This is a genomic window from Amycolatopsis sp. MEPSY49, assembly GCF_051337345.1.
Taxonomy (GTDB): domain Bacteria; phylum Actinomycetota; class Actinomycetes; order Mycobacteriales; family Pseudonocardiaceae; genus Amycolatopsis.
In genome coordinates this window covers 1,131,358-1,188,502 of sequence record NZ_JBDLYJ010000002.1, presented here as the reverse complement: position 1 = coordinate 1,188,502, position 57,145 = coordinate 1,131,358, and the positions used below count along the sequence as shown (strand labels likewise).

The window sequence follows — 57,145 nt, the reverse complement described above, 5'->3', positions numbered from 1 at the left end:
CGGCTTCCCCCGTCCGCCCAGGATTCGCCGATGCGCCGCAAGTGCTCGCTCGCGGCCGAGTCGGCCTCGGCGTAGAGCTTGGACGCGCCCTGCAGACCGCCTTGCAGCCGCCGGGCCGTCTCGACGAAGTTGTCGTTGTGCGAGATGAGCGTGTCGAAGATTTCTTTGAACTTCCGGTCGAACCTCTCACAGGCGTGGAAGAACACTCCGGCGTCGCCGTAGTCGCCCAGCAGGGCGGTATTCCCCTCGATCGTGGCCTGCGCTTTCTTGACGGCCGAACCGTGCGCTTCGAAATGCGTCACCGCCTCGGTCGCGCGCTCGGCGGCGTGCTGGACCAGTTTGGGATCGACCTCGAATCCTTGCACCATCTTCCCCCTTTACACGGACGCAATCCGGCAAATCGGTCTGGATGCTACGCCTGCCGAACGCGTCCGGAGGGGACTTCAGGAGAAACTCACGCGTCCAGGTCTCGCGCGATCAGTTCGGCCAGCGCGTCGACCGACGCCTGGGCGTCGTCGCCGTCGGCGGTCAGCTCGACCTCGTCGCCGAACGCGGCGCCCAGGGTCATCAGGCCGAGAACGCTGGCCGCGTCGACCGGGTCGCCGGCCACCCCGCCGGTGATCTTCGCTATCCGAACCTTCGCCGGCTGACCGGCGGCCGTCTTCGCGACCAGGCCCGCGGGCCGGGCGTGCAGCCCGACGCTGCTGGCGACGAGCGTGCGGCGTTGGTACACAGTGGACTCCTTCACGCGTTGACGGTCTGGCCGGTAACGGCAGCGGAACGTTCGGCGGCGCGGAAACGCACCTGCTTGAGCGCGATCACCGAACCGGCCGCGACCGCCGTCCCGGCGACCAGTGCCACCAGGAACAGCAGCGGGCTGCCGATCAGCGGGAGCACGAAGATCCCGCCGTGCGGGGCGCGCAGCGTCGCGCCGAACGCCATCGACAGCGAACCCGTGACCGCCGAGCCGAGCATGATCGACGGGATCACCCGGAACGGGTCCGCCGCGGCGAACGGGATCGCGCCTTCGGTGATGAACGACGCGCCGAGCAGCCAGGCCGCGCGGCCGTTTTCGCGCTCGGCCTCGGTGAACAGCTTCTTCCGGACGCTGGACGCGAGCGCCAGGGCCAGCGGCGGCACCATCCCGGCCGCCATCACCGCGGCCATGATCTGCAGCGACCCGGTGGCGCCGGTGGTCAGGCCGCCGACGGCGAAGGTGTACGCCGCCTTGTTGACCGGACCGCCCATGTCGAACGCCATCATCAGGCCGAGCAGCGCGCCCAGCAGCAGGGCGCTGGCGCCGCTGAGGCTGTTGAGCCAGTTCGTCAGCCCCGTCGTCGCGGCCGCCATCGGCTTGCCGACCACGACGTACATCAGCACACCGACCACAATGGACCCGAGCAGCGGGTAGACGACCACCGGCATGATCCCGCGCATCGCCTTCGGCACCTGGATCTTCTTCAGCGCCAGGACGACGCCACCGGCCAGCAGGCCGGCGACGAGGCCGCCGAGGAAGCCGGCACCGACGGTGACGGCGATCGCGCCGCCCACGAAACCGGGAGCGATGGCCGGGCGGTCGGCCATCGCGAAGGCGATGAACCCGGCCAGCACCGGCACCAGGAAGTCGAAGGCGGCGCTACCGATCTGGAACATCAGCGCGGCCCAGCCGGCGACGGACCCCGCGTCGAAGTGCTCGGTGACCTTCGGCGCGTCGACGATCTGGTAGCCGCCCAAGGCGAAGCTCAACGCGATCAGCAGCCCGCCCGCGGCGACGAACGGGATCAGGTAGCTGACCCCGGTCATCAGCCACTGGCGGACCTTGGTGGCCGCCTTGTCGTTCGCGCCGACCTTCGTGGCCAGCTCCGGAGCGGCGGCGGGTGCGACGGGCTCGCGGGCCGCGGCCTTCGCGCGTTCGAACAGCCCGGCCGCGTCATTGATCGCGGCCTTGACCGGAGCCTCGACGATCGGCTTGCCGGCGAACCGCTCGCGCCCCTGCACGGCGAGGTCCGCGGCGAAGATGACGGCGTCCGCGCTCGCGATGTCCTCGGCGGACAGCGGCTCCGAACCCGCCGAACCCTGCGTCTCGACGACGATCGTGTCGCCGTTGGCCTTCGCCGTCTGCTCCAGCGATTCGGCGGCCATGTACGTGTGCGCGATGCCGGTGGGACACGCGGTGATGGCGACGAACTTCATGGTCAGGACACCTCCTGGCGGATGTAGTCGGCGACGGCGGCGGGGTCGGCGGCGTCCAGGAGGTGCTGCTTGAACTCCGTCCGGACGAGCCGCCGGGCGAGGGCGGCCAGGACCTTGAGGTGGTCGCTGCCGCCGCCTTCCGGCGCGGCGATGAGGAAGATCAGCGTCGCCGGGCCGTCCGGCGCGCCGAAGTCGACGCCGGCGGCGCTGCGGCCGAACGCCAGCGTCGGCGCGGTCACCGCGGCCGAGCGGCAGTGCGGAATGCCGATGCCGCCTTCGAGGCCGGTGGCCATCTGCTCCTCGCGGGCGGCGACGTCCTCGAGGAACAGGTCGAGGTCGGTCACCCGCCCGGCGTCGACGAGCCGCTGCGCGAGCGCCCGGGTGGCGCCGCGGGAGTCGGCGGCGTCGAGGCCGAGGTCGACCAGGTCGGCGGTGATCAGGTCTGCGGTGGTCATGCGGCGGCTCCGCTGAGGGTGAGGGTGGGGTCGGCGTCGAGCACGCGCACCTGGTCCGGGTGCACGTCGTGGGGGGTGGGCATGCGGCTGCCCTCCTGCGTGACCGCGGCGGTGCCGTAGGCGACCGCGGTGCGCAGGGCTCGGGGCCCGGTTCCGCCCGCGTGGAGGAACCCGGCGAGTGCGGCGTCTCCGGCGCCGACGGTGCTGCGCACGGCGACCAGCGGGCCGAGCGCGTGGTGTGGTTCGGTTTCCCCGACGAGGACCGCGCCGCGCGCGCCCAGGCTGACGAGCACGGTGCCGACGCCGCCGGAGACCAGCTCGCGGCAGAAGGCGACGACGTCGCCGAGCAGCGGCAGCGGGCGACCGGCGAGCTCGATCAGCTCGTCGAGGTTCGGCTTGAGCAGGTCCGGGCCGCCCGCGCACGCGGCGGCGAGCGGCGCGCCGGAGGAGTCGACGGCGACCTTCGCCCCGGCGTCGTGCGCGAGTTTCGTGAGCCGCGCGTAGAAGTCGTCGGGCACGCCGGCGGGGAGGCTTCCGCAGCACACCAGCCATTCCCCGCGCGCGGCCAGCTCGACGGCGCGGCGTTCGAGGGTGGCCAGTTCGCTGGGGGAGATCTCCGGACCGGGCTCGTTGATCTTCGTCGTGGTCCCGTCGGCTTCGACGAGCGTGATGTTGCTGCGGGTCGTCCCCGCGATCGGCACGGCGACGACCGGGACGCCTTCGGGGGCGAGCAGGTCGGCCAGGCGGTCGCCGACCAGCCCGCCGGCGGGCAGGAGCGCGACCGTCGGGGTGCCGGCGGCGGCCAGCGCGCGGGCGACGTTGACGCCCTTGCCGCCGGGGTCGAGCCGCACGGCTTCGGCCCGGTTGACTTCGCCGCGGCGCAGGCCGGACAGCCGCGCGGTCCGGTCGAGGCTCGGGTTCGGGGTCACGGTGACGATCACGCCAGCACCACCTCCGGGCCCGCCTCTTCGAGCTCTGCCACCGCGCCGGCGTCGAGGCCGCTGTCGGTGACCAGGACGTCGATCTCGGCCAGCCGCGCGAACCGGCTGAGCTGGTCGGTGCCGTACTTGCTGTGGTCGGCCAGCAGCACCCGCTTGCGCGCGGCGGCGACCACCGCGGCCTTCACCGCGGACTCGGCCATGTCCGGCGTCGTGCAGCCGTGCTCGGCGGAAAAGCCGTTGGCGCCGAGGAAAGCGACGTCGACGAGCAGGCCGTCGAGCGCGTGCAGCGTCCAGGCTTCGACGGCGGCGAGCGTCGTCCCGCGCACGCGGCCGCCGAGGATGTGCAGGGTGATGCCGGGGCGGGTGGCGAGGATCGAGGCGACCGGGATCGAGTTGGTGATCACGGTCAGCTCGCGGTCGGCGGGCAGGAGCGTGGCGAGCCTGCTGGTGGTCGTGCCGGCGTCGAGCAGGATCGAGCCGCGGTCGGGAACCAGGTCCAGCGCCGCGCGAGCGATGGCGTCCTTCTCGGCGGCGTTCGTCCGGTCCCGTTGGGCCACTTCGGGTTCGAAGTCGAGCCGTTCGACGGCGACCGCGCCGCCGTAGACCCGGCGGACGACGCCCTGGCGTTCGAGGACGCCGAGGTCGCGGCGGATGGTCTCGGGGGCGACACCGAGTTCGCCGGCGACGTCGTTGACGTCGACCCGGCCGTCGCGACGTGCGCGTTGCGCCAGGAGCTGGTGCCGTTCGGCGGCGTACATGCCCGTTCCTCTCCGATGTCTGCCCGTTGCAGTTTGATTGTGCCCGTTGTTACCGTACTGTCAATCCCCAGTTACGAGATCCTTTGCTCCCGGAGGTCCCGCCATGCAGTTGTCCGGAGTCGGAGTCAGCCCCGGCCGGGTCGCCGGTCCGCGTGTAGTCGTGGCCGCTGACCTGCGGGAACCCGCTTCTTCGCCGGTTCCGGACGATCTCGCGGCCGAAGCGGGCAAGATCGGGCCGGCGGCGGAATCGGTCGCGGCGGCGCTGTCCGATCGTGCCCGTTCCGTGTCCGGAGACGCCCGGTCGGTCCTGGAGACGACGGCGGTGATGGCGTCGGACCCGGCGTTGGTCGCGTCCGCTTCGGAGCTGGTCCGCACGCGGGCGTTGCCGGCGCCGCGCGCGGTGTGGGAAGCGGCGGGGGAGTTCATGACGGCGCTGCGCGCGGCCGGTGGCTACCTGGCCGAACGCGCCGCGGATGTCGCCGATGTCCGCGACCGGATCGTCGCTTCGCTGCTGGGGCTGGCTCCGCCGGGCGTCCCGGACCTGACGTCGCCGAGCGTCCTGGTGGCGCGCGACCTGGCGCCGGCCGACACCGCCGGCCTCGACCCGGACCTCGTGCTCGCGCTGGTGACCGAGGAAGGTGGCCCGACGAGCCACACGGCGATCTTGGCGCGGGCGCTGGGCATCCCGGCGGTCGTCGCGTGCGCGGGCGTCCTCGACCTGGCCGGCCCCGGGCTGGTGGTCGACGGTTCCGCGGGCACGGTCTCGCCGTCCGACGGCGTGGTTGCGGCACCGGCTCGGGCCGCGGCCGCGTCGTGGGACGGCGTCGGGCGGCTCGCCGACGGCCACCGGGTCAAGCTGCTGGCGAACGTGGGATCACCCGCGGACGCCCGCGCGGCTTCCGCGGCCGGTGCCGAGGGAATCGGCTTGTTCCGCACGGAGTTCTGCTACCTGTCGGCTCAGGCCGAGCCGAGTGAGGCCGCGCAACGGGCGGCGTACGCCGAGGTGCTGGCGCCGTTCGCCGGGAAGCCGGTGGTGGTCCGGACCCTGGACGCGGGTTCCGACAAGCCCTTGGCGTTCCTGCCGATGGGCGCGGAACCGAACCCGGCCCTGGGTGTCCGCGGCCTGCGCGTGGCGTTCGACCGGCCGGAGCTGCTGGACCGCCAGCTGTCGGCGATCGTGTCGGCGGCCGCCGACACGGAAGTCGAGCTGTCGGTGATGGCCCCGATGGTGGCGACGGCTTCCGAAGCGGCGTGGTTCGCCTCGCGCGCCCGGGCGGCGGGGGTTCCCCGGGTGGGCGTGATGATCGAGATCCCGGCGGCGGCGCTGTGCGCGGCTTCGATCCTCGCGGAAGTCGATTTCGTTTCGCTGGGCACGAACGACCTCGCCCAGTACGTCTTCGCGGCGGACCGCCAGCTCGGCGCGGTGGCGTCGTTGAACGACCCGCACCAGCCGGCGTTGCTGCGGTTGGTGGAGATGGTGGCTTCGGCGGGAGTGGCGGCGTCAAAGCCGGTGGGGGTCTGCGGCGAGGCGGCGGCGGACCCGGCGTTGGCGCGCGTTCTGGTCGGGCTGGGCGTGACGTCGTTGTCGATGAACGCGGTGGCCTTGGCCGGCGTCGGGGCGGCCTTGCGCGAGGTGGATCTCGCCGGGTGCCGGTCTCAAATTGCGACAGCCGGGCGGCTTCCGCGGTCCTAGCGTCGAAAGCGGCCGAGCCCGGCCACGGGAGCCGGGCGGCCGACGGAGGCGACGATGAAGGCGCTGGTCTACCACGGTCCGGGCGCGAAGGCTTGGGAAGACGTCCCGGACGCCGTCGTCGAAGAGCCGACCGACGTGGTCGTGCGCGTCGACACCACCACCATCTGCGGCACCGACCTGCACATCCTGCAGGGCGACGTCGCCGCGGTCACCGACGGCCGGATCCTCGGGCACGAAGCTGTCGGCACGGTGACCGCCGTCGGAGACGCCGTCCGCGCGTTCGCGGTGGGGGACCGGGTGCTGGTGCCGGCCATCACGCAGTGCGGGCGCTGCGAATACTGCGGGCGCGGGATGCCCTCGCACTGTCAGACGGTCGGCGGGATCGGCTGGATCTTCGGACACCTCATCGACGGCACGCAGGCCGAACTCGTGCGGGTTCCGTACGCGGACACGTCGTTGTACGCGGTGCCGCCGGAAGTCACCGACGAGCAGGCGATCTTCCTGGCCGACTCGCTGCCGACGGGCTACGAGGTCGGCGTCCTGGCCGGCCGCGTCCGCCCGGGCGACGCGGTGGCCGTGGTCGGCGCCGGCGCGGTCGGCCTGGCGGCGATCCTGACCACGGGGCTGTGGGGCGCGGCGAAGGTGATCGCGGTGGACTCCAACAAGTTCCGGTTGGAGAAGGCCCTGGAGTTCGGCGCGACGGACGCGTTCGAAGCGGGTCCTGGCGTTCTCGAGGACGTCCGGTCCCTGACCGACGGTCTCGGTGTGGACGTGGCGATCGAAGCGGTCGGCTACCCGGAGACGCTCCGGACGGCGGCGTCCCTGGTCCGCCCGGGCGGCCGCATCGCCAACATCGGCGTCCACGGCGTGCCGGTCGAGCTGCCGATGCAGGAGATGTGGATCCAGAACCTCACGCTGACGATGGGCCTGGTGGACACGGTGTCGATCCCGACGCTGCTGAAGATGGTGGCCTCGGGCCGCATCCCGGCCGAGCGCATGGGCACGCACCGGTTCACGTTCGCGCAGCTGGAGGAGGCGTACGAGGTGTTCGGCAACGCGGCCGCGAACTCGGCGCTGAAGGTGGTCATCACGCCTTAGGTGACGGTGGGATCCCCGAGCCCGAGCTCGGGCGGCCGTCCTCGCCGCGTGACGACGACGGCCGCGGACCCGAACGGGGACGCCGCGACGCCCGGCCGCGACATCTCGAGCCGGAGCTTCAGGGCACCGGTGACATCGAGGTCGATCGTGGCCGGCTTCCCGACGGCCACGTCGTGCTCGGAACGCGGTCTGCCGTCGAGGAGCACGCGGACGCGGCCGACCTGGAAGCGGTCGGCGGCTTCGTCGAGCACCCCGGCCACGGTCGAAAACCGCTGGTAGTGACCCCCGAGGTCGAGTTCGACGAACCCGGTCCCGTAGGTCGCCGACGCGGCCGGCCGCAGGACGATGCTGTGCTCGTACCGCACGTCGCCGATCGACGCCGCGCCACGGCGGACGCCTTGGCTGGCGCAGGTCCAGGGGAGGTCGCTCGCGAGGATCGGCTGCGGCTCAGCCGATCCGCCGAGCCACCGGCCGCGTGGAGGTATCGGATGCTTTCCCCGCCCGGTGATCGCGGCGCGCAGCTCGGCGACGCCTTCGTCGCTGATCTCCCCGATTTCGTACCGCGTCATCGAGTAGGGGTTGAGGAACGCCGGGATGTCGTCGATCGAGCCGCCGGGCAGCACGACGGGCAGAATCCGCCGGGTGCCGTCCTCGATGTCCTTGGTCATCTTGTTGCGGAGCAGGGCGGATTCGAACTGGGCGCCGCGTCCTTCGTCCGGCGGCGCGTCACCGTCGGCGCGCGCCCGGTAGAGGGGAGAGGCCACGGCGACGACGAAGTCCGCCGCCTTGATGTTCCGGGTGGCCCACAGCGACCAGTCGATGCGGTGGTTGTCGTCCCACTGGTCGAGCACCACCTCGAGGCCGACCCGGCTGCGCAGCAAGGTCGCGAACCGCCGGACCTGGTCCTTGTGGTCCTGGGTGTCGTGCGAGTAGCTGATGAACACCCTGGGCGGATCGGGCTCGGACATCGGGTTCCCCTCGTGATCGGTCGGTGATTCACCGATCCGGGAGATCGGTTTTCCGGAAACACTTCGCGCCTGGCGCGCGCGGCTTCCGCCTGTCATCTATCTGTGCCGGTAAGATTTGTCAAGATGCATTTTCCGGCGGCACTTGAGGTCTGGCCAGTTATTGTCCTGGATCTGTCAGGTTTCCCGCCTTCTTCGTCGGCGCTTAGCGGACCTAGGATGACATCCGCCTGGTGGGGAGCGGTGAAGGAGCGTCGGCACGCGTGTACGAGTACGACGTCTTCATCAGCTTCCAACGTGCCGCGACCGACATATCGGCGTGGATTCGCCACCATTTTCACCCGCGTCTGCTGGAAGTGCTCGACAACAACCGGTACGAAGACGTGCGGATATTCTTCGACGACCAGGTGCGCGTCGGGGCGCAGTGGCCGGCGGAACTGAGCTCGGCACTGCAGCGTTCCCGCGTGCTGGTTCCGGTCTGCTCGCCGAAGTACTTCCGGGACGAGTGGTGCCTGGCCGAGTGGGCGACGATGGAGGAGCGGGAGGCGCTGACCGCCGGTCCGCGGCGGGACCACCGGAGCCCCCTGATCTACCCGGTGATCTTCTGCGACTCCCGGAACTTCCCCGACTGGGCCCACGCGCGGCGTCCCCGTGACCTGCAGCAGTGGAACCACCCGTTCGAACACTTCCAGGCCGCCCCGGCCTACCTCGAGTTCCACCAGCAGATCAAGCAAGTCGCCGCGGAGCTGGAGGACCTCATCGAACGAGCGCCGGAGTGGCGGGACGACTGGCCGGTGCGCACCCCGGCCCCGGAACCCTTGAAGCGGGCACGAAGGCCGAGGTTCTGACGGATGCCGGGTTCGATCTTCACGTTCTACTCCTACAAGGGCGGGGTCGGCCGGAGCTTCGCGCTGGCCAACATCGCCGTGCTGCTCGCCCGGTGGGGCCACCGCGTCCTCTGCCTCGACTGGGACCTCGAAGCCCCCGGTCTCGGCGACTACTTCCGGCCGCGGTTGCCCGCGCGTCCGAGCGGCGGTGTGGTCGACCTCGTCGACGATTTCCGGCAGGGCCGCTTCAGGCCGGAGGCGCACGTCCAGAGGCTGACGGACGTCGGTGTTCTCGACCTCCTCGCCGCAGGCCGCGAAGATCCGGGGTACGTCGGCCAGGTCCAGGAAATCGACTGGGACCGCCTGTACGAAGACGGGTTCGGCGAATACCTCGAGCAGTGCCGTGAGCAGTGGATCGCGCACTACGACTTCGTTCTCGTCGACAGCCGCACCGGGATCTCCGACATCGGCGGAATCTGCACGGCGCACCTGCCGGATCACCTCGTCCTGCTGTTCACCGCGAACCGGCAGAGCATCCTCGGCGCGATGGATGCCGCCCGGCGCGCCGACGCCGCACGCAACCTGCTGCCGTTCGACCGCGCCAGGCTGACAGTCATGCCGGTGCTCTCGCGGTTCGACAACCGGGAGGAGTACGACCGGTCGGAGACGTGGCGCCGGATCGTCGCCGACGAGACGGCCGAGCTGTACCGGATGTGGCTCGACCAGACCGTCGAGCCGGCGACGATGGCTCGCCACCTCACGCTGCCGTACGTGTCGTACTGGAGTTTCGGTGAGCAGCTGCCGGTGCTGTCGGAACAGACACCGAGCGCCGACCAGATCGGCTTCGCGCTGGAGACGGTCGCGGCGGTGATCGCCTGCCGGCTCGACCGCACCGACCTGCTGGCGGAGAACCGCGATGCCTACGTGGCGGCCGTGCGCACGAGCCGGCGGGAGTTCAAGTACGAAGTGCGCGTCAGTATCCCGCGTCCCTTGGTCGGCATCGCGAACGAGCTGGTCGGCGCGTTGGAAAGGCGCGGTGTGCGAGTGGTGAAGTCACTCTCCGGCGACCGGTCCCTGCTCGCGCGTGCCGAAGACGACGCCCGGCACCTGTGCCTGCTGGTCGACGGCAAGGTGAGCCGCTGGCAATCGGCCGAGGTCGAGCTGTTCCTGCACCGCACGCTCGGCCAGGACCGCCGGGTGATCCCGGTGCTCACCACGGGCACCGACGCGGCCGGGCTGCCGGGCTACGTCGGGAACCTCCGCTACTTGCGGTTGAGTGACGCACGCGGCCCGGCCGGGGTGGCGCGCGACCTCATCGGCCAGCTGAAGGGATTCACCCCGCTGGTCGAACCGGACGACGACCTCGACCTGCCCGGGCTGCTGGGCCGGGCCCGCGAAGCGAAGCTGCGCGCGTCGCGCTGGGACCTCGTCGACGAACTGGTGACGGCCCTGCAGCCGGCGGTCGGGTCGGGAGACAGCGGCCGCACTCGCGACCTGGCGACGGACCTCGCGATCGCGATCAAATCCCGCTCCTCGAACGACGACCTGCACGCGGCACCCCCGCAGGTCCGCCAGTCGATCGACTGGCTACTGAGGACTCTCGACGTCCGCGCCCGGACCACGACGAAACCGAACCACCGGAAGGATCTCGGATGACCGACCGCTTGGGACACAAGCAGACCGCGGCGATGTTCACGCTGATGGTGCTGGGCCGCGAAGTGCCCAACCAGGAATTGCAGGAGGTCGTGGGGTTCACGCTCACCGGCAAGGACCGGACGAACCTGAACGCGCTGGGGTACGTCGAGAGCGAGCCGACCGGGCCGAGGAAGAGTTTCGTGCACGTCCTGAGCGACAGCGGCTGGGCGTGGTGCGAGGAGGAGCTGGCCGCCGGCGATCCGCCACCGCCCCGGGGGCAGAGCACGTTGGCGTCGGCCCTGTACGTGTTGCTGGGTGGTTTGAACGAGTACCTCGTGCGGGAGAACAAGCGGTTGTTCCACGTCTTCGGCCCGGGCGAGACGCGGGCGGAGCCCGGACCGATCGCCGAAGCGACGACGGCCGGAGACCTCGAAGACCGCATCCGCGTCGCCTACCGCGAACTGGTCAGAGAACCGCGTGGCTGGGTGGCGCTGGTGGACCTGCGGCCGAAGCTCGGCGCGCCCGCGAACGAGGTCGATGCCGTCCTGAAGGAAATGAGCCGCGCGGGCAAGGCGCACCTCGTCCCGGAGGACAACCGCAAGGTGCTCACCCCGGCCGACCGCGAGGCGGCGATCCGCATCGGCGGTGAGGACAACCATCTGCTCTCGATCGAGGCGTTGTGATGGACGAGCTGAAGGCACTGGCCACCCTGAGCTTCGACTGGGCGGACACGCCGGACCACGTCTGGCGGGATTCGCCCTACCACGTCGACGGATTGCACGCCGACGCGTTGGCCTCGCTCGACACCGGGATCCGGGAGGCGGCGGTCAGCGACGGTCCCAGCCCGATCGGGCTGGTCCTGCGCGGGCTCAAGGGGGTCGGCAAGACTCACCTCCTGGGGCTTGTCCGCCGCCAGGTGCACCGCGCACGCGGGTACTTCTTCCTCGACGACGTTACCGCGGCCGAGGCCTTCTGGGAGAACACGGCCGAGGCGTTGCGCCGCGGGCTGGCCCGCCCGGACGACTCGGGCGACTCGCAGCTGAAGAGCTTCCTGTTGCGTGTCTGCCTGCGAGCCCACGTCGACGCCGAAGTCGAGGCGAGGATCCGGCGCGGACGCGGGTTGACCAAAGACGATGTCGAGGCGTTCGTCGACGGGGTGTCGTCCCTCAGCGAGATGGTCGGCGACGAGTGCGGAGACACCGCGCGCGCCCTCGTGCTCATCGCCAGCCGGGACCGCGGCATCAAGTACATCGGCGAGGACTACCTGGACGGGGACGCCGAACTCACCTCCGAAGCCCGGACGTGGAACATCTATTCGCGGCCGAAACCCGCACGCGTCCTCGTTCAGGAGATCACCCGGCTGCTCGCGTTGACCGGGCCAGTCGTGATCGCTGTGGACCAGCTCGACACACTCGTCGCCCGGTCGATGAAGCGCACCGAGGCGACCGGTGACAGCGCCGAAGAAGACCTGCTCGTCGCGCGGATCGCCGACGGGCTCATGGGCCTGCGGGAGGTCACCCACAAGACGCTGACCGTGCTGGCCTGCCTGCCCAGTACCTGGGAGCAGATCAAGACGAAGGCGGCCGGCACCGTGCCCGACCGCTTCCGCGAGTCGGTGACGCTCGGCCGGATCACCGAGGCCGGAGTCGGCCGGGCGCTGGTGGAAAAGCGGCTCGGGGTGGTCTACGAGTCCCTGGACTTCACCCCGCCGTATCCCACGTGGCCCGTGGCTCCCGCCGCGTTCGAGGGGCCGTGGGACCAGTGGACACCGAGAGAACTGCTGAAGCGCATCGGTGCGCACATCGACGTTTGCCTGCGGGCCGGGCAGGTCCGGGAGCTCACGTCCTTCGACGAGAAGGTTCAGGTGCCGGTCGCTCCCGTGCGTACGGCGGTGGAGACCGACCGGTTCGCCGAACTCGACGCCGAGTTCGAAGCACTGAGGGCGGAAGCGGACCCGGGCACACTGCTCGCCGAGAAGACCGTGGACAAGGTGATGCCCGATCTGCTCTCCGCGGCGTTGCGCTGCTGGGTCACCGAGGTCGGCGACGACGACATGGAGTGGTCGTGCGAGCGCCAGAACGGGCGAAGCGAAGTACACGCCTGGCTCACTCGGACGCTCGAAGAGAAAGCGGACCTCCAAGAGCACTGGGTTTTCCGGGCGATCGCGGCCCGGGACCCCCGTGCCGCGCTGAGCCGGTTCCGCAAGGCCCGCTCCGCGGCGGGGCAATTGCAGGGGGCCGACAACCGGCACCTCGTAATCCTGCGGGACGCCTGGGGACGCGGGGCCAAGACGCGGGAGGAGGTCGTGAAGTTCACGGCCGCGGGCGGGAAGACGATCCGCCTCTCCGATGCGGACGCGCGGACCTTTTGGGCGTTGCAGAAGATGCTCGGCAACGGCGGTCGCGAACTGCACGAGTGGCTGATCGACCGCCGCCCCGCCAGCCGGTCCGAGCTGCTCTCCGCCGTCCTGCCGGAGAAGCCGTCGGGGCAGCCCGCCGAAGGGACGCACCCGCCGCCCGTGGCAGCAGCCACGCTGCCCACGGTGGCAGCTACACCGCCCGCCGAAGGGGAGATCACCCTCGGGACCGTCGTCGGCTCGGGCGAACCCGTCCGGATCGAACTCTCCGCCCTCCGCAAGCACGCCGCCGTCTTCGCCGGGTCCGGTTCCGGGAAAACCGTGCTGCTGCGGCGGATCATCGAGGAGTGCGCCCTGCTCGGGGTCTCCGCGATCGTCCTCGATCCGAACAACGACCTCGCCCGGCTCGGTGACGCCTGGCCCACTCCGCCCGATGGCTGGGGGCCCGACGACGCCCAGCTGGCGAAGCGGTACCTCGCCGAGACCGACGTCGTCGTCTGGACGCCCGGGCGGGCCACCGGGCGGCCGCTCGCCTTCCAGCCGCTGCCGGACTTCGCCGGGGTTCTCGACGACTCCGACGAGTTCGCCGCCGCCGTCGAGGTGGCCGTCGCGACCCTCGCGCCGCAAGCGCGGCTGACCGGGAGCACCGCCAAGACGAACATCGGGCTCGCCGTGCTGCGACAGGCCGTCGTGCGGCACGCTCGGACCGGGTCGCGCAGCCTGCCCGAACTCATCGACCTGCTGACCGACCTGCCCGAGGACGTCAGCAACCTCAACGACGCCCCGCGCATCGCGGCCGGGCTCGCCGAGGTGCTCAAGGCCGCGATGGTCAACGACCCCCTCTTCGCCGGCGGTGGCGAGCCCGTCGATCCCGGGGCGCTGCTCACCCCGGCGGACGGCAAGCGGGCGCGGGTGTCGGTGATCAGCTTCGTCGGGCTGCAGGCGGAGGAGCAGCGGCAGAACTTCGTCAACCAGCTGCAGATGGAGCTGTTCGCCTGGATCAAGCGCAATCCGGCGGGCGAGCGGCCGCTGGGCGCGTTGTTCGTGATGGACGAAGCCCAGACGATGGCCGCGTCCGGGACGCTGACGGCGAGTACGCGCAGCACGATCGTCCTCGCCTCGCAGGCGCGCAAGTACGGTCTGGGGCTGCTGTTCGCGACCCAGGCGCCGAAGGGGCTGCACAACCAGGTGGTCGGCAACGCGATGACCCAGTTCTTCGGCCGGCTGAACAGCCCGGCGCAGATCGCCGCGGCGAACGAACTGGCGCGGGCCAAGGGAAGCCCGGTCGCGGACATCTCCCGTCTGGAGCGCGCGCAGTTCTACGTGGCGGGGGAGGCGTTCGGGTTCCGCCAGGTGGCGACGCCGCTGTGCCTGTCCCACCACCCGGCCAGCCCCCTGCGCCTGGAGGAGGTGATCGCCCGGGCGCGCGACGAACGGGAGTGACGGGCCTGTCGATCCGCGGGTTCCCCGTTCGACGCACCGGTGTAGCCCACTCCAGGAGGGAGTCCGCGATGACCGGACCGATCAGGCTGTACATGACCACGTCGCTCGACGGCTTCGTGACCGGGCCGGACGACCGGCCCGGTCAGGAGCTGGGCCGCGGCGGCTTCCGGCTGTTCGACTGGCTCGACGACCGGCACGGCGACGGGGCGAGCGCGCAGGTCTACGCCGAGGCCATGGCGACCGGGGCGATCATCTCCGGCCGGCGGACCTTCGAGCTGGCCGGCCGCTGGAACGGCGATCACCACGACGGCGTGCCGATCCACGTCCTGACCCACCACGTCGACCCGTCCGACACGCCGCCGGGGAGCGCGCGGTTCTACACGGATGTCGTTGCGTGCGTGGAAGAAGCGCGCTCGGCCGCGGGTGGCCGCGCTGTCATGGTGCACGGCGCGAGTGCCGCGCAGGCGTTGCTGAAGGCGGGCCTGCTGGACGAGCTGGAACTCCACGTGGTGCCCGTGCTGCTCGGCGGCGGCCGCCGTCTGTTCGGGGCAGGGGAGCAGATCGAGCTGGACCTCGTCCGGCAGCTGAGCGACCGCGACGTTCTCCACCTGCGCTACCGAGTGCGCCGCTGACCGGTCCCGGGGTCGCGCGGAGCCCCGGAACCGGTCAGGAGATCAGTCCGCGTCGGGGAAGTGGATGTCGGCGACGTGGACGTCCACCGTGGCCACCTCGAGGCCGAGGTACTCCTCGACCGCCTCGATCACCTGGACGCGGATCTGCTCGGCGAGCGTCTTGACCGCGCGGCCGAACTCGACCACCAGCGTCACGGCGATCGTGGCGACCTCGCCGTCCACCTCGACCGACGTGCCCGCCTCGTCGAGTTCGTGCACGCCCTCGGCCCCGCGGGCGACCCGGATGACGATCTTGCTGACGACGCCGTCGGCCACCGTCGTGCTGCCGCGGGTGCCCGCGGCGGGCCGCGACGGCTCTTCCGCCACGGCGGCCGGCACCTCCGCCTCTTCCACGGCCGGAGCCTCGGCTTCCTCCGAAACCGCTTCCTCGGTGTCCTCGGCGGAATCCGAAGACTCGGTGTCCTCTTCGGAGACGGCCTCGTCGGCGTCGGCGGTGTCCTCTTCGGAGACGGCCTCGGCGGTGTCCCCTTCGGTCTCGACCTCGGCGGTGTCCCCGGCCGGCTCGACGGTCTCGGTGTCCGTCGTGCCCGCGTCCACCGTGCCGGTGGCCGTGGTGCCGTACTCGTAGCTCTCTGAACTGGGCGTTTCGTTCTGGGCGCGACCGAAGATGCTGTTGATGACGTCGGACATGATTTCCCCTTTTCGGGATCGTCGACTGCGGATGGGGGACGAGCAGACGGCGACATGATAGGGGCAGGCCGGTGATCCACGTCACCGGACCCGGAAGTTCGAGACTCGCTTGTGTCCCAACGGATACCCGTTGACTGGACCACTGATCACCCAGCGTCAGACCGGGTTCGCCGGTCCGTGATCGCGGGCCGGAAATGGCGTCCAGGAATTGTCCACTTCCGGCCCGCGGGACAATTCCTTCACCCCGCGCGGAATAGGCCGGGCGGAATGCTGGCACCCAGCGCCCGGTACCCCGCGGGGTTGAGGTGCAGGTGGTCACCGACGTCGTAGGCGGGCAGCAGCCGGGCCGGGGCCGCCGGGTCGCGGACCACCCGGTCGAAGTCGAGGACCGCGTCGAAGTGGCCGCGGATCCACGCGTTCACCGACGTCCGGGCCGCTTCTCGCTCCGGCGAGTCGTAGCCGGTGTTGCCGCCGAACGGCGTCAACGTCGCGCCGTACACCCGGATGTCGGCCGCGTGGGCCCGCGTCAGGATCTGGTCGTACGCGTCGATCAGGTCCGAAGCCGTGGCCGCCGCCGCGTCGGGGGCCGCCGTGCCGATGTCGTTGACGCCCTCGAAGACGATCGCCCACGACACGCCGCTCGTCGCCAGCAGGTCGCGGTCCAGCCGGGCCAGGACGTTCGGGCCCAGGCCGTCCTGCAGCACGCGGTTGCCGCCCGCGGCCTGGTTCACGACGGCGGCCGGGATCCGCGACGCCAGCACGTCCGGCCAGCGGTCGTTGCCGTTCGTCGTCGACCCACGGCCGTCGGACAGCGAGTCACCGATCACCGCCACCGCCGACGCCGGGGACAGCACCTCGACGCCGCTCAGGAAGTACCAGTGGTCGACCGGCGTCGCACCCGGCAGCTCGGGAGCGGCCACCTGGTCGCCCGCCATCAGGTAGGACGTCGTGCGCGAGCCCGGGTGCGAAGTGATCGACAGCGACGCCTGGCCGTGCGCCAGGTACGTCGTCACCGTGATGTTCTCGAACGGGCGCACCGGGAACGGCAGCGGATCGGACACCACCTGTGCGCCCACCGGCACCGTCGTCGACGGCTTGCCGTGGAACGTCACCGGGACGACGCTGCCCGGCACCACCGCGGAAACGCCGGCGGCGCCGGAAACCGGCCGGGCCACCGAAACCGCGGTGAGCGGCAGGGCGGAACCGCCGAAGGCGTTCGAAAACCGCAGCCGGATCCGGGGCCCGCCGACGGAAACGTGCGCGGTCTGGCGCACGGAAGCGTTGTCCAGCACCCGGTCGGTACCCGTGAACGGCGCCGGCGGCATGTTGGCCGGCTCCGTCAGCTGCGGCATCGACGTCCAGGTCGCCACCCAGTGCGACGCGGGCGGCCGCCCCGACGCACCCACGAACAACGCGGTCAGGACCGCGAGGCAGAAGACGGCCAGCGTGCGCTTCACGACCCGAACTCCGGCGTCATCACCCGCTCGACGCCGACGTAACGCCGGGGGCCGGTCAGCGTGCAGTGCAGGGTCGTGACGATCTGCTCGCTCGACGTCCCCACCCGCAGTTCGACGTCGCCCGGCTCGACCAGGCGGCGGCCCGCCCGGCCCGTGTACGACGTCAGATCCGCGTGCAGCCCGATGTCCACCACCACCGTCGCCCCCGGTTCCACCGCGACCCGGCGGGCCGCGATCAGCTGGCGCTCCGGCCGCGCGACCTCCGCGACCGGGTCGTGCAGGTACACCTGGACCACTTCCGACGCCGTCCGCGCGTGCTCGTTGCGCAGCGTCACCCGGACCCGGCAGACGCCGTCGGTCGGCCACAGCGACCCCGTCGCGCTCACGTCGGCCCAGGTCACCGGCGTGTAGGAAAGCCCGTGCCCGAACGGGAACAACGGCGAGGGGTCGACCGTGCTCACCTCGCTGCGGCGCCCGAGCGGCGCGGCGAGGTACGTCGACGGCTGGCTCGCGCCGGCCGCCGGGAAGCTCACCGGCAGCCGGCCGGAGGGGTCGATCCGTCCACTGAGGACACCCGCCAGCGCCGGGCCGCCTTCCTCGCCGGGATAGAAGCCGCAAACCACCGCCGCGAGGCGGTCGATCTGCCGCGAAAGCTCGTACGGCCGCCCCGACAGCAGGACCACGACGACCGGCTTCCCGGTGGCGAGCAGGGCTTCCAGGAGCTCCTCCTGGCGGCCCGGCAGCCGCAGGTCGGCCGCGTCGCAGCCTTCGCCGGACGTCCCGCCGCCGAACAGCCCGGCCAGGTCGCCCAGCACCGCCACGCACACCGACGCCGAATCGCACGCGGCGACGGCCTCGGCGATCCCGTCGTCGTCGCCGCCGGTGACCGGGCAGCCGAGCGCGTAGGTGACTTCGAAGGACTCCCGCAGCGCCTCGACCACCGTCGGCACCGAGACGCCGAACGGGACGTCCGGGTGGTGGACGCCGACGTGCAGCGGGAAGGAGTAGCAGCCGAGCATCGCGCCGGGCGCGTCCGCGCGCGGCCCCACCACGGCGATCGACGCGCCGGGGGAGAGCGGCAGCGTCCCGTCGTTCTGCAGCAGGACAATGGACTTCTCGGCCACTTCGCGGGCCAGCGCGCGCGATGACGGATCGTCGAGGTCGACTTCTTCGGGTACCTCGGGCGCCCAATCCGCGTCGAGCAGGCCCAGCNGCCCCACCACGGCGATCGACGCGCCGGGGGAGAGCGGCAGCGTCCCGTCGTTCTGCAGCAGGACAATGGACTTCTCGGCCACTTCGCGGGCCAGCGCGCGCGATGACGGATCGTCGAGGTCGACTTCTTCGGGTACCTCGGGCGCCCAATCCGCGTCGAGCAGGCCCAGCTCGCACTTCTGCCGCAGCACCCGCTCGAGGGCGCGGTCGACGGCGGCGGCGTCGACCGCGCCCCCTTCCACCGCGGCGAGCAGCGGCTCGCCGTAGCAGTCCATGGTGGGCAGTTCCACGTCGATGCCCGCGGTCAGCGCCTGCCCGGCGGCGTCGGCGCGGTCGGCCGCGACGCCGTGCAGCCGGTGCAGGAAGGCCACGGAGAAGTAGTCCGAGACGACGGTGCCGCTGAACCCGTAGGTGTCCCGCAGCAGGTCGGTCAGCAGGGACGGGTCGGCCGCGCCGGGGACGCCGTCGATGTCGGTGTAGGTGTTCATCACCGACCGGGCGCCCGCGCGCAGGGCCAGCTCGAACGGCGGGAGCAGGACGTCCGCGATTTCCCGCGGTCCTGCCGAAACCGGTGCCAGGTTGCGTCCGGCGCGGGATGCGGAGTACCCGACGAAGTGCTTCAAGGTCGCGATCACGCCGGCGGACTCGAGCCCGGCGACGTACGCGCTCCCGATCGTCCCGACCAGATAAGGATCTTCGCCGATGGTCTCCTCGATCCGGCCCCAGCGCAGGTCGCGGGCGACGTCGAGGACCGGCGCGAGGCCCTGGTGCACGCCGAGCCCCCGCATGGTCTGCCCGATGCGCTCACCCATGCGGCGCACCAGGTCCGGGTCGAACGTCGCGCCCCAGGACAGCGGCGCCGGGTAGATCGTCGCCTGCCACGCGGCCAGCCCGGTGAGGCATTCCTCGTGCACGACGGCGGGGATGCCGAACCGGTTGCTCGAGACGATCTGGCGCTGCGTGCGCGCGAGGCTGTGCGCGCCGACCAGCGGGTCGACCGGCCGGGTGCCGAAGACGCGGGTCAGCTGCCCGATGCCGTGGCGGACCAGGTCGTCGAAGTCGACCGCCGGGTCGTCGAAGTCGTGCTGGTGCGGCGCCACCTCGCCGCCGGAGTCGATGCCGACCCAGATGCCGTAGAGCTGGCCGAGCTTCTCGCGCAAGGTCATCCGGTCCAGCAGGGCGCGGACTCGCTCGGCGGGATCGGCCGCGGGGTCGCGCCACGGCTCGGGAGCCGTGGCAGGCTGCGTGGTCAAGGCTTTCCGCCCTTCGTCAGAGGGGAGCTTTCGGGGGTCCGGGTGGCAACGCCCCCGGCCCGGGGCGAAGCCCCGGATGTCACAGGGAGATCAGGAGAGGGCCCGGGTGGAGTGCCGCACCACGAGGCCGGTGTCGAGGGTGACGTGCGTGCGCGGGACCTCGTCGCCGTTGATCAGCGCGATGAGCATGCTGATCGCCCGGTGGCCCATTTCGCGGATCGGCTGGTCCACTGTGGTCAGTGGCGGGCTGCAGAGCGCGGACTCGGGGACGTTGTCGAAGCCGACCACGGAAAGGTCGTCGGGCACCGAAAGGCCCAGCTCGCGGGCCGCGCCGACGGTCGCGATGGCCGAGATGTCGTTCGCGGCGAACACGGCGGTCGGCCGGTCCGGGCCGGTCAGCAGGTCGTGGGCCGAGGCGGCGGAGACCTCCGGGTCGTAGGCACCGATCCGGATCAGGCTCTCGTCGGCCGGCACTCCCGCGGCTTCGAGCGCGCGCAGGTAACCCGCCTTGCGCAGCGTCGCCGATTCGAGGTCGGGACGGCCGGAGAGGAACGCGATCCGCCGGTGGCCCAGCTCGAGGAGGTGCTCGGTGGCCAGTTGCGCCCCGCGCAGGTTGTCGGAGTCGATGGTGGGCAGGTGTGACGGCCCGGTGTGCGGGTCGACCGCGACGACCGGCGTACCGGGGACGGCCTCCAGCGAGACCGCCGGCGTGACGAGCACGGCACCGTCGACCAGGGTGCCGGAAAGCCGGGACAGGTACCGCTTTTCCCAGCCCGACGGGTCGCCGGTGCGCCCGCCCGCGGAGTAGACGACGAGCTCGAACCCGCTGCCGCGGATGGCGTCCGCGGCCCCTTTGAGCAGCTCGGTGGAGAACGGTTCGAGGTCGGCGACCAGGATCCCGATCACGTTGGTCCGGTGGTTTCTCAGGCTCTGGGCCACGAGGCTCGCCTCGTAGCCGAGTTCTTCGATCACCGCGCGGACCTTCGCGAGCGTCGCGGCGGAGACGCCGTAGCGCTCGTTGATCACTTTGGACACCGTGGCCACCGAGACGCCGGCCCGGGCCGCGACGTCACGGATGGTCACCCTGGAACTGGGCTGCATCGGCTCAGACTAACCATGGAAAACGTTATCGACAACGATTGACATCCGATTTGCCCGGGAGCAGACTCTTCGCCAACCCGGGCGCAGTCGCGCCCCGTCCAACTCGGCCGAAGTCGTCAGGAGTGGACCCACGATGTCTGTCAAACGCCGGATCCCCGTTCTCGCCGCCCTGGCGGCCGTCGTCCCGCTCGCGCTTTCCGCGTGCAGCGGGGGGAGCGAAACCCCCGCCCAGCCGAGCGGGCCGGTCACCCTCACCTGGTGGCACAACGGCACCACCGACCCGATCAAGTCGATCTGGGAGAAGGTCGTCGTCGACTACCACCAGGCGCACCCCGACGTCACGATCAAGGCGCAGCCGCTGCAGAACGAGGACTTCCCCACCAAGGTGCCCCTCGCCCTGCAGGGCGCCGAGCCGCCGGACGTCTACCAGTCCTGGGGGGCCGGTGAGCTCGCCTCGCAGGTCACCTCGGGCAAGCTCGCCGACATCACCGACGCGACGAAGTCGTGGATCGGCCAGGCCGGCAAGTTCGCGGAGAGCTGGCAGGTCGACGGCAAGCAGTACGGCGTGCCGTTCGCCCAGCACTTCGTCGGCTTCTGGTACCGCAAGGACCTCTTCACCCAGGCCGGGATCACCGCGCCGCCGAAGACGATGGACGAGCTCAACGCCGCCGTCTCGCAGCTGAAGGCCAAGGGCATCGCACCGATCGCCGTCGGCGGCAAGGACCGCTGGCCGGACGCGTTCTACTACAACTACTTCGCGGTCCGCGAGTGCTCCGCCGACGTGCTCAAGCAGTCGGTGAAGGCGGTCAAGCTCGAGGACCCGTGCTGGACGAGGGCCGGGCAGGACCTGAAGAACTTCCTGGCCACGCAACCGTTCCAGACCGGGTTCGCCGGCACGCCCGCCCAGCAGGGCGCGGGCAGTTCGGCCGGCCTGGTCGCCAACGGCAAGGCGGCGATGGAGCTGCAGGGCGACTGGGAGCCGGGCACGATGTCGTCGCTGACCGATGACAAGCAGCTCGATTCGAAGATCGGCTGGTTCGCGTTCCCGTCGGTCGCCGGCGGCCAGGGCGACCCGGCGGCCGTGCTCGGCGGCGGTGACGGCTTCGCCTGCACCAGCCGCGCGTCCAAGGCGTGCGCGGACTTCCTGCAGTACCTGAACTCCGAGCCGGTGCAGACCCAGCTCGCGTCGCAGGGGACCGGCCTGCCGGTGAACGCCGCGGCGGCGAAGTCGCTGAAGACCGACACGCTGAAAGAGGTCTTCGACTACGGGACCAAGGCTCCGTACCTGCAGATGTACTTCGACAAGGCGTTCCCGACCGCGGTCGGCGCGGCGCTGAACGACGCGGTGGCCAACATGTTCGCCGGCCAGGGCACGCCCGAAGGCATCGTGGCCGCCGTCAACCAGGCCGCGGCGGGCAACAAGTGACCACGGCGACGTCACCGGTGCGGACGGCCGACAAGCCGTCCGCACCGGCGGCCCGGCCCCGGGCGCGGCGCCCCGGCCTGGGCAAGCGGCTCGAGCTGGCGCTGCTGCTCGGGCCGGCCCTGCTGCTGTTCGCCGGGTTCGTCCTGGTGCCGATCGGGATCGCCGGGTTCTACAGCCTGTTCCAGTGGAACGGCTTCGGCCCGCTCGACAAGTTCATCGGCCTCGACAACTACGTCGACGCCTTCAGCGGCGAGGTGTTCCAGGGCGCCATCGGGCACAACCTGATCATCGCCGGCCTGTCGATCGTGGTGCAGCTGCCGCTGTCGATCGGGCTGGCGATGCTGCTCAACCGGAAGCTGCGGGGCCGCGCGGTGCTGCGCGCCCTGGTGTTCGCGCCGTACGTGCTGTCCGAGGCGATCACCGCGGTGATCTGGGTGCTCATGCTGCAGCCCAACGGGTTCGCCGACCAGATGCTGAAGGGCGCCGGGCTCGGCGGCCTGATCCACCAGTGGCTGGCCGACCCGAGCATCGTGCTCTACACGTTGTTCGTGGTGGTCACCTGGAAGTTCATCGGGTTCGGCATCATCCTGCTGCTCGCCGGGCTGCAGGGGGTGCCGGCCGAGCTGCGCGAAGCCGCGGCGCTCGACGGTGCTTCCGCGTGGCAGACCACGCGCCACGTCGTGCTGCCGCTGCTCGGGCCGACCATCCGGATCTGGATCTTCCTGTCGGTGATCGGCTCGCTCCAGCTGTTCGACGTCGTGTGGATCATGACCACCGGCGGGCCGGCGAACGCGTCGACGACGATGGCGACCTACCTGGTCGACCACGGTTTCAAGCGTTACGAGTTCGGGTTCGGCTCCGCGGTGGCGGTCATCCTCTTCGTCATCTGCTTCCTGTTCGCCCTGCTGTACCAGCGGTTCGCGCTCCGCCGCGACACCCAGGGCGCTCTGACGAGGATGGTGGGCTGATGCGCTCTCGCCCGTTCGGCTTGTCGATGGGTTACCTCGCGGCGATCGTCGTGATCGGCGTGACCCTCGTGCCGCTGCTGTTCGTCGTGCTCGGCGGGTTCCGCACCAACGCGCAGATCAACAACGACCCGGCCGGGCTGCCCGGCCCGTGGGTGACGGACAACTACGCCTCGGTCCTCGGCTCGAGCGCGTTCTGGACGTTCCTCGGCAACAGCGCGCTGATCGCCGTGATCGCGACCGCGGTCGCCGTCGGCTTGGGCTCCATGGCCGGGTTCGCGCTCTCGCGGTACCACTTCAAGGGCCGGGAGGCGTTCTACACGCTGTTCACGATCGGCCTGCTGTTCCCGCTCACCGTGGCGACGCTGCCGCTGTACCTGTGGCTGCGCCAGCTCGGCATGCTGGAGAGCTTCTGGGGGGTGGCGATCCCGGAGGCGGCGTTCTCCCTGCCGGTGACGATCGTGATCCTGCGCCCGTTCATGCACGCCATCCCCGGTGAGCTCGAGGACGCCGCCGTCCTCGACGGCACGACCCGGCTCGGGTTCTTCTGGCGCATCCTGCTGCCGCTGTCGACGCCGGCGCTGACCACGGTCGGCGTGCTCGCCTTCGTCACCAGCTGGAACGCCTACCTGCTGCCGCTGCTGGTGTTCAACGACTCCGCGCACTTCACGCTCCCGCTCGGCGTCGCGACGTTCCAGTCCCAGTACTCCCAGGACACCGCCCGCGTGCTCGCGTTCACCGCGCTGTCGATGATCCCCGCGCTCGCGTTCTTCGTGCTCGCCGAACGGCGCATCGTCGGCGGGCTGACCGGATCCGTGAAGGGCTGACTCAGGAGGTCTGCCGTGCCGTCCGAGGTCCACCGTCGTGCCTTCTTGCAGTTGCTCGCGCTGGCCGGGGCCGGCTCGGCAGTCCTCCCGGGGCTCGCCGAGGCCGGGACCGGGTTTCCGTTGGTGTCGCGGGGGAAAGCCGCGACGATCGTCGTGAGTTCGGGTGATCGGCCGGGGGTGCGGCGAGTCGTGGGCGACCTCGCCGCCGACGTCGAACGCGTCACGGGCGTGCGGCCCGCGGTCGCGTTCGACGTCGCTCCCGCCGAGGGGCCGGTCGTGCTCGTCGGCACGCTCGGCCACAGCCCGCTGGTCGATTCCCTGGTCGCCGCCGGCCGGCTGGACGTCCGGGGGATCGCCGGCAAGTGGGAGACGTCGCTGAGCCAGGTGGTCGACGGCCGGCTCGTGCTCACCGGCAGCGACCAGCGGGGCGTGATCTACGGCGTCTACGAGGTCTCGCGGCGCATCGGCGTCTCCCCGTGGTACTGGTGGGCCGACGTCCCGCCGCGGCGGCAGGCGGAGCTGCACCTGCCGCAGGAGCGGTTCAGCCTGGGGACGCCGCGGGTGAAGTACCGCGGGTTCTTCATCAACGACGAGAACCCGGCGCTCGGCACGTGGGCACCGGCGTACTTCGGGCCGGGGAAGGCACCGGGTTTCCCGAACGGCTTCAACCACCTGTTCTTCGCGAAGATCTTCGAGACGATGCTGCGGCTGCGGGCCAACTACCTGTGGCCGGCGGTGTGGGGCCGCGCGTTCGCCGAGGACGACCCGCTCAACCACGCCACGGCCAAGGAGTACGGCGTCGTGATGGGCACCTCGCACGAGGCGCCGATGATGCGCGGCATCGAGGAGTGGAACCGGCACGCGGTCCCGGCGGTCCGCGACTCGTCGGGGACGATCGTGACACCGGGCCACGACCCGTACGGCGGCACGGGGGAGTGGAGCTTCCGCCGCAACGGCGACGCCATCAAGGCCTACTGGACCGACGGCATCCGCCGGATGGCCCGCGAGGACTTCGAGGGCGTCGTCACGCTCGGCATGCGCGGCAACGGCGACGTCAGCCTGCCCGACGGCGACGGCATCGAGCTGATGCGGGAGATCATCGCGGCGGAGCGGGACATCCTCGCGCGCGAGCTGAGCACGGACGTCCCGCAGGTGTGGACGCTGTACAAGGAGGTCCAGCGGTACTGGGCCCAGGGCCTACGCCCGCCCGACGACGTCATCGTCGTGTTCACCGACGACAACTGGGGCAACGTCCGCAAGCACCCGGACCTTTCGCTGCCGCCGCACCTCGGCGGGTACGGGCTGTACTACCACTTCGACTACGTCGGCGGCGGCCGCAACTACAAGTGGGTCGACACCGCGCTGCTCGCGAACACGTGGGAGCAGCTGCACCAGGCCATGTCCTACGGGAACGACCGGTTGTGGGTCGCCAACGTCGGCGACATGAAGGGCAACGAGCTGCCGTTGCAGTTCTTCCTCGACTACGCGTGGGATCCCGCGTCCCTGCCGGTCGACCGTCTGTCCACATGGGAGCGTTCGTTCGCTTCGGAGAACTTCGGGTCCGCGCTCGCGTCGGACATCGCGTCGGTGCTGCACGACTACGGGCGGCTGCAGTCGCGTCGCAAGCCCGAGCTGCTGAACCGGCGGATCACGGTGGACGGCGCCGGGGTGATCACCTACGACGACCAGATGACGCCGTTCAGCCTGGTCGACTACCGCGAGCTGGACCGCGTCACCGAGGAGTGGCAGGACCTCGCGGCGCGGACGGCGCGGATCTCCGCGCGGGTGCCGGCGGCCCACCGGGACGCGTTCTACGAACTGGTGGGGTACGCGGTCACGGCGTCGGCGAACCTGTACGCGTTGCGGCGGGCCGAGTTCACGAACCTGTTGTACGCGGCGCAGGGACGCGCGTCGGCCAACGGGCTGGCCGCCGTCACCGAAGCCCGTTTCGCCGACGACCTGGCGCTCGCGGAGAAGTACAACACGGGCATCGCGGGCGGCAAGTGGAAGGGGTTCCAGACCCAGCCGCACATCGACTACGGCGACGTCGCGCGGTACGGGCCCAACGCGCCGTGGCAGCAGCCGGAGCTGAACAACGTCGCGCTGCCGGACGTCATCTTCCCCGCGGTGCGGCGGATCGAGTTGCCTGCTGGTCCGTCGTTGGGCGTCGCGGTCGACGGATCGGCGGAGGCGTGGCCGGGCGCCGCGGGACGTCCGGTGCTGCCGGAGTTCAGCCCGTACCAGAGCGCGCCGGCGCAGTACATCGACGTGTTCAACCGCGGCCGGACGCCGTTCCGGTGCCAGGTCTCCGTCGCCGGGGCACCGTGGGTCCGGGTCGAGCCGCGCGGCGGCCGCGTGGAGGAGGAGCTGCGGATGACCGTGCGGATCGACTGGAGCCGGGCGCCTCGCGGGACGACGACCGTGCCGATCACCGTGTCGGGCGCGGGGCAGTCGGTGGTGGTGGACGCGGTCGTGCGGCACCCGGACGTGCCGGTTCGCGGGTTCGTCGAGGCCGGTGGTTACGTGTCGATGGAAGCCGCGCACTGCAGCGCGAACGTGCCGGCCGGCCCGGTCGCGTGGCGCGCGATCCCGGACCTGGGCCGCACGGGCGCGGGGATGACGCCGTTCCCGGTGACGGCGCCGAGCCGCGCGGCGGGGGCGGGCCCGCGGCTGGAGTACCGGCTGACGCTGGTGACGCCGGGGCCGGTGACGGTGTGGGCGTACCTGTCGCCGCGCAGCAATGTGTTGCAGGGGGACGGTCTGCGGTACGCGGTGTCGTTCGACGACGCGGCACCGCAGGTCGTGAACATCACGAAGGCCACGGGTGCGGACGACATGACGATGAACCGCCAGTGGGAGCGGACCACTTCGGACAACGTGAACCTGACGTCGACGCGGCACGAGGTCGGGGCGGGCACGCACGTGTTGAAGGTGTGGATGGTCGATCCGGCGGTGGTGGTGCAGAAGCTGGTGGTCGACACCGGCGGCCTGCGGCCGAGTTACTTGGGGCCGCCGGAGAGCATGCGGTGGCCGGGATGAGCGGGCCCGGGAACCTGCCGAGCGCCCGCCGGGGGCGCCCCCCGTTTTCCACTCTACCGGTGGGCACCGACAATTCCGGCGCCCCGAGGTCCGGGAGCAGGGCCTGGCCCTCGCCGGTCGCGCACGTGCGGGAGTCCGGGAGCGACCGCCGACTCTCGCCGGTCGCTCAGGCGCGGAAGTCCGGGAACGACCGCCGGCCCTCGCCGGTCGCTCAAGCCCGGCCGACCGACACCACCTGGTGCGCCGGGGCGGCCGTGCTCTGCCGGACCACCAGGCTCGTCGCCAGCTCCAGCCGGTGGCTCTCCGGGTGCGTCCCCCGCGCGAGGGAAATCGCCAACCGGGCCCCCGCCGCCGCCATCTCCTGCAGCGGCTGGCGGATCGTCGTCAGCTCCGGGGTCAGCCAGCGGGCCACCGGCAGGTCGTCGAAGCCGACCACGCTCAGGTCGTCCGGGATGCGCAGCCCCGCGTCGCGCGCTGCCTCGTACACCCCCAGCGCCTGCAGGTCGCTGCCCGCGAACACCGCCGTCGGACGATCCGGGAGGGTCAGCAATGACGCCAGCTCCCGGTAACCCGACCGGACGTGGAAGTCGCCCTTGCGCACCAGCGCCGGGTCGAACGCCAGCCCCGCCGTCTCCAGCGCCGTGCGGTAGCCGTCGATCCGGGCCCGGCTGCACAGCACCCCGTCCGGGCCGCCGATCATCGCGATCCGCCGGTGCCCCAGCTCCACCAGGTGCCGGGTCGCGGTCAGCCCGCCCTGCCAGTTCGTGGCCCCGATCGAGGGCGTCTCCGGCCCCGGCGCGCCGGCCGGGTCGACCACGACCAGTGGGATGTCGCGGGCCCGCAGCTTCGCCAGCTGCCCGCCGGTGAAGTCGGAGCACACCGAAACGATGCCGACCGGCCGCCGCGCCAGGACGCTTTCCAGCCAGCTCTGGCCGGGCGTGTGCCGGCCCGACGATTCCGCCAGCACGACCGCCATTCCGTTTTCGCGGGCGACGTACTCGACCCCGCGGATGATTTCCAGCGCCCAGGTGCTTTCGAGTTCGTGGAACATCAGTTCCAGCAAGCGGGAACGGCGGGACCGTTCGTCGGCCCGGCGGCGGTAACCGTATTTCCCGATGACGGCTTCCACTCTCGCCCGGGTGCTTTCGGCGACGTCGGGGCGGCCGTTGAGCACTTTCGAAACGGTCGGCACGGAAACCCCGGTTTCGGCCGCGATCCGGGCGATGGTGACCCGGGACGGGAGGGGCTCGGGATCGTCGGACTTCGTTGTCATGGAGGAGATTCTAGGTCATCGAAACCCGGTTTGACACACCTCGAAACTTTCGGAAATTGGAGGATGCAGATGCTGCGAAGAATTCCTATTAAACGCGCGCTGATGACGGCGGCGATCGTCGCGGGTATTGCCGTGGGGCAGGCGCCCGCGGCTTCGGCGTCGGTTCCGCTGAAAGCCATCACCCACAAGTACGTCGGCAGTGCGGTGGCGGCCGCATACCTGGCGAACGAACCCGACTACCGGGCCGTGCTCACCCGTGAATTCGACAACGTGACGCCCGAGAACGAGATGAAATGGGGGACGGTCGAAGCCGTCCGCGGGCAGTACGACTGGTCGGGCGCCGACGCGATCGTCCGGTACGCGCAAGCGACCCACAAGACCGTCCGCGGCCACACCCTGGTCTGGCACTCCCAACTGCCGGACTGGGTCGCCGCGCTGCCCGCCGACGAGCTGCGTCGCGTCCTGCGCGACCACATCACCACGGAGGTCAAGCGGTACAAGGGAAAGATCCGCGCCTGGGACGTCGTCAATGAAATTTTCAACGAGGACGGCACGCGCCGCGACACCGTCTTCCGGCAGAAGCTCGGCGACGGCTTCGTCGCGGACGTCTTCCGCTGGGCGCACGCGGCCGACCCGCACGCGAAGCTCTACATCAACGACTACAACATCGAAGGGATCAACCCGAAGAGCGACGCGGTCTACGACCTGGTGAAGACGCTGCGGCGGCAGGGCGTGCCGATCGACGGCGTCGGCATCCAGGGGCACCTGTCGATCCAGTACGGCTTCCCGGGCCAGTACCGCGAAAACCTGGCCCGCTTCGCCAGGATCGGCGTGGAGACCGCGGTCACCGAGGCCGACGTGCGGATCCCGACCCCGCCCGACGCGGCGAAGCTGGACACGCAGGCAAGCTACTTCGACCAGCTGTGGGACGGCTGCCAGGCGGTCCGGCGGTGCGTCGAGTTCACGACGTGGGGCTTCACCGACCGGCATTCGTGGGTGCCGGACGTGTTCCCCGGCGAAGGGGCGGCCTGCCTGTTCGACGAGAACCTGCAGCCGAAGCCGGCGTACCTGCGGATCAACCCCTGGTGAGTCCGGGCCGCAGGCCGCGGGCGGCGAGCGCCGCGAGGATCCGCGGCACCGCCGCCACGGTCGCCGGGCGGCCTTCGTGCAACAGCACGACGCCGCCCGGCTCGGCGCGGTCGGCCGCCTCCACGATCTCGTCCGTGGAGGCGCCCGCCCAGTCGCGGGTGTCGACGGTCCACAGCACTTCGGTCAGTCCGTGCGCGGCGACGGTCCGCGCCACCGAAGGATCCGTGTCGCCGTAAGGCGGCCGGAACAGCGCCGGGCGCACGCCGGTCAGCGAAACCAGGAGGTCCTGCGTCCGCCGGACCTCCTGGTCGCGGGCCTCGGGGGAGAGGCCCGTCAGGTAGGGGTGCGTCCACGTGTGGTTGCCGATGACATGGCCGGCGGCCGCGATCTCCCGGACCAGCGCCGGGTGCGCGGCGGCGTGCTCGCCCCACAGGAAGAACGTCGCCCGCACCCCGCCGAGCGCCGCCAGCAGCGCCGGCGTGGTCGACGGGTACGGGCCGTCGTCGAAGGTCAGTGCCACCGCGTCCATCCGGCCAAGATCGCCCGGCGCCGCCGCGGTGGCAAGGACTTTCGGCGGGCTTTCGTCAGCGGGCCAGCGCGGCCAGCCGCTTGGAGGTGGGCCACCGGACGTTCCACGCCCAGCCCAGCTTCTCGAACGCCCAGATCACCCGGGCCGAGATGTCGATCTGCCCGCGCTGCGCGCCGTGGCGGGCCGACGTCGGGTCCGCGTGGTGGGTGTTGTGCCAGGACTCGCCCATCGACAGGATCGCCAGGGGCCAGAAGTTCGCCGACCGGTCGCGGCTGGCGAACGGGCGCTCGCCGATCATGTGGCAGATCGAGTTCACCGACCACGTCACGTGGTGCTGGAACGAGATCCGGGCCAGCCCGGCCCAGAGGAACGCGGTCAGCGCGCCCCACCACGACAGCGTGATCAGGCCGCCGAGCAGCGGCGGGAGCAGCAGGCTCAGCACGACCCACAGCGGGAAGAGCCGGTCGACGACGCGCATGTCGCGGTCGCCCGCCAGGTCGGGGGCGAACCGGTCGACGTTGGTCTTGTCCCGGCCGAAGAGCCAGCCCATGTGGGCGTGCCAGAAGCCGCGGGCGAGCGCCACCGGCGACGTGCCGAACAGCCACGGCGAGTGCGGGTCGCCCTCGCGGTCGGAGAAGGCGTGGTGCCGGCGGTGGTCGGCGACCCAGCCGATCACCGGGCCCTGCGCGGCGAGCCCGCCGGCGATGGCCAGCGCGATCCGCAGCGCCCGCTTCGCGCGGAACGCGCCGTGGGTGAAGTAACGGTGGTAGCCGACGGTGACGCCCAGCGTCGAGACGACGAAGAACGCGCCGCCGATGGTGAGGTCGAGCCAGCTGACGCCCCAGCCCCAGAACACCGGGACGGCCGCGGCGAGCGCGAGGAACGGGACCAGCAGGAACGTCCGGATGGTGATCAGCTCGGCCACCGTCTGGCGGCCGGATAGCACGGGCTTGGGGACGGAACGGGGAGCCTTCACAGAGGCTGTCATGCACTACTCGTTTCGAAGTCGATCGCGCGCGGAGCGGGGCTCACGCACGGGAGGCCGGGGAGCGAAACACCCGGCGGTCTGCGGTCTGCGGGTGGCCGGGCGCGTCGCCGCTCCTGTTCGGCGATCGGGCCCCGGTGGCCACGAGGCGAGAGTAATGCCGGTCGGACGCCGGTGTACTGAGGTGCTCTCGCTCTGATCCATGTTACCTGATCGTTGTGAGCCCGCAGTGTGGCCGCGCACGAGGAAGGCCCCCGCCCCGGTGGGGGCGAGGGCCTTCGGGCGCCTCGTGGCTCAGATGACGCTGACGCGCTGGGCCTGCGGGCCCTTCTGGCCCTGGCCGATTTCGAACTCCACGCGCTGACCCTCGTCGAGCGACTTGAAGCCGCTGCCCTGGATCTCGGAGTAGTGGACGAACACGTCCGGACCCCCGCCGTCCTGCGCGATGAAGCCGAAGCCCTTTTCGCCGTTGAACCACTTGACACTGCCCTGAGCCATACCCATACCTACTCTTTGTAGTGAGCCTGGGCGCCCCGTTCGGACACCCGGTCTCGGGACCATCCTCCCATTACCCGTCCAAAGAGGCCACCCCCGGTGGTCAAACTCCCCAATCGGGTCGCAGCGGCATGCCCATCCCGCCCTCGCTGTCGGTCCGCACGCCGAGGATGTGGTGCAGTTCGATCTCGCGGCGTTCGAAGGCCAGCCGGCAGGCCGCGAGGTAGAGCGCCCACACCCGGCTGCGCCCGGCGCCGGCCTCGGCGACCGCCTCGTCCCAGTGCCGGTCGAGATTGGCGCACCACCCGGCGAGCGTCTTCGCGTAGTGCTCGCGGAAGTTCTCCGAGTGCCGCACCTCCAGCCCGGCGTCGTGCATGGCCGTCATCAGCTCGCCGGGGGCCTCGAGCTCGCCGTCCGGGAACACGTAGCGGTCGATGAACCCGCGTGAGCGGTGCGCGACGCTCGTGTCGGGGTTGGTGATGCAGTGGTTGAGCAGGCGACCGTGCGCCTTGAGCTTGCCGGCCAGGAAGCGGAAGTAGCCGGGGACGTTGCGGGCCCCGATGTGCTCGGTCAGGCCGATCGACGAGATCGCGTCGAACCCGGTTTCGGTGACGTCCCGGTAGTCCTGGTGCCGGATCTCGGCGCGGTCGGCGATCCCGAGCGCGACGATGTTCTTCTGCGCCCACTGGGCCTGCTCGCGCGAGAGGGTGACGCCGATGGCCTCGACGCCGTAGTGCCGGACGGCGTGCGCGACCATGCCGCCCCAGCCGCAGCCGACGTCCAGCAGCCGCATCCCCGGCTTGAGGCCCAGCTTCTTGCAGACGAGGTCGAACTTGTGCGCCTGCGCCTCCTCCAGCGAGGCGCCCTCGTGCGGGAACACCGCGCACGTGTAGGCCATCGACGGGCCGAGGACCAGCTCGTAGAACCGGTTGGACACGTCGTAGTGGCTGGCGATGGCCTCGCTGTCCCGCTCCTTGGAATGCCGCAGCGCGGTCAGCCCGCGCCGGAACCGGCTCGGGTGCTCCTCGGCGGGCGGCTTGACCACGCGCAGGTGGCGCGGGCCGAGCTTGCGCAGCAGCCACAGCCGGTCGGCCGCGCTGAGCTGGTCGACCTGCGCCGCCAGCGCGTGCAGCGCCGTGTACAGGTCACCGGTGACGTCGAGCGCGCCGGCGACGTACGCGCGGGCGAGGCCGAGGTCGCCGGGGGAGGACATCAGGTAGTCCAGGGCCAGGGGCGAGCGCACCTGGATCGCGACCGGCGCGTCGGCCGGGCCGCTGCTGCTGCCGTCGTAGGCGGTGATCGACACGGTCGCGCGGGGGCCGAGCAGGCGCTCGAAGACCTCGCCGACCGGGATGCTTGCCTGGTTCACGTTCGTTCCTTTCACCGGCGGCGGACGCATTTCTCGTAGAGGCCGAGCAGCCGCCCGCCCGGGTCGTAGGTCCGCTTGAGGTCCCGGTAGGCGTCACCGTTGTAGAGCCGCCAGAACTCGTCCTCGGCGTAGAAGCTGTCCGAGTACAGCGACTTGTGCCCGCCCAGCCGGGTGACCTCCGCTTCGATCATCCGGTTGTGCACGCCGTCGCGCTCGCCGGGGTCGAGCGGGACGGCCGACCAGAACCCGAAGTTGACGTACAGCGCTTCGGGGTCCAGCTCGTAGAGCGGCCAGCGCACGCCGCCGGGGCGCTGCCGCAGCGGGCAGATCCACACCGGACTGATCGGGATCTCCCGTTCGAAGAACTCGAGGAACTCCGCGGCGCGCCCGATCGGGACCTCGATGTCCTGCACGATCGTCTCCTCCGGGGGGAGGCGACGCAGCTTGAGCAGCCGCTCGGCGATCCGGAACCGGCGGTCGAGCGCCACGGCCTTCCAGTAGACCGAGGACCGCAGGAACCGGCGGCCGAGCAGCAGCCGCGGCAACCGGTGCTGGACGCCGAACGCGCGTGAGCACCAGAACCAGTCGGTGTCCCAGCGCCAGAGGTAGTCACGGACGGTGAGGTGATCGGTCTCCCGCCGCTGGATCGAGCGGTAGTAGATGTCCAGCCAGGTGTAGTCGCTCGTCGCGGGCGCGCTGTCGGTGAAGCTCGCCAGGGTCAGGTAGAGCTCGTCGGAGCCGAAGACCGTGCCGTCGACGAAGTCGTGTTCGCCGCTGTCGCAGGCTTCCGTGAGGGCCCTGAAGTACGTGTCCCGGTCGTGGTAGCGGACGTGCCGCAGCGCCACGAACGGCTTGACCGGTTCGAGGACGATCTTCAGGCGCAGCGCGTAGCCGAGGGTGCCGTAGGAGTTGGGGAAGCCGCGGAAGAGGGCCTGGTGCTCGTTGTCCGGCGTCGCGACGACGATCCGGCCGTCGCCGGTGAGCACCTCGAGCTCGAGCACCGACTCGTGCGGCATGCCGTTGCGGAACGACGAGGACTCGATGCCGAGGCCGGTCACCGCACCGCCGAGGGTGATGGTCTTCAGCTGCGGCACGACCAGCGGCATCAGGCCGTGCGGCAGGGTGGCGTCGACGAGCTGTTCGTAGGTGACCATCCCTTCGACGTCGGCGGTGCGGCCGGCGGGGTCGACGCGCAGCACGTGGGTGAAGCCGGAGACGTCCAGCCCGGGGTGCCTCGCGGCGGCCCGGGACCGGAAGAGGTTGGAGGTGCGCTTCGCGAGCCGGACGGTCGCTTCACCGGCGATCGCCGTGAGCTGCCGCCGCAGCGCGTCGACGCGGGCTTCGTGTTCGGGAAACGGCGGGGCTTCCGGCACCCCGGCCTGATCGATGGTCACGAACTCGATCCTGCCTCACGCCGACGGCGGGCGCACCGTGCCGCCCCCGCCCGGTTTTCCGGCCCGTCCCGGGTCGTGGGAACAATTCAGGCGACGGCGTGCAGCGGGGTGTCCTCTTCGAGCAGTTCCGCCGCTTCGGCCAGGAACGCGTCGATCTTCCGCAGCCGGGCGGCGGTCCGGCGTTCGACGGCGGCCAGGTGCTCGGCGCGGCGCCGGGCGTAGTCGACCTCGCCGGCCGCGCGGGCCCGGGCGTCCTCGAGCCTCCGGGCCGCCGATTCTTCGGCTTCGCGGACGATCGCCGCCGCCTGCTGCCGGGCCGCCGCGACGACGCCGTCCGCTTCGGCGTGGGCCAGTTCGAGCAGGTGCCGCACGCGGTCCCCGACCGCGGCCGGGTCGGCGGGCGTCCGGCACAGGCGATCGGCGCGGGCCCGCAACGCGGCGTTGTCGGCGCGAGCCTCTTCGAGGCGCCGCGCGAGGTTCTCCGCTTCGGCGACCGCGGCGTCGCGGTCGGCGGTGAGCAGGCGGATCTCGGTGAGCAGCTCGTCGATCCGCTCGTCGACCTGGTCCCGGTCGTAACCGCGCAGGGTGAGCGCGAAGCTCTCGGGCAGGGGCAGCGTCATGACCGGCGGAGGAGGTCGGCGAGCCCGGCGTCGGCCGCGGACCGCAGCTCGACGGGATCCGGGCGGCCGACGGTGTGGTCGTCCTCGTGCAGCGCGGTGACGAACCGCGCGACCCGCCGCGGCGCCGGGGCGACCGTCGGCCCGCCCAGGTAGCGCAGGACGATCAGGTCCTCGCCGGAGTGCGTCTCGACGGCTGCCGCCCAGCCGCGTTCCTCGTCCCAGAGGAGCGCGACGTCGCGGTCGGGGTAGTGCGGCAGCCGGGTGTCGAGGGCGACGTACGCCGACAGCGGCGCGTCGTGGTCGAGGGTGCACGACTCGAGGCCGATCCCGAGCTCGGCGGTGACGTCGCGCAGGTAGTCGAGCAGCGCGGGGACGGCGGGGTGCTGGTAACCGGTCGGCAGCGCGATCGATGCGGTCACGGAGGACTGGACCTTTCTCGGTAGGGGTTCCGGTACCACCGTTCTAACATGTCATCGAAACGATGACAAGTGAGATGTCGCCGGATTGATGACGTCAGCCGATCGGGGTTGATCGCGGCGGTGGCGGGGTATCCGGCGCACGGACCGCGGGGATCCCGCGGCGGGACGGGAAGCGAGGCGGCGTTGAGCATTCTGATCGATTTCGGGCGCGACACGGAGTTCTCGTTCGAGCGGGGGTTGCGCGGGTACGTCGCGGCGGTGGCCCGCGCGGTGGGGGTCGGGCTGGAATCCTGCACACTGGACGCGGGCACCCCCGCGGCGGCGTACATCGCGCTCGACTGGCGCCTGAGCCGGTTCGCCGAACACGACTTGGCCTTGGTCTGGGACGAGGCGAACGGCTGGGCGGCGGCGATCGAGGACGCGGGCGGCGCCACGGTGTTGTCCTACCTGGGCGGCGAAGTGCTCCCCGAACCCCGCGCGGTGGTCCGCTTCCTGGCGGCGGTCCGCGCCGGCGACCCGGACGCCGGGACGTTGGAAGCCCCGGAGCTGCGCGAGCCGGGCCGGCACGAGGAACTGCTGGGCACGCTGGCCCCCGGCTGATCCCGGTTGCGGCACACTGGGCCGGGTGCTGAACGCCGAAATCGTGGTGGACCGGAAAGTGCCGCATGAGCCGCGGATCTCCCCGGACGGCCGGTGGGTGGTCCACTGGACCGCGCCGGTGGGCCGGGCCGGGAAGCACCCGGTGACCGAGTTGTGGCTGGCCCCGTCCGACGGCAGTGCGGCTCCCCGCGAGCTGGCGGCCGGTGTGGCTGCGGACAATCACGCGCCGCGGTGGGCTCCGGACTCGGGTTCGGTGTTCTTCCTGTCGGATCGAGCCGAGCGCGGAACCGCGCAGCTGTACCGGATCGGGCTCGACGGCGGTGAGCCCGAGCGGCTCGGCGACTGGCCGGCCGGCATCAGCGGCCAGGTCCCGCTGCCGGGCTCGGTGGTGGTGATCGCGCCGGATCCCGGGGAACGGCCGGGTGATCCGCGGGTGCGGACCGTGCCGTGGACCGCGGAGGCCGATGGCCGCCGGGACCGGCCGGGTGGGCCGCGGGTGCCGGCCGCCGCGGATGCCGGTGGCGGCGGAGCGCAGCCGGCCGGAGAACGCGAAGCCCGCACCGACCCGCCGGGTGGCCGGGACCCCGGGGCGGGCCGGGAACCGCCGGGCCGCTGGGACACCGCGGAGCGCCCCGATCGGCTCTGGCTGCTCGACCTCCGCACCTGCGCGGTCAAGCCCCTCGGCGACCTCGGCCGCCGGCACGTCCGCGAAGTCGCCGCCCGGCCGGACGGGACCACCCTCGCCGTCCTCACCTGGTCCTGCGCCGATCGCGAACCCGGGCTCTTCGAACCCGGCCTCCACTTCGTCGACGTCGCCACCGGCGAAGTCCACGACCAAGCCACCCCGGCTCTCGAAGCGTCCGACCCGGCCTGGTGGCACGACGGCACCGGCTGGCACCTCGCCTACCTGGGCCTGACCCCGCCGGGTCTCATCGGCGGCACCGCGGTCTTCGACAACGGCGAGAACCTCACCGCGGGCCTGGACGTCTGCCCGATCGAACTCACCCAGGTCGACGCCGGCCCACCCCTCGCCTTGTTCGCCGACGGCCTCGACACGACGATCCGCCGTCTCGACCCCGGCGGGAAGACCTTCACCGAGCTTCGCCGCGCGACCGGCGACCTGCAGGAACTGAGCGCGGGCGGCGGCCGGATCGCCGTGGTCGGGAGCACCGCCACCGAACCCGAGTCCGTCCACTGTGGACCACCCGGCGGCCCGCTCGTCCGGCTCGGCGAACCGCGGCCGAGCGGGATCCGGTGGGGCACCCAGGAACGCCTGTCCTACCGGGCCGAAGACGGCCTGGAGCTCGATGGTCTCCTGGTTCTCCCGCCCGGCCGGACCCGCGCGGACGGGCCCTTCCCCCTGATCACCCTGGTCCACGGCGGCCCGTACGACCGCTACGCCGACGGGTTCCAGCTCGGCTGGTTCCGCTCCGGCCAGTGGCTGGCCGCGGCCGGGTTCGCGGTGTTCCTCCCGAATCCCCGCGGCGGCCTCGGCCACGGTCACGCCTTCGCGGCGAGCGTCGCCGGCGACGTCGGCGGCGCGGAATTCACCGACCTCCTCACCGGCATCGACCTGCTCGTCGAGGCGGGCGTCGCCGACGGAGACCGGCTCGGGATCGGCGGCGGGAGCCACGGCGGGTTCATGGCCGCCTGGGCCGTCGCGCACACGGACCGCTTCAGAGCGGCCGTCGTGCTCGCCGGCGTGATCGACTGGCCCCTGCTCGCCGCCACGGGCGAGCACTCCCGGTTCGAAGCGGCGCTGGGCGGCCGGGAGAACAGCCCGATCACCCACGCCCACCGCATCCGCACGCCCGTGCTCATCCTGCACGGCGAGGACGACACGAACGTCCCGCTTTCGCAGGCCGACCTCCTGCACCACGCCCTCGGCGACCGGCCGCACGAGTTCGTCGTCTACCCGCGGGAGGGCCACTCGATCCGGGAACGTGACCACCAGCTCGACGTCCTGAACCGCAGCCGCGCGTGGTTCTCAGACCTGCTCGCCTAGCTTGAACTCCGCCGCCCCGGCGGTGAAGGAGAAGCCGTCCGCGCCGATGGTGACGTCGGCTTCGCGCGGCTCGGCCCGTTCGACGACCGGCTGGACCTCGCCGGCCAGGTCCAGCACCACCGACGCGTCGGTGTACCAGCTGGGCACCACGGGGTTGCCCCACCAGTCGCGGCGCTGGTTGTCGTGGACGTCCCACGTGATCACCGGGTTGTCCGGGTCGCCGGTGTAGTAGTCGTGCGTGTAGATCTCGACGCGGTGCCCGTCGGGGTCCCGGACGTACAGGTAGAACGCGTTCGAGACGCCGTGCCGGCCCGGGCCGCGCTCGATCATGCCGGGCTTGCGCAGCGCGCCCAGGTGGTCGCAGATGTGCAGGATCTGGTGGCGTTCGTGCGACGCGAACGCGATGTGGTGCAGCCGCGGGCCGTCGCCGCCGGTGAGGGCGACGTCGTGCACCGTCGGCTTGCGGAACATCCATGCCGCGTACACCGTGCCCTCGTCGTCCTGGATGTCCTCCGACACGCGGAAACCCAGGCCCTCGTAGTACTTCCGGGCCGCCGGGACGTCGGGAGTGTCCACATTGAAGTGGTCCAGTCGCGACAGTGCGCCGGCGCCGTGGACGTCGTAGCGCTGCGTGAACCGCTCGACGTGCTCGGCCTCGTGGAAGAACTCGACCGGGAAGCCGAGCGGGTCGATGACCCGGACGGCCTCGCCGATGCCGCGCGTGGCGCCCGCAGCGCGCCGCTCGACCCGGCAGCCGAGCGAGCGGTGGTACGCCTCCGCCAGTTCGAGGTCCGCGGTGCTCCGCACCCGGTAAGCGAGCACGGCGAGAGCGGGCGTCGGCCCCTTCCGCAGCACCAGCGAATGGTGCAGGTACTCCTCGAAGGCACGCAGGTACAACGCCTCGGAATCTTCGTGGGTCACGATGAGCCCGAGCACGTCGACGTAGAAGGCGCGTGACGCGGCGAGGTCGGTGACGACGAGTTCGGCGTACGCGCAGCGGAGGACGTCCGGCGGGGTGGCGGTCATGACTGTCCCTTCCGGACGCTTCCGAACCGGGCCGTGTGCACCGGCCCGAGCGAGACGTGGATCGCCTGCTGGTGGGTGTAGAAGTCGAGCGACCGATAGCCGCCTTCGTGACCGAGGCCGGACGCCTTGACCCCGCCGAACGGCGTCCGCAGGTCGCGGACGTTGTGCGAGTTCAGCCAGACCATCCCGGCTTCGACGGACTGCGCGAAGGTATGCGCCCGCCGCAAGTCGGATGTCCAGAGATAGGCGGCCAGCCCGTACTTGACGTCGTTGGCGAGGGCCAGGGCCTCGGCTTCGGTGTCGAATGGCGTCAGCGCCACGACCGGCCCGAAGATCTCCTCCTGGAAGATCCGCGCGGACGACGGCACGTCGGCGAACACCGTCGGTGCCACGTAGTTGCCGCTGTCCAAACCGGACGGACGTCCGCCGCCGGCGAGCAGCCGGCCCTCGGCCTTGCCCAGCTCGACGTACCGCATCACCTTCTCGTAGTGCTCGGGGTGGACGAGCGCGCCGACCTCGGTGGCCGGGTCGTGCGGATCTCCGACGACGATGTTCGACGCCCGTTCCGCGTACCGCGCGCAGAACTCGTCGTAGATCGGCCGCTCGACGAGGATCCGGCTGCCCGCGGTACAGCGTTCGCCGTTGAGCGAGAACACGCCGAAGAGCGTCGAGTCGAGCGCGGCGTCGAGGTCCGCGTCGGCGAACACGATCGCCGGGGACTTGCCGCCCAGCTCCATCGACATGCCCTTGAGGTGCGCCGCGCAGTTGCGGTAGATCGTCCGCCCGGTCGTGGTCTCGCCGGTGAACGAGATCAGCGGGACGTCCGGGTGCTTGACGAGCGCGTCGCCCGCTTCCTCGCCGAAACCGTTGACCAGGTTGAACACGCCGTCGGGCAGCCCCGCGTCGGCGAAGATCCCCGCCCACAGGCTCGCCGACAGCGGCGTGAACTCGGCCGGTTTGAGTACCACCGCGCACCCGGAAGCCAGCGCGGGGGCGAGCTTCCAGCTCTCCAGCATGAACGGCGTGTTCCACGGCGTGATCAGCCCGGCGACCCCGACCGGCTTGCGGTGCACGTAGTTCACCTGCCGCCCGGGCACCTGGTAGGTGTCGTCGGCCTGCGCGACGACGAGGTCGGCGAAGAACCGGAAGTTCTCGGCCGCGCGCTGCGCCTGCCCGAGTGCCTGGGTGATGGGCAGGCCGGTGTCGAACGTCTCCAGCTCGGCGAGCCGCGCGTCCTGCGCCTCGACGGCGTCGGCGATCTTGTTCAGGATCCGCGCGCGGGCCCGCGGCAGCATCCGCGGCCACGGCCCGTCGGTGAAGGCCGCGCGCGCCGCGGCGACCGCCCGGTCGACGTCCTCGGCCTGGCCCGCGGCCGCCGTGACGTACGGGGTGTTGGACACCGGGTCGAGCACGATGAACGTCTTGCTCGAGACGCTGTCGACCAGCTCACCGCCGATGTAGTGCTTCAGCTCGCCCGGCAGTCCTTCCGGGACGTAGTGGGTCATGCCGTTCCTTCCACGGTGAAGCCTTCGGTCGGCGACAGGTACTTGGCGCCTTCGGCCATGAGGTCCTTGATCCGGGCGACGCCGGCGTCGGTCGGCGGGATCAGCGGCGGCCGGACGTGCCCGGAGGCGATCAGCCCGCGCTGCTCCAGCACCCACTTGCCGGGCGCCGGGTTGGTCTCGACGAACAGCAGGTCGACCAGCGGGTGCAGGCCGTAGTGGATCTCCCGCGCCCGCTCGTGGTCGCCGGCCTGCCACGCGGTGTACATCTCCGCGCACGCGGCGGGGGCGATGTTGGCCGTCGCGCTGACGAACCCGGCACCGCCGAGGGCCAGCAGCGGCAGGCAGAGCAGCTCGATCCCGGACCACACCAGCAGTTCGCGCCCGCAGAGGTGCAGCACGCGGGAAAAGTGCTCGAAGTCCTTCGTCGTCTCCTTGATCCCGACGAAGTTGTCGCACGAGCGGTACAGCCGCGCGACCGTCTCCGGCGCGAGGTCGACCGCGGTCCGGCTCGGCACGTTGTAGGCGACGATCGGCAGGTCCGGGAACTCGCGGCAGACCGTGCGGTACCAGACGAACAGCGCGTCCTGCGTCGGCCGCGCGTAGTACGGCGTGATGACCAGCGCGGCGTCGATGCCGGCGTCGCGCGCCAGCGCGGTCAGCTCCAGGGTCTCGTCGAGCTTCGCCGAACCGGTGCCCGGGACGAACGGCACGCGGTCGCCGACCTCGGCGGCCACCGTCCGGATCGCCGCGGCACGCTCGGCGACCGTCTGGGAACCCGGTTCGCCGGTCGAGCCGCCGATCGAGATGCCGTGCGAGCCGGACGCGAGCTGCCAGCGAACCAGGTTCGTCAGGCCGTCGTGGTCGACGGCCCCGTCGGCGGTGAACGGCGTCATCAGCGGCGCGATCGACCCGCGGACGGCCTGGGGGTCGGAGCGGAAGCGCATGGGGATCCTTCCTGGGTCAGGGGTGGCGGTGGGCGAGGAACGCGTCCAGGGTGGCCAGCCGGTGGGCGCGGACGGCCTGTTCGACGTCCGCGGCCGGGGCGCCGGCGTCGAGCAGGCCGAGGAGGTGTTCGTGCTCGGCCACGGACTGGCGGGCGCGGCCGGGGACGAAGCTGAACGTCGAGGTGCGCAGGCCGCTCAGCCGGTCCCAGCCGCGCCGGACCAGGTCGAGGACGTGCGGGTTGGGGCAAGCGTCGAACAGCACGGCGTGGAAGTCGCGGTTGAGCGCGGTGAACCGGGCCGGCTCGAAGTGCCCGAGGCAGTCCGCCAGCTCGGCGTTCAGCGCCCGGGCCCGCTCGAGCGCCCCGGGCGGGAGCACCGGCGCGGCGAGCGCGGCGGCGTAGCCCTCGACGACGGCGAGCGTCTGCATCGTGTGCTGGTACTCGCGTTCGTCGACCATCACGACCTGCGCGCCGACGTGCCGTTCGAACGTGACGAGGCCTTCGGCTTCGAGGAGCCGGATGGCTTCGCGGATCGGCACGACGCTGACGCCGAGTTCGTGCGCGAGCCGGCCGAGGACGAGCCGGTAGCCGGGGGAGAAGGTGCCGTCGGCGATCCGGGCCTTGATCCACTCGTAGGCGATCCGCGACTTGCTCAGGGCGGTGCCGTTCACCGTTTCGCGAGCCATGCGGCGTACCTCCCGCGCCAGTGCTCGTCCATCGGGTAGAGGCCTTCGACGCGCTCGCCCGCGGCGACCTGCTCGGCGATGAACGTCTCCTGCCGCTCCTGCTCGATCGCCGCGTCGACGACCTCTTCGACGAGGGCCGGCGGGATGACCAGGACGCCGTCGCCGTCCCCGGCGAGCACGTCGCCGGGGCACACGGCCGCGCCACCGCAGGCGATCGCGACGTCGACGTCCCACGGCACGTGCCGCCGGCCGAGCACCGCCGGGTGCGGCCCGGCGTGGTAGGTGGGAATGTCCAAAGCGGACACCGCGGCCAGGTCGCGGACGCCGCCGTCGGTGACGATCCCGGCCGCGCCGCGGACCTGCGCCCGCAGCGCGAGGAGGTCGCCGACCGTGCCGGTGCCGCGTTCCCCGCGCGCTTCCACGACCAGGACGTCACCGGGCCCGAGGTGGTCGATCGCCCGCTTCTGCGCGTTGTAGCCGCCGCCGTGGGACTTGAACAGGTCTTCGCGGTAGGGCAGGTACCGCAGAGTCCGCGCGCGGCCGGTCAGCCGGGCGCCGGGCCGGGTGGACGTCAGCCCGTCGATCGACACCGCGTCGTACCCGCGCTTGCGCAGCTGTGCGGACAGCGTCGCGGTACCCACGGATTCGATGCGGCGCTTGAGGTCCTCGGTCAGCACGAAGTCCGGTGTGGACGTTCCGTGGGCGTCCGCCCGCTGCCGCTCGTCCACGCGGGGGAGCGCGCCGTACGGTCCGAAGGGGACGGTCCCCTCGGTGATCGGCGTGACCAGCCGGCCGGTCGTGTGCCCGGCGGTGTCGACCTCGACCTCGACGACGTCGCCGGGGATGGCGACCGACGCGCCCGCGGGCGTGCCGGTCAGGACGACGTCGCCGGGGTCGAGGGTGATCAGCTGGGAGAGGTCGGCGACCAGCCGGCCGAAGCCGAAGAGCAGGTCGCCGGTGGTGTCCTCCTGGACCAGCTCGCCGTTCAGCCAGGTCCGCAGCCGCAGCGCGGCCGGGTCGAGGTCCGCGGCGGGCAGCACCGCCGGGCCGAGCGGGGTGAAGCCGTCGCCGCCCTTCGACCGCAGGTTGCTGCCCTTGTCGGCGTACCGCAGGTCGTAGACGCCGAAGTCGTTGGCGGCGGTGACCCCGCCGACGTACGACCAGCCGTCCTCGGGGGAGACCCGGCGGGCGGTGCGGCCGATGACCAGCGCGATCTCGCCTTCGAAACCCAGTAGCTCGGTGCCCGCCGGCCGCTCGAGCGCGGCGCCGCTCTCCGCGACGGACGTCGAGGGCTTGAGGAAGTACGACGGCTGCTCCGGGAGCCGGCCGCGCTGGGCGGCGCGGGAGCGGTAGTTGAGGTGCAGCGCGATGATCTTGCCGGGCCGCTGCGGGAGGGTCGTCATCCGTGGTCCTGCCTGCCGGTTCGAAGAAGGTATCTCAAATGATATACGATCTGCGGCGTAGCGAAACCCCCTTTCGCCCGCCGTGGTCGAGCCAGCGGGACTTGACCACGGCGCCGGCCGCGCGGCGCTGGTCGGCCCCTCTGCTGGCGCCCACCCACCTCCGCGTGTGATCCTCCTGGCGGGGAGGAGGGGCGGGGATGAACGCGTTCGGGACCCGGTTGCGCCGGCTGCGGCGCGCCGCGGGGCTCACCCAGGAGGCGCTCGCCGAGAAGTCCGGGCTCAGCGGTCAGGCCGTGGGCGCGCTCGAACGAGGCGACCGGCGCTTCCCGCACCGCGACACCCTCGACCGGCTCGCCGACGCCCTCGGCCTCACCGGCGCCGACCGCGAGGACTTCGCCGCCGCGGCCGCGCGTCCGACGAAACCCGCCGCCGCGAAGGGGGTCGTGCCGCGGGAGCTGCCCGGCGGGGTCGCCGTCTTCACCGGCCGCGACGCCGAGCTCGACCGCGTCCGCACCCTCTTCGACTCCCGGGAAAGCGTCGTCGTGGCCATCGGCGGGATGGCCGGCGTCGGCAAGACCGCGCTCGCCCTGGAAGCCGGCCATCGGCTCGCCGGGCGCTTCCCCGACGGCTCGCTCCACCTCGACCTGCGCGGCCACGCCACCGACCCGCCCGATCCCCTGGACCTGCTCGACCGGCTCATCCGCGAACTCGGCGACGAACCGCCGAAGCCGCTGTCGCTCGAGTCCGCGTCCGCGCGCTTCCGGACGCTGCTCGCCTCGAAACGCGTCCTGCTCCTGCTCGACAACGCCCGCGACGCCGCGCACGTCGCGCCGCTGCTGCCCGGTGCCGGTGGCTCCGGGGCCATCGTCACCAGCCGCGCCGCGCTGCCGGACCTGCCGCAGGCGCACCAGGTCCTGCTGGACGTCCTGCCCGAGGCGGACGCGCTCCGCCTGCTCGCCGCCGAGATCGGCGCCGAGCGCGTCGCGGCCGAACCCGCCGCCGCGCGGACGGTCGCACGCCTCTGCGGTTACCTGCCGCTCGCCCTGCACCTCGTCGGCGCGCGGCTGGCGACCCGGCCGCGCTGGCCCGTCGCCCACCTCGCGCACCGGCTCGACGACGAACGCCGCCGGCTCGACGAAACGGGCGTCCGCGCCAGTTTCGCCCTGGCCGTCGACGCCTTGGACGAAACGGCCGCCCGCGCGTACCCGCTGCTGTCGCTGCTCGACGTCCCCGAGCTGTCGGTGCCCGTCGCGAGCCGGCTGCTCGACGCGCCCGAACCCGAGACGGAGGAACTGCTCGAACGGCTCACCGACGAGCACCTGCTGACCACGCCCGCCCCGGGGTGGTACCGGCTGCACGACCTGCTCCGGCTCTACGCCCGGGAGCAGGCGCCGCCGGGTGAGCGGGCCGCCGCGATCACCCGCGTCGTCGAGCTGTGCGCGGCGATGGCCTGGCGGAGCATGGCGCTCGTCTCGGCGGCCTCGCACCGCCACGAGTGGGCGGCCGGCCGGTGGGCCGCCGCCGGACCCGCGTCCGCCGACGAGGTGTTCGCCTGGCTCGACCGGCACCAGGAGCACCTCGTCACCGTCGTGCGGCAGGCCGCCGCCACGCCGGGCGTGCCACCGGAAGCGATCGCCGCCGTCGGGCTCGGCCTGTACGAGTACCACCGCGCGCGGGCCCGCTGGCGGGACGCCATCCAGGTCGACGAGGTCGCGCTGGACCTCGTCGACGGCGTCGACCCGGTCGCGGCCGCGACCCTGCGCAACGACCTCGGTGTCGCCGAAGCGGAGCTGGCGAGCGGTGGCGAAGCGGCCGGGTTCCGCCGCTCGCACGCGTTGCTCCGCCGGAGCCTCGCCGACTGGGAGGCGATCGGCGACAAGCGTCAGCTCGCGGGCACCCTCAACAACCTCTGCTTCGTGTACGGCCTCGGCGACGACGTCGAGGCGGCCATCGGGTTCGGCGAGCGGAGCCTGGCGCTCAACCGGTCGCTCGGGCTGCGGTACGTCGAGACGCTGAACCTGGTCAACCTGGCCGTGCTGTACGGCCGCCAAGGCGACCGCGCGCGCGAACTGGCGTACGCGACCGAGGCGGTGGCGGTCGGCGAAGACACCGGAGACGTGCGCGGCGTGGCGTACGGCCGGATGCGGATCGGGATCGTGCACCGCGACCTGGGCCGGTTCGACGCGGCGGTCGACGAGCTCGGCCGCAGCGTGGACCTGTGGCGCGAGGCCGGCGTGCGGCTGTACGAAGCCATGACGCTGGCGGAGCTGGGCCGGGCCCACCTCGGCCGGGACGAGCGCGACCGCGCCCGGGAAGTGCTCACGGAAGCCCTGGAGCTGCTGGAGGAGTACGGCGGAGCGGAGCGCGCGGCCGCGGTCCGGGCGGAGCTGGCGCGGTTGTGAAGGCGACGACCAGGTAGGGCCGCGCCCGGTGCACCGGGTGGCAGGTGATCTTGCCGGCGTGGTCCGCGCAGGCGACGGTGACGGTGTCGTGGACCCGTTCCAGCAGCAGCAGCCGTGCCGGGGCCTCCGCGGCGGCGGGCACCCCGGTGAGCAGGGCCGCGGCGACGAGCGCGGCGAGAAGCGTTCTGCAGGCGGCTCTCACCGGTGCCCTTCGCGTCGGGGGTGGCGGCCGGACCGATCTTCGCGTCGGCCGGCGGCGGGCGACAGCGACAACCTCTACGAACGACCTCTACAAAGGCGAAGTGGCCGGTCCGCGGCAGGCGTGTGAACGCTTTGCCCGCCGGGCACCCCGGTGGCATGACGAAAACCCGGGCCTACCGCGACGGCGCACTGCTCAAGGAAGACTTCCCGATGGCGGACGTCTCGGACTTCCTGGCCGAACCGGACACCGCCGTCTGGGTCGACCTCTGCGAACCGTCCGAAGCGGACCTCGGCGAGCTCGCCGGGGAGCTCGGCCTGCACCGGCTCGCCGTCGAAGACGCCGTGCAGGAACACCAGCGGCCCAAGCTGGATCGCTACGACGGCCACGCCTTCCTCACCGCCTACGCGGTCCGGTTCGACGCCGCGGTCGAGCGCACGACGACCTCCGAGCTCGCCGTGTTCATCACGCCCCGCGCGCTGGTGACCGTCCGCAAGGACGACGGTTTCGACATCGACGCCGTCACGCGCCGCTGGGACCAGGCACCGGACCTGGCGAAGACCGGGGTGCCCTTCCTGCTGCACGGCCTGCTCGACCACGTCGTCGACGGCCACTCCGAGGCCGTCCAAGCGCTCGACGACGAGGTCGAGGAGCTGGAGGACCTGGTCTTCGACGACCGCCCCGACACCGCCGAACTGCAGCGGCGCTCGTTCCGGCTGCGCAAGAACCTGACCGCGCTGCGCCGGGTGGTGGGTCCCGTGCCGGACGTCGTCGGCTCGTTGATGCGGCCGGACCTGAAGCTGGCCGACGACACCACCCGCCCGTACTTCGAGGACGTCCACGACCACGCCCGGCAGGCCGCCGAGCACGCCGACGCGCTGCGGGAACGCCTCACGACGGTCCGGGAGACCCAGCTGAACCTGCAGAGCGACCGGCTGAACCTGATCATGAAGAAGGTCACGGGGTGGGCGGCGGTGATCGCGGTGCCCACCGCGGTGACCGGGTTCTACGGGCAGAACGTCCCGTATCCGGGCAACGGCACCACGATCGGGTTCTGGGTGTCGACGGTCGTGATGCTGGTGCTCTCGGTCGGGCTGTACGCGCTCTTCAAGAAGCGGGACTGGCTCTGACGCCGGGACCGCCGCTCGACCCCGCCGGAGGCCGCGCGGGTGCACCTTCCTTCCACAGTGGATGGTCCATTGTGGACGTCAAAGCGCGCGCGAAAACCGGCGGCGCCCCCGCCGGAGTGCGGGGTGCCGCTGTCTGGGAGCGCGTTCAGCCGAATGGGTCAACGTGGCCGAATGGCCTGCGGGGAAAGGAAAGGCTCTCGAGCACCGCCTGGGAAGCGCGCGTGGACACGGGCGCGGCTGGTTGCTCAACCGTTGCCCTTCAGCATAGTGCAGCTGCACTATGCTGGGCCATCCGGTGTGCTGGCCGGGACGGCGCCCCCGGCGCCGACGAGCGGAGAAACGGGTGGCGGATGGGTGGGGCAATGGTCGAGGGGACGCGCCCGGGTGCCAACGGCGCAGTCGCAGGCGTCGGCGAGGCGGGGGAGCAGGAACTGCGCCGCCTGCTGGCGGGCCTGACCGCGGTCCGCGACGGCGACTTCGGCATCCGGCTGCCCGGCGGCACCGACGGGCTGCTCGGGGAGATCGCGACCGTCTTCAACGGCATGGCCGACCAGCTGTCGCTGTTCACCTCCGAGGTCACCCGCGTCGCCCGTGAGGTCGGCAGCGAGGGGCAGCTGGGCGGCCAGGCGAAGGTCCCGGGCGTGTCCGGCACCTGGAAGGACCTCACCGACTCGGTGAACGCCATGGCCGGCAACCTGACCACCCAGGTCCGCGACATCGCCCAGGTGGCGACCGCGGTGGCCAAGGGCGACCTGTCGCAGAAGATCGACGTCGACGCGCGCGGTGAGATCCTCGAGCTCAAGGACACCGTCAACACGATGGTGGACCAGCTGTCGTCGTTCGCGGACGAGGTCACCCGCGTCGCCCGCGAGGTGGGCAGCGAAGGGCGGCTCGGCGGCCAGGCCCAGGTGCCCGGCGTCGGCGGCGTGTGGCGCGACCTCACCGACTCGGTGAACTTCATGGCCGGGAACCTGACCGACCAGGTCCGCAACGTCGCCCAGGTGACCACGGCGGTCGCGAAGGGCGACCTCTCGCAGAAGATCACGGTCGACGCCCGGGGCGAGATCCTCGAGCTGAAGAGCACGATCAACACGATGGTGGACCAGCTGTCCTCCTTCGCGGACGAGGTCACCCGCGTCGCCCGCGAGGTCGGCACCGAAGGGCGGCTCGGCGGCCAGGCCGACGTCAAGGGCGTCTCCGGTACCTGGCGCGACCTCACCGACTCGGTGAACTTCATGGCGGGCAACCTGACCGACCAGGTCCGCAACATCGCCCAGGTCGCGACCGCGGTCGCGAAGGGCGACCTGTCCCAGAAGATCAACGTGACCGCCCGCGGCGAGGTCCTGGAGCTCAAGGACACGCTGAACACGATGGTGGACCAGCTGTCCGCGTTCGCGGACGAGGTCACCCGGGTGGCGCGGGAGGTGGGCACCGAAGGGCGGCTCGGCGGCCAGGCCGACGTCAAGGGCGTGTCCGGCACCTGGAAGGACCTCACCGAGTCGGTCAACGTCATGGCCGACAACCTCACCGCGCAGGTCCGCTCGATCGCCCAGGTCACCACCGCGGTCGCCCGCGGCGACCTCTCGCAGAAGATCCGGGTCGACGCCCGCGGCGAGATCCTGGAGCTGAAGGAGACCATCAACACGATGGTCGACCAGCTGTCGGCGTTCGCGGACGAGGTCACCCGCGTGGCGCGCGAGGTCGGCACCGAGGGCAACCTCGGCGGCCAGGCGACCGTCCGGGGCGTGTCCGGGACCTGGAAGAACCTGACCGACAACGTCAACGTGATGGCGTCCAACCTGACCGGCCAGGTCCGGTCGATCGCCCAGGTCGCGACGGCGGTCGCCCGCGGTGACCTGTCCCGCAAGATCACCGTCGAGGCCAAGGGCGAGGTCGCCGCGCTGGCCGACGTCATCAACACGATGGTCGACACGCTGTCGGCGTTCGCGGACGAAGTCACCCGCGTGGCCCGCGAGGTCGGCACCGAGGGCATGCTCGGCGGCCAGGCCCGCGTGCCGAACGTCGCCGGCACGTGGAAGGACCTCACCGACAACGTCAACTCGATGGCGAACAACCTCACCGGGCAGGTCCGCAACATCGCCCAGGTGACCACCGCCGTCGCGCAGGGCGACCTGACCCGCAAGATCGACGTCGACGCCCGCGGCGAGATCCTCGAGCTCAAGACCACGATCAACACGATGGTCGACCAGCTCTCGGCGTTCGCCGCGGAGGTCACGCGCGTGGCGCGCGAGGTCGGCAGCGAAGGCCGCCTCGGCGGCCAGGCCGAGGTCGAAGGCGTGTCCGGCACCTGGAAGCGGCTGACGGAGAACGTCAACGAGCTGGCCGGCAACCTCACCCGGCAGGTCCGCGCGATCGCCGAGGTCACCAGCGCCGTCGCCGAGGGCGACCTGACCCGCTCGATCACCGTCGACGCCTCCGGCGAGGTCGCCGAGCTGAAGGACAACATCAACTCGATGGTGGAATCGCTGCGCGAGACGACGCGAGCGAACCAGGAGCAGGACTGGCTGAAGTCCAACCTCGCCACCATCACCGGGCTGATGCAGGGCCGCCGCGACCTCGCCGTCGTCGCGGCCGCGGTGATGGACGAGCTCGTCCCGCTGGTCAACGCCCAGTACGGCGCGTTCTACCTGGCCGACGACACGACCGAGGTGCCCGAGCTGCGGCTCGTCGGCGCCTACGGCCACCCGGACGACGGCGACGGGCCCGCGATCCGGTTCCGGGTCGGCCAGTCGCTGGTCGGGCAGGCCGCGCGCAGCCGCCGCCCGATCGTCGTCGACGACGTGCCGCCCGGCTACGCCACCATCTCCTCCGGGCTCGGCGCCACCGCGCCGGCCGGCCTGATCGTGCTGCCGATCGTGGTCGAGGACCAGGTCCTCGGCGTGCTCGAACTGGCGTCGGTGCACGGCTTCACCGCCGTGCACCGGGCGTTCCTCGAGCTGCTGATGGAGCAGATCGGCGTCAATGTCAACAGCATCGTCGCCAACGCCCGCACCGACGAGCTGCTCGGCGAGTCCCAGCGGCTGACCGCGGAGCTGCAGGCCCGCTCCGAAGAACTCCAGGCGCGGCAGGAAGAACTCCAGTCGTCCAACGCCGAGCTGGAGGAGAAGGCGGCGCTGCTGGTCACGCAGAACCGCGACATCGAGACGAAGAACCTGGAGATCGAGCAGGCCCGCCAGGAGCTGGAGGCCCGCGCCCAGCAGCTGACGCTGGCGTCGAAGTACAAGTCGGAGTTCCTGGCCAACATGAGCCACGAGCTGCGCACCCCGCTCAACAGCCTGCTGATCCTCGCCCAGCTGCTCGCGCAGAACCCGACCCGCAACCTCACCGCGAAGCAGGTCGAGTACGCGGGCATCATCCACTCCGCCGGGTCGGACCTGCTGCAGCTGATCAACGACATCCTCGACCTGTCGAAGGTCGAGGCCGGGAAGATGGACGTCACGCCGGAGCAGGTGTCGCTGCGCGGCCTGCTGGACTACGTCGAAGCGACGTTCCGGCCGATGACCTCGCAGCGCAACCTCGACTTCCGGATCACCGTCGCCCCCGGCTCGCCCACCGAGCTGCTCACCGACGACTCGAGGCTGCGGCAGGTGCTGCGCAACCTGCTGTCGAACGCGGTGAAGTTCACCGAGGTCGGCGGGATCGAGCTGCACATCGAGCCGGTCGACCCGGAAACCCTGCCCCGGCCGCTGCGCGCGCACGGGCCCGCCGTCGCCTTCCGGGTCACCGACACCGGGATCGGCATCGCCGAGCACCAGCTGGAGTCGATCTTCGGCGCGTTCCAGCAGGCCGACGGCACCACCAGCCGCAAGTACGGCGGCACCGGCCTCGGCCTGTCGATCAGCCGCGAGATCGCCCAGCTGCTCGGCGGGGTCATCACCGCCGAAAGCACGCCCGGCGAGGGCAGCTCGTTCACGTTCTCGCTGCCGGTCGCGCGGCCGGACTTCGCGCCGCTGCCCGCGGGCGAGCACCCCGGCACCGCTCTCACGGCCGGCGACCCCGGCGCCGGCGTCACGACGTCGGCACCGCGGTCCCACCGGCGGCTGCTGGTCGTGGAGGAGCGCCAGCACGGCCTGCTGACGCTGGTCGCCGAGAGCGCCGCCGCGGACCTGGCCGACAGCCGGGACATCGGCATCTCGCCGGCCGAGGTCGAAGTCGTCACCGCCGTCGGCACGCAGGAAGCCGCGGCCGCGCTCGCCACCGACGCCTACCACTGCGTCGTGCTCGATCTCGACCTGCCCGACCGCGCGGCGTTCGGGTTCCTCGACGCGATGCAGGGCGACAGCGCGCTGCGGCTGGTGCCGGTGCTCGCGCACAACAGCCGCCGCCTCGACGGCGAGCTGGAGCAGCTGGTGCAGTCCCGCGCCGGCATGCAGTCGCTCGAAGTGCTGGCCGGGCTGGACGAACTGCGCGAGCGGATCGCGCTGCACCTGTCGGCGGAGGAGCCCGGCGCGGTGCTGCCGCTGGTCCGGCCGGACGAGCCGGCCGCGCCGGTGCGCGCGGCCGACGTCGACACGACCCTGGCCGGGCGCACGGTGCTGATCGTCGACGACGACCCGCGCAACGTGTTCGCGCTGACCGGGATCCTGGAGCTGCACGGCATGCAGGTGCTGCACGCCGAGGACGGCCGCAAGGGCGTCGAGACCGTCGCCGCGCACCCCGGCATCGACCTGATCCTGATGGACGTGATGATGCCGGAGATGGACGGCTACACCGCGACCGCGAAGATCCGGGCGATGCCGGAGCACGCCGGCATCCCGATCGTCGCGGTGACGGCGAAGGCGATGCCGGGCGACCGCGAGAAGAGCCTCGCCTCGGGTGCCACCGACTACGTGACCAAGCCGGTCGACGCGGACGACCTGATCGCCCGCATCAAGCGGCACGTGACGGCGTGATCGGGTGACCGCCGACGAGGAGACGCTGCCGGTGCTCGCGCCGCCGGCCGAGGTGTCCGCCAACCTGGCCCGGCTCGCCGACACCGTCGCCCGCCTGCGCGGCGAGGTCGACCACGCGCACGCCGTCGCCGACGGCCGCGCGCTGATCGAGCTGGCGAAGGGCGTCCTGATGGAACGCCTGCACTGCACGCCCGCCGACGCCGCGCGGCAACTGGACACCCTCGCCGAACGCGCGGGGCTGACTCCGCTGGAGTTCGCCGCGGACGTCGTCGGCGAAGCTGCCGAGGACCGGATTTCCGAGGTGACGCAGGAGTTCCTGGCCCGCGCCGAAGGCGAGGACTCCGTCGCGGTCCGCTTGCGCACCGCCGAAAGCGGCGTCCTGGCGGCCGGCGACACCCAGCGCGTCGCGGAGTCCATTTTGGAGCACGCCCTGCGGCCGCTCGGCGCGACGGCGGTCGCGGTGTGGCTCGCCGGGCCCGACGGGTCGATGACCCTCGCCGGGTCGGCGGGGTTGTCCGCCGAGGAAGCCGCGCGCTGGCGGTACGTCCCGCCCGGCGTCGCGACCCCCGCCCGCAGCGCGCTGATCGAGCGCGACACCGTCTGGTTCCCGACCCTCTCCGGCGGCGGGCTGCCGTCGATCGGGCAGCACACGCTGGGCGAAGGCGGCCGCGTCGCGGTGCCCACCGGCACCGGCGGCCGGATCATCGGCGTCGTCGAGATGTGCTGGCCCGAGCCCCTGCCCCCGGAACCGGGACGGCTGCGCCGTCAGCTGGAGGCGCTGGCCGAGCTGTGCGCGCACACGCTCGACACCTGGGACGGCGTGATCGCGCCGGTGGCGGCCGACGGTTCGGGCGACTTCCTCGGCGAGCTGGTGGACTTCGTCGACGGCCTGCACGACCCGGCCGTGCTGCTCTCGCCGTGCCTCGACGGCGGCCGGCTGAGCGACTTCCGGATCCACCACGCCAACGTCCGGTTCGCCGACCCCGGCGGGCGGCCCCGCAGCCGGATCGTCGGCACGCGCCTGCTGGAGACCTATCCGCTGGCCGCCGAGGAGAGCGGCCTGCTCGACATGATCCAGCGGGTCTACGCCACCGGCGAGCCGTTCCGCGCCGACAGCATGGCGATCACCACCCTGGTCGACACGGTGCCGCTGACCGTGCTGACCGACATCAGCCTGACCCGGTTCGCCGGCAACGTCCTGCTGATCCTGCGCATCCAGGACGACGCGGCGAAACTGGCCGTGCTGCTGCAGCACGCCCAGCGGCTCGGCCGGATCGGCGGGTTCGAAGAGAACGTCGTGACCGGCGCGATCACCTGGAACACCGAGCTGTTCTCGCTGTACGGCCTGCCCGCCACGGCGACGCCGCTGTCCTTGCACGACCTCGCCGCGCACGCGCACCAGGACGACGCCCAGGCGATCGGCCGGTTCCTGCGCGCGGTGCTGCACCACCGGCGTCCGTCGTCGACGGCGTTCCGGCTGCAGCGTTCCGACGGCGTCGCCCGGCACATCCGGGTGGTCGCCGAGCCGGTCGTGGACGGCCGCGGCGAGCTCGTCGCGGTCCGCGGGGCCTACCAGGACGTCTCGGCGCAGCACTGGACCGAGGTGGCGCTGGCGGCGACGCGCGACCGGCTGGCCGAGACCGAGCAGCAGGCGATCGAGCGCAACCGGCTGGCGCTGCAGCTGCAGCACGCGATCATGCCGCCGGCGAAGGGCCCGATCGACATGCCCGGCCTGCGCGCGGCGGTGCGCTACCGGCCGGCCGAGAAGGAACACCTGGTCGGCGGCGACTGGTACGACGCGGTGGCGCTGCCGACGGGCGAGGTCCTGCTGTGCGTCGGCGACGTCGCGGGCCACGGCATCGACGCGGCCACGGGAATGGTGAGCCTGCGCAACGCCCTGCGCGGCCTGGCGGCGACGGGCGCGGGGCCGGCGCAGCTGCTGACGTGGCTGAACCTGGTGGCCTACCACCTGACCGACCACGTCACGGCCACGGCGGTGGCGGCGGTGTACGACCCGGCGCACCGCAAGCTCCGCTGGGCCCGCGCCGGCCACCTGCCCCCGATCGTCCGCCACCGCGACGGCGGCGCGACGACGTTGCCGCTGATCCGCGGCCCGTTGCTGGGCGCGGTCCGCGACGTCACCTACGAGGAGTCGGACGTCGAGCTCGACGAAGGCGACATCCTGCTGATCTACACGGACGGGCTGATCGAGCGGCGGGACCGTCCGGTGCAGGAGACGGTGGCCCGGTTGGTGTCGCTGGTGAAGGGGCACGACGGTGGGTTGGAGCACCAGCTGGACACGCTGCTGACGTACAGCACGGCCGACACCGACGACGACACGTGTGTGGTGGGGATCGAGGTCCGGACGACGCCACCGGCCTGACGCGCTTAGCCGGCGTAGAGGAACACCCAGGAGTGCATCTCGTCCGACTTCACGGGACGGACGCCGTGTTCACCGATCTGGACCCCGTACTGCAGCAGCCCGTCCGGGACCGCGGACACCGTCAGGGAGAAGACGCACGCAGTGCCGATGGGAGTGGATTGAAAGGTTCCGTTCGGCAATGTGCCGTGAGCGATTACATCGCCATTGCCGTTGTAGACGCGAATCGGAGCACCAGCGGCCGCGTCCGAGTAGGTGCCAGTTCCTCTGCATGCGGCGCCCTGAGCGATCGCTTCTTCACCGCTGGCGGGGATATCGAAGGCGCCGTTCATGGTGAAGGTCGGTGCCGACGTGGTCGAGGTGGGACGCGCGGCTGATCGGTCACCTCGGCTCGGCTCCGGCTCGGCGGGCGCCTGGCGGGAGCACGCGGTGAGCGCAGCTGCGATCGCCCCGGAAGCAACCACTACCGCGATCATGCGCTTCATGGCCCATCGGTCGCGCGGATGCCGTAGCGTGTTACGCCATCCGGTCGCCACGCGCAGACCCCCACCTCCGGTGCCGGCCGCCCGGGCCGAGAGCTGGCCTCCGCCCCGCCGCTGTGCTGTGCTGGAGGTCATGGCCACCGTGAGCGTCCGGTACGTCGTCGACGACGTCGATGCCGCGATCTCCTTCTACTGCGGGTACCTCGGGTTCACCGAGCGGATGCACCCCGCGCCCGGGTTCGCGATGCTGACCCGCGGCGACCTCCGGCTGCTGCTCTCCGCGCCCGGCGGTGGCCCGGGTGGTGGGGCCGCGGTCGGCGGGGTCACCCCGGAGCCCGGCGGGTGGAACCGGTTTGCCCTCGAGGTCGACGACCTGGCCGCCGAAGTCGAACGGCTGGCCGCCGCCGGCGTGCGGCTGCGGGGGGACGTCGTCCACGGGGTCGGCGGGGATCAGGTGCTCGTCGACGACCCTTCCGGCAACCCCGTCGAGCTGTTCCAGCCGACCCGGGACGAGGCTCGGCTCACGGATTGACGGCCAGCACCAGGAACCCGGCCAGCAGCACCAGGTGCACGCCGCCCTGCAGGCGGGTCGCCCGGCCGGGGACCACCGTCAGCACGCTCACCACCACGGTCAGCGCCAGCAGCACGATCTGCGTCGAACCCAGCCCCAGCAGGAGCTGGACCGGCAGCCACACCGACGCCAGCGCGATCGCCGGGATCGTCAGGCCGATGCTCGCGATCGCCGAGCCGTAGGCCAGGTTGAGGCTGATCTGCATCCGGTCGCGCTGGGCCGCGCGGACCGCGGCGAGGGTCTCCGGCAGCAGCACCAGCAACGCGATCACCACCCCGACGAACGACTGCGGGAACCCGGCCGCGCGCACGCCGGCCTCGATCGCCGGGGACTCCACCTTCGCCAGCCCGACCACCGCGACCAGCGCCACCAGCAGCAGCGCGAGGCTGCCCAGCGCCGCCCGGGTCGACGGTGGTTCCGCGTGGTCGTCCTCCTTGACCTCGCCGTCGGCCGCCACCGGGAGGAAGAAGTCGCGGTGGCGGACGGTCTGCGTCAGCACGAACGTCCCGTACAGCACCAGGGACGCGAGCGCGGCGAACGTCAGCTGCGCCGGGGAGAACGCCGGGCCCGGCGTGCTGGAGGTGAACGTCGGCAGCACCAGGCTCAGCGCCGCCAGCGTCGCGACCGTGGCCAGCGCGGCCCCGCTGCCTTCGGGGTTGAACAGCGTCGAGCCGTAGCGCCGCGCGCCGACGAGCAGGGAGATGCCGACGATGCCGTTGGTCGTGATCATCACCGCGGCGAACACCGTGTCCCGCGCCAGCGACCCGGCCTCCGGCCCGCCGGAGACCATCATCGTGACGATCAGCGCGACCTCGATGACAGTGACCGCGACCGCGAGCACCAGCGACCCGAACGGCTCGCCGACGCGGTGCGCGACGACCTCCGCGTGGTGCACCGCGGCCAGCACCGTCGCGCCCAGCGCGATCGCGACGACCGCCACGAACACCGGGCCGAGGTCACGGCCCCACGCCAGTGCCAGCACGACGATCCCGAGCACCGGCGTGACGGAGGTCCAGGACGTCAGGAAGGATCTCAGCGCGGCCATGTCTCCACCCTGGCACACCGACGGGAGAACCGCCTGGTCCTAAGGCGGTTCTCACATAGTCCCTTGTGGACGGTCGAGGCCGGCGGCCAGGACGTACCGCCGGAAGGTTTCGCTGAGCGGCGGGAGAGTCCGCCCGGCCGCCCAGGCCAGGCCGATGTCGCGGGCAGCGTCCACATCGGTCAGTGCGAGGTGCGGCGCCGGGAACGTCGCGGTGTGCGGCAGCGGCAGCACGGACACGCCGAGCCCGGCGGTGACGAGCCCGCGCAGCGTCTCGACTTCGTCGCCCTCGAACCCGATCCGCGGCGTGAACCCGGCCTCGGCGCACAGCCGCTCGGTCGTCTCGCGCAGGGCGTAGCCGGGCCGCAGGAGGATGAACGTCTCGTCCGCGAGATCGGCGAGGCGGACCCGCCGGCGCCCGGCGAACCGGTGGTGCGGCGGGACCGCGAGCCGCAGCGGCTCGACGAGGAGGCGTTCCCAGTGCAGCTGCGGGTGCCCGGGGTCGCCGCTGGTGATGACGAGGTCCGCCGTGCCGTCGAGGAGCTCTGCTTCGAGGCCCGCTTCGCCATGCTGCCGCAGCTCGAAGCGGGCGCCGGCGTGCTCGCGCAGGAAGCCGCTCAGCACCGACGGAACCAGCCACGTGCCGAACGTGTGCAGGAAGGCCAGCGGCACCACGCCGGTGCCCGGGTCGACGATCTCGGCGACCTCGCGCAGGCCCT

General features: G+C 71.8%; 46 protein-coding genes (2 of these 46 running past the window's edge). 19 read left to right on the top strand and 27 right to left on the bottom strand.

The genetic code is table 11. The features are described 5' to 3' along the window. The 6 genes from ABFJ78_RS14590 to ABFJ78_RS14565 all read right to left on the bottom strand — a co-directional run. Positions 1 to 368 carry the 5' portion of a hypothetical protein gene (locus ABFJ78_RS14590; protein ID WP_436386688.1) on the bottom strand. It extends 4 nt beyond the left edge of the window, so only the first 368 of its 372 coding nucleotides appear in the window; it begins with the start codon at positions 366 to 368; the stop codon falls past the left edge of the window. Positions 369 to 454: 86 nt separating this feature from the next. Next, positions 455 to 733 (bottom strand): HPr family phosphocarrier protein, encoded by a 279-nt coding sequence (locus tag ABFJ78_RS14585; protein ID WP_436386796.1) that lies wholly within the window; start codon positions 731 to 733, stop codon positions 455 to 457. Positions 734 to 744: 11 nt separating this feature from the next. Next, positions 745 to 2,193, bottom strand: a complete 1,449-nt coding sequence (locus tag ABFJ78_RS14580; RefSeq protein WP_436386686.1) for a PTS fructose transporter subunit IIC — start codon at positions 2,191 to 2,193, stop codon at positions 745 to 747. A 2-nt stretch (positions 2,194 to 2,195) separates the two neighbouring features. Then, complete coding sequence (locus ABFJ78_RS14575) at positions 2,196 to 2,648, bottom strand: PTS sugar transporter subunit IIA (RefSeq protein ID WP_436386683.1); 453 nt, start codon at positions 2,646 to 2,648, stop codon at positions 2,196 to 2,198. Continuing rightward, positions 2,645 to 3,589, bottom strand: a complete 945-nt coding sequence (gene pfkB, locus ABFJ78_RS14570; protein ID WP_436386681.1) for a 1-phosphofructokinase — start codon at positions 3,587 to 3,589, stop codon at positions 2,645 to 2,647. Before pfkB ends, ABFJ78_RS14575 begins: the two co-directional genes overlap by 4 nt. Beyond that, positions 3,586 to 4,347, bottom strand: coding sequence for a DeoR/GlpR family DNA-binding transcription regulator (locus ABFJ78_RS14565; protein ID WP_436386679.1), 762 nt, complete (start codon positions 4,345 to 4,347; stop codon positions 3,586 to 3,588). Before ABFJ78_RS14565 ends, pfkB begins: the two co-directional genes overlap by 4 nt. Positions 4,348 to 4,450: 103 nt before the next feature. Here ABFJ78_RS14565 and ABFJ78_RS14560 point away from each other — a divergent pair, with 103 nt between their 5' ends. Both ABFJ78_RS14560 and ABFJ78_RS14555 read left to right on the top strand, forming a co-directional pair. After that, positions 4,451 to 6,040 (top strand): phosphoenolpyruvate--protein phosphotransferase, encoded by a 1,590-nt coding sequence (locus ABFJ78_RS14560; protein ID WP_436386677.1) that lies wholly within the window; start codon positions 4,451 to 4,453, stop codon positions 6,038 to 6,040. Between the two features lie 54 nt (positions 6,041 to 6,094). Next, complete coding sequence (locus ABFJ78_RS14555; RefSeq protein WP_372664848.1) at positions 6,095 to 7,138, top strand: alcohol dehydrogenase catalytic domain-containing protein; 1,044 nt, start codon at positions 6,095 to 6,097, stop codon at positions 7,136 to 7,138. Here the strand turns inward: ABFJ78_RS14555 and ABFJ78_RS14550 are convergent. Continuing rightward, on the bottom strand, positions 7,135 to 8,106 hold the full coding sequence (locus ABFJ78_RS14550; RefSeq protein WP_436386675.1) for an SEFIR domain-containing protein: 972 nt from the start codon (positions 8,104 to 8,106) through the stop codon (positions 7,135 to 7,137). The genes ABFJ78_RS14555 and ABFJ78_RS14550 overlap by 4 nt on opposite strands. A 260-nt stretch (positions 8,107 to 8,366) precedes the next feature. Between ABFJ78_RS14550 and ABFJ78_RS14545 the strand changes: the two genes are divergently transcribed. From ABFJ78_RS14545 to ABFJ78_RS14525, 5 genes are all read left to right on the top strand, one after another. Beyond that, positions 8,367 to 8,951 (top strand): TIR domain-containing protein, encoded by a 585-nt coding sequence (locus ABFJ78_RS14545; RefSeq protein WP_436386673.1) that lies wholly within the window; start codon positions 8,367 to 8,369, stop codon positions 8,949 to 8,951. Between the two features lie 3 nt (positions 8,952 to 8,954). Continuing rightward, positions 8,955 to 10,586 carry a KGGVGR-motif variant AAA ATPase gene (locus ABFJ78_RS14540; RefSeq protein WP_436386671.1) on the top strand — a complete coding sequence of 544 codons (1,632 nt, stop codon included), beginning with the start codon at positions 8,955 to 8,957 and terminating at the stop codon, positions 10,584 to 10,586. Continuing rightward, positions 10,583 to 11,248 (top strand): hypothetical protein, encoded by a 666-nt coding sequence (locus tag ABFJ78_RS14535; RefSeq protein WP_436386669.1) that lies wholly within the window; start codon positions 10,583 to 10,585, stop codon positions 11,246 to 11,248. Before ABFJ78_RS14540 ends, ABFJ78_RS14535 begins: the two co-directional genes overlap by 4 nt. Then, complete coding sequence (locus tag ABFJ78_RS14530) at positions 11,248 to 14,364, top strand: ATP-binding protein (RefSeq protein WP_436386666.1); 3,117 nt, start codon at positions 11,248 to 11,250, stop codon at positions 14,362 to 14,364. The genes ABFJ78_RS14535 and ABFJ78_RS14530 overlap by 1 nt, the downstream gene beginning before the upstream one ends. A 68-nt stretch (positions 14,365 to 14,432) precedes the next feature. Beyond that, complete coding sequence (locus ABFJ78_RS14525) at positions 14,433 to 14,996, top strand: dihydrofolate reductase family protein (RefSeq protein WP_436386664.1); 564 nt, start codon at positions 14,433 to 14,435, stop codon at positions 14,994 to 14,996. A 42-nt stretch (positions 14,997 to 15,038) separates the two neighbouring features. On the opposite strand, the gene ABFJ78_RS14520 is transcribed toward ABFJ78_RS14525, so the two are convergent. The 4 genes from ABFJ78_RS14520 to ABFJ78_RS14505 all read right to left on the bottom strand — a co-directional run bounded on the left by ABFJ78_RS14520 (position 15,039) and on the right by ABFJ78_RS14505 (position 20,709). After that, positions 15,039 to 15,686, bottom strand: coding sequence for an Asp23/Gls24 family envelope stress response protein (locus ABFJ78_RS14520; protein WP_436386662.1), 648 nt, complete (start codon positions 15,684 to 15,686; stop codon positions 15,039 to 15,041). Between the two features lie 239 nt (positions 15,687 to 15,925). Then, the gene (locus tag ABFJ78_RS14515; RefSeq protein WP_436386660.1) at positions 15,926 to 17,143 is read right to left on the bottom strand and encodes an SGNH/GDSL hydrolase family protein; all 1,218 of its coding nucleotides are present in this window, start codon (positions 17,141 to 17,143) and stop codon (positions 15,926 to 15,928) included. After that, positions 17,140 to 19,608, bottom strand: a complete 2,469-nt coding sequence (locus ABFJ78_RS14510; RefSeq protein ID WP_436386658.1) for a glycoside hydrolase family 3 N-terminal domain-containing protein — start codon at positions 19,606 to 19,608, stop codon at positions 17,140 to 17,142. Before ABFJ78_RS14510 ends, ABFJ78_RS14515 begins: the two co-directional genes overlap by 4 nt. A gap of 90 nt (positions 19,609 to 19,698) precedes the next feature. Beyond that, the gene (locus ABFJ78_RS14505) at positions 19,699 to 20,709 is read right to left on the bottom strand and encodes a LacI family DNA-binding transcriptional regulator (RefSeq protein WP_436386656.1); all 1,011 of its coding nucleotides are present in this window, start codon (positions 20,707 to 20,709) and stop codon (positions 19,699 to 19,701) included. Between the two features lie 133 nt (positions 20,710 to 20,842). On the opposite strand from ABFJ78_RS14505, the gene ABFJ78_RS14500 reads away from it, so the two are divergent. From ABFJ78_RS14500 to ABFJ78_RS14485, 4 genes are read left to right on the top strand one after another with little or no spacing between them, the layout of a single operon-like run. Further along, the gene (locus tag ABFJ78_RS14500) at positions 20,843 to 22,135 is read left to right on the top strand and encodes an extracellular solute-binding protein (RefSeq protein ID WP_436386654.1); all 1,293 of its coding nucleotides are present in this window, start codon (positions 20,843 to 20,845) and stop codon (positions 22,133 to 22,135) included. Further along, positions 22,132 to 23,103 carry a carbohydrate ABC transporter permease gene (locus ABFJ78_RS14495; RefSeq protein ID WP_436386652.1) on the top strand — a complete coding sequence of 324 codons (972 nt, stop codon included), beginning with the start codon at positions 22,132 to 22,134 and terminating at the stop codon, positions 23,101 to 23,103. The genes ABFJ78_RS14500 and ABFJ78_RS14495 overlap by 4 nt, the downstream gene beginning before the upstream one ends. Continuing rightward, a complete protein-coding gene (locus ABFJ78_RS14490; protein ID WP_436386649.1) occupies positions 23,103 to 23,927 on the top strand; it encodes a carbohydrate ABC transporter permease in 825 nt (274 codons plus the stop codon). Before ABFJ78_RS14495 ends, ABFJ78_RS14490 begins: the two co-directional genes overlap by 1 nt. Positions 23,928 to 23,942: 15 nt before the next feature. Next, the gene (locus ABFJ78_RS14485; protein WP_436386647.1) at positions 23,943 to 26,966 is read left to right on the top strand and encodes a glycosyl hydrolase 115 family protein; all 3,024 of its coding nucleotides are present in this window, start codon (positions 23,943 to 23,945) and stop codon (positions 26,964 to 26,966) included. Positions 26,967 to 27,177: 211 nt separating this feature from the next. On the opposite strand, the gene ABFJ78_RS14480 is transcribed toward ABFJ78_RS14485, so the two are convergent. Further along, positions 27,178 to 28,239, bottom strand: coding sequence for a LacI family DNA-binding transcriptional regulator (locus ABFJ78_RS14480; protein WP_436386645.1), 1,062 nt, complete (start codon positions 28,237 to 28,239; stop codon positions 27,178 to 27,180). Positions 28,240 to 28,308: 69 nt separating this feature from the next. On the opposite strand from ABFJ78_RS14480, the gene ABFJ78_RS14475 reads away from it, so the two are divergent. Continuing rightward, positions 28,309 to 29,328 carry an endo-1,4-beta-xylanase gene (locus tag ABFJ78_RS14475; protein WP_436386642.1) on the top strand — a complete coding sequence of 340 codons (1,020 nt, stop codon included), beginning with the start codon at positions 28,309 to 28,311 and terminating at the stop codon, positions 29,326 to 29,328. Here ABFJ78_RS14475 and ABFJ78_RS14470 read toward each other — a convergent pair. The 7 genes from ABFJ78_RS14470 to ABFJ78_RS14440 form a co-directional block, all read right to left on the bottom strand. Beyond that, positions 29,315 to 29,857 (bottom strand): polysaccharide deacetylase family protein, encoded by a 543-nt coding sequence (locus ABFJ78_RS14470; protein ID WP_436386639.1) that lies wholly within the window; start codon positions 29,855 to 29,857, stop codon positions 29,315 to 29,317. The genes ABFJ78_RS14475 and ABFJ78_RS14470 overlap by 14 nt on opposite strands. Before the next feature lie 55 nt (positions 29,858 to 29,912). Continuing rightward, positions 29,913 to 30,845, bottom strand: coding sequence for an acyl-CoA desaturase (locus ABFJ78_RS14465; RefSeq protein WP_436386636.1), 933 nt, complete (start codon positions 30,843 to 30,845; stop codon positions 29,913 to 29,915). Positions 30,846 to 31,136: 291 nt separating this feature from the next. Next, positions 31,137 to 31,340: a cold-shock protein gene (locus ABFJ78_RS14460; protein ID WP_004558414.1), complete on the bottom strand. Its 204-nt coding sequence runs from the start codon at positions 31,338 to 31,340 to the stop codon at positions 31,137 to 31,139. Between the two features lie 100 nt (positions 31,341 to 31,440). Then, entirely contained in the window at positions 31,441 to 32,736 is a 1,296-nt protein-coding gene (locus ABFJ78_RS14455; protein ID WP_436386632.1) for a class I SAM-dependent methyltransferase, read from the bottom strand. Then, on the bottom strand, positions 32,718 to 34,100 hold the full coding sequence (locus ABFJ78_RS14450) for an FAD-binding oxidoreductase (RefSeq protein ID WP_436386630.1): 1,383 nt from the start codon (positions 34,098 to 34,100) through the stop codon (positions 32,718 to 32,720). The genes ABFJ78_RS14455 and ABFJ78_RS14450 overlap by 19 nt, the downstream gene beginning before the upstream one ends. 86 nt (positions 34,101 to 34,186) lie before the next feature. After that, on the bottom strand, positions 34,187 to 34,720 hold the full coding sequence (locus ABFJ78_RS14445; protein WP_436386627.1) for a DivIVA domain-containing protein: 534 nt from the start codon (positions 34,718 to 34,720) through the stop codon (positions 34,187 to 34,189). Further along, positions 34,717 to 35,139, bottom strand: coding sequence for a DUF6292 family protein (locus ABFJ78_RS14440; RefSeq protein ID WP_436386625.1), 423 nt, complete (start codon positions 35,137 to 35,139; stop codon positions 34,717 to 34,719). Before ABFJ78_RS14440 ends, ABFJ78_RS14445 begins: the two co-directional genes overlap by 4 nt. Before the next feature lie 183 nt (positions 35,140 to 35,322). Between ABFJ78_RS14440 and ABFJ78_RS14435 the strand changes: the two genes are divergently transcribed. Both ABFJ78_RS14435 and ABFJ78_RS14430 read left to right on the top strand, forming a co-directional pair. Beyond that, on the top strand, positions 35,323 to 35,739 hold the full coding sequence (locus ABFJ78_RS14435; protein ID WP_372664871.1) for a DUF6292 family protein: 417 nt from the start codon (positions 35,323 to 35,325) through the stop codon (positions 35,737 to 35,739). A gap of 25 nt (positions 35,740 to 35,764) precedes the next feature. After that, positions 35,765 to 37,744: a S9 family peptidase gene (locus ABFJ78_RS14430; RefSeq protein WP_436386622.1), complete on the top strand. Its 1,980-nt coding sequence runs from the start codon at positions 35,765 to 35,767 to the stop codon at positions 37,742 to 37,744. On the opposite strand, the gene hpaD is transcribed toward ABFJ78_RS14430, so the two are convergent. The 5 genes from hpaD to ABFJ78_RS14405 are packed head-to-tail and all read right to left on the bottom strand — an operon-like array spanning position 37,727 to position 43,307. Next, a complete protein-coding gene (hpaD, locus tag ABFJ78_RS14425; RefSeq protein WP_436386620.1) occupies positions 37,727 to 38,770 on the bottom strand; it encodes a 3,4-dihydroxyphenylacetate 2,3-dioxygenase in 1,044 nt (347 codons plus the stop codon). The two genes, ABFJ78_RS14430 and hpaD, sit on opposite strands and share 18 nt — an antisense overlap. Continuing rightward, a complete protein-coding gene (gene hpaE, locus ABFJ78_RS14420) occupies positions 38,767 to 40,275 on the bottom strand; it encodes a 5-carboxymethyl-2-hydroxymuconate semialdehyde dehydrogenase (protein WP_436386618.1) in 1,509 nt (502 codons plus the stop codon). The genes hpaD and hpaE overlap by 4 nt, the downstream gene beginning before the upstream one ends. Further along, positions 40,272 to 41,219, bottom strand: a complete 948-nt coding sequence (dapA, locus tag ABFJ78_RS14415; protein WP_436386616.1) for a 4-hydroxy-tetrahydrodipicolinate synthase — start codon at positions 41,217 to 41,219, stop codon at positions 40,272 to 40,274. The genes hpaE and dapA overlap by 4 nt, the downstream gene beginning before the upstream one ends. Positions 41,220 to 41,235: 16 nt before the next feature. Beyond that, a complete protein-coding gene (locus ABFJ78_RS14410) occupies positions 41,236 to 41,904 on the bottom strand; it encodes a GntR family transcriptional regulator (RefSeq protein WP_436386614.1) in 669 nt (222 codons plus the stop codon). Then, a complete protein-coding gene (locus ABFJ78_RS14405) occupies positions 41,886 to 43,307 on the bottom strand; it encodes a fumarylacetoacetate hydrolase family protein (RefSeq protein ID WP_436386612.1) in 1,422 nt (473 codons plus the stop codon). The genes ABFJ78_RS14410 and ABFJ78_RS14405 overlap by 19 nt, the downstream gene beginning before the upstream one ends. A 197-nt stretch (positions 43,308 to 43,504) precedes the next feature. On the opposite strand from ABFJ78_RS14405, the gene ABFJ78_RS14400 reads away from it, so the two are divergent. The 4 genes from ABFJ78_RS14400 (at position 43,505) to ABFJ78_RS14385 (ending at position 54,334) form a co-directional block, all read left to right on the top strand. Then, the gene (locus tag ABFJ78_RS14400) at positions 43,505 to 45,709 is read left to right on the top strand and encodes a helix-turn-helix domain-containing protein (protein WP_436386609.1); all 2,205 of its coding nucleotides are present in this window, start codon (positions 43,505 to 43,507) and stop codon (positions 45,707 to 45,709) included. Between the two features lie 357 nt (positions 45,710 to 46,066). Continuing rightward, positions 46,067 to 47,038, top strand: a complete 972-nt coding sequence (locus tag ABFJ78_RS14395; RefSeq protein WP_436386608.1) for a magnesium transporter CorA family protein — start codon at positions 46,067 to 46,069, stop codon at positions 47,036 to 47,038. Between the two features lie 362 nt (positions 47,039 to 47,400). After that, the gene (locus ABFJ78_RS14390; RefSeq protein WP_436386607.1) at positions 47,401 to 51,951 is read left to right on the top strand and encodes a HAMP domain-containing protein; all 4,551 of its coding nucleotides are present in this window, start codon (positions 47,401 to 47,403) and stop codon (positions 51,949 to 51,951) included. A 4-nt stretch (positions 51,952 to 51,955) separates the two neighbouring features. After that, a complete protein-coding gene (locus ABFJ78_RS14385; protein WP_436386605.1) occupies positions 51,956 to 54,334 on the top strand; it encodes a SpoIIE family protein phosphatase in 2,379 nt (792 codons plus the stop codon). 5 nt (positions 54,335 to 54,339) lie between these two features. On the opposite strand, the gene ABFJ78_RS14380 is transcribed toward ABFJ78_RS14385, so the two are convergent. Continuing rightward, a complete protein-coding gene (locus ABFJ78_RS14380; protein ID WP_436386602.1) occupies positions 54,340 to 54,816 on the bottom strand; it encodes a hypothetical protein in 477 nt (158 codons plus the stop codon). Positions 54,817 to 54,946: 130 nt separating this feature from the next. On the opposite strand from ABFJ78_RS14380, the gene ABFJ78_RS14375 reads away from it, so the two are divergent. Beyond that, positions 54,947 to 55,345 (top strand): VOC family protein, encoded by a 399-nt coding sequence (locus tag ABFJ78_RS14375; protein WP_436386600.1) that lies wholly within the window; start codon positions 54,947 to 54,949, stop codon positions 55,343 to 55,345. On the opposite strand, the gene ABFJ78_RS14370 is transcribed toward ABFJ78_RS14375, so the two are convergent. After that, a complete protein-coding gene (locus ABFJ78_RS14370; protein ID WP_436386597.1) occupies positions 55,335 to 56,429 on the bottom strand; it encodes a calcium:proton antiporter in 1,095 nt (364 codons plus the stop codon). The two genes, ABFJ78_RS14375 and ABFJ78_RS14370, sit on opposite strands and share 11 nt — an antisense overlap. Positions 56,430 to 56,480: 51 nt before the next feature. Next, positions 56,481 to 57,145: the 3' portion of a LysR family transcriptional regulator gene (locus ABFJ78_RS14365; protein WP_436386595.1), read on the bottom strand. It continues 229 nt past the right edge of the window; only the last 665 of its 894 coding nucleotides appear in the window; the start codon falls outside the window, past its right edge; its stop codon occupies positions 56,481 to 56,483.

What these genes read in the sequence shown, in the direction of transcription:
- ABFJ78_RS14580 (WP_436386686.1), bottom strand. Translation starts at nt 2,193, where the DNA reads ATGAAGTTCGTCGCCATCACCGCGTGTCCCACCGGCATCGCGCACACG.
- ABFJ78_RS14575 (WP_436386683.1), bottom strand. Translation starts at nt 2,648, where the DNA reads ATGACCACCGCAGACCTGATCACCGCCGACCTGGTCGACCTCGGCCTC.
- ABFJ78_RS14565 (WP_436386679.1), bottom strand. Translation starts at nt 4,347, where the DNA reads ATGTACGCCGCCGAACGGCACCAGCTCCTGGCGCAACGCGCACGTCGC.
- ABFJ78_RS14560 (WP_436386677.1), top strand. Translation starts at nt 4,451, where the DNA reads ATGCAGTTGTCCGGAGTCGGAGTCAGCCCCGGCCGGGTCGCCGGTCCG.
- ABFJ78_RS14555 (WP_372664848.1), top strand. Translation starts at nt 6,095, where the DNA reads ATGAAGGCGCTGGTCTACCACGGTCCGGGCGCGAAGGCTTGGGAAGAC.
- ABFJ78_RS14550 (WP_436386675.1), bottom strand. Translation starts at nt 8,106, where the DNA reads ATGTCCGAGCCCGATCCGCCCAGGGTGTTCATCAGCTACTCGCACGAC.
- ABFJ78_RS14540 (WP_436386671.1), top strand. Translation starts at nt 8,955, where the DNA reads ATGCCGGGTTCGATCTTCACGTTCTACTCCTACAAGGGCGGGGTCGGC.
- ABFJ78_RS14535 (WP_436386669.1), top strand. Translation starts at nt 10,583, where the DNA reads ATGACCGACCGCTTGGGACACAAGCAGACCGCGGCGATGTTCACGCTG.
- ABFJ78_RS14530 (WP_436386666.1), top strand. Translation starts at nt 11,248, where the DNA reads ATGGACGAGCTGAAGGCACTGGCCACCCTGAGCTTCGACTGGGCGGAC.
- ABFJ78_RS14525 (WP_436386664.1), top strand. Translation starts at nt 14,433, where the DNA reads ATGACCGGACCGATCAGGCTGTACATGACCACGTCGCTCGACGGCTTC.
- ABFJ78_RS14520 (WP_436386662.1), bottom strand. Translation starts at nt 15,686, where the DNA reads ATGTCCGACGTCATCAACAGCATCTTCGGTCGCGCCCAGAACGAAACG.
- ABFJ78_RS14505 (WP_436386656.1), bottom strand. Translation starts at nt 20,709, where the DNA reads ATGCAGCCCAGTTCCAGGGTGACCATCCGTGACGTCGCGGCCCGGGCC.
- ABFJ78_RS14500 (WP_436386654.1), top strand. Translation starts at nt 20,843, where the DNA reads ATGTCTGTCAAACGCCGGATCCCCGTTCTCGCCGCCCTGGCGGCCGTC.
- ABFJ78_RS14490 (WP_436386649.1), top strand. Translation starts at nt 23,103, where the DNA reads ATGCGCTCTCGCCCGTTCGGCTTGTCGATGGGTTACCTCGCGGCGATC.
- ABFJ78_RS14480 (WP_436386645.1), bottom strand. Translation starts at nt 28,239, where the DNA reads ATGACAACGAAGTCCGACGATCCCGAGCCCCTCCCGTCCCGGGTCACC.
- ABFJ78_RS14475 (WP_436386642.1), top strand. Translation starts at nt 28,309, where the DNA reads ATGCTGCGAAGAATTCCTATTAAACGCGCGCTGATGACGGCGGCGATC.
- ABFJ78_RS14470 (WP_436386639.1), bottom strand. Translation starts at nt 29,857, where the DNA reads ATGGACGCGGTGGCACTGACCTTCGACGACGGCCCGTACCCGTCGACC.
- ABFJ78_RS14465 (WP_436386636.1), bottom strand. Translation starts at nt 30,845, where the DNA reads ATGACAGCCTCTGTGAAGGCTCCCCGTTCCGTCCCCAAGCCCGTGCTA.
- ABFJ78_RS14460 (WP_004558414.1), bottom strand. Translation starts at nt 31,340, where the DNA reads ATGGCTCAGGGCAGTGTCAAGTGGTTCAACGGCGAAAAGGGCTTCGGC.
- ABFJ78_RS14455 (WP_436386632.1), bottom strand. Translation starts at nt 32,736, where the DNA reads ATGCGTCCGCCGCCGGTGAAAGGAACGAACGTGAACCAGGCAAGCATC.
- ABFJ78_RS14445 (WP_436386627.1), bottom strand. Translation starts at nt 34,720, where the DNA reads ATGACGCTGCCCCTGCCCGAGAGCTTCGCGCTCACCCTGCGCGGTTAC.
- hpaD (WP_436386620.1), bottom strand. Translation starts at nt 38,770, where the DNA reads ATGACCGCCACCCCGCCGGACGTCCTCCGCTGCGCGTACGCCGAACTC.
- hpaE (WP_436386618.1), bottom strand. Translation starts at nt 40,275, where the DNA reads ATGACCCACTACGTCCCGGAAGGACTGCCGGGCGAGCTGAAGCACTAC.
- dapA (WP_436386616.1), bottom strand. Translation starts at nt 41,219, where the DNA reads ATGCGCTTCCGCTCCGACCCCCAGGCCGTCCGCGGGTCGATCGCGCCG.
- ABFJ78_RS14410 (WP_436386614.1), bottom strand. Translation starts at nt 41,904, where the DNA reads ATGGCTCGCGAAACGGTGAACGGCACCGCCCTGAGCAAGTCGCGGATC.
- ABFJ78_RS14405 (WP_436386612.1), bottom strand. Translation starts at nt 43,307, where the DNA reads ATGACGACCCTCCCGCAGCGGCCCGGCAAGATCATCGCGCTGCACCTC.
- ABFJ78_RS14400 (WP_436386609.1), top strand. Translation starts at nt 43,505, where the DNA reads ATGAACGCGTTCGGGACCCGGTTGCGCCGGCTGCGGCGCGCCGCGGGG.
- ABFJ78_RS14395 (WP_436386608.1), top strand. Translation starts at nt 46,067, where the DNA reads ATGACGAAAACCCGGGCCTACCGCGACGGCGCACTGCTCAAGGAAGAC.
- ABFJ78_RS14390 (WP_436386607.1), top strand. Translation starts at nt 47,401, where the DNA reads ATGGTCGAGGGGACGCGCCCGGGTGCCAACGGCGCAGTCGCAGGCGTC.
- ABFJ78_RS14380 (WP_436386602.1), bottom strand. Translation starts at nt 54,816, where the DNA reads ATGAAGCGCATGATCGCGGTAGTGGTTGCTTCCGGGGCGATCGCAGCT.
- ABFJ78_RS14375 (WP_436386600.1), top strand. Translation starts at nt 54,947, where the DNA reads ATGGCCACCGTGAGCGTCCGGTACGTCGTCGACGACGTCGATGCCGCG.
- ABFJ78_RS14370 (WP_436386597.1), bottom strand. Translation starts at nt 56,429, where the DNA reads ATGGCCGCGCTGAGATCCTTCCTGACGTCCTGGACCTCCGTCACGCCG.